We start from the raw sequence: 54,753 nt of genomic DNA, 5'->3' as shown, positions 1-54,753 counted from the left end.
TGGTTCGACGGTAGGCCGGTGCGTTTGATGCGTCCAATGCATGAAACCGCGATAATCGTTCCCATGGTGCATGACCGCAGCTCACAGCCCCGACTGTCACCGAGCAGTTACGAAGAAGACATTCGCGCGGTCCTCGCGCCCCGGCTCGCGTACTTCGAGGCGGTCGCCCGACACGAGCACGTCACCCGGGCCGCCCACGAGCTCGGGGTGCCCCAGTCCACGCTGTCGCGGGCCATGGTCCGCCTCGAACAGGACCTCGGCGTCGCCCTGTTCGCCCGCCGGGGCCGGACCGTCTCCCTCACCCCCGCCGGACGCACCTTCCTCGGCTCGGCGGAACGCGCCCTCGCCGAGGTGGAGAAGGCCGCCGACTCCGTACGGGCCGACGCCGACCCCGCCTCCGGCAAGGTCGCGTTCGGGTTCCTGCACACCATGGGCTCGGAGACCGTACCCGCCCTCATCCGCGCCTTCCGCGTCGACCACCCGGGCGTCCGCTTCCAGCTGGTGCAGAACTACGGCGAGGCGATGATCGAGCGGCTGCGTGCGGGGAAGCTGGACCTCTGCCTCACCTCGCCGGTCCCGGACGCGCCCGATCTGGTGGCCCGCCGGCTCGACGAGCAGCGGCTGCGGCTGGTCGTCCCCGACGACCACCGGCTGGCGGCCCGCCGCCGGGTCCGCCTCGCGGAGGCCTCCGACGAGACCTTCGTGACCCTGGAACCCGGTTACGGCCTGCGGCGGATCACCGACGACCTGTGCGCGGAGGCCGGGTTCGTGCCCAGGATCGCGTTCGAGGGCGAGGAGGCGGAGACCCTGCGCGGGCTGGTCGCCGCCGGGCTCGGCGTCGCCCTGCTCCCGCCGCCCGCCGTCGCCCGCCCGGGGGTCGTCGAGCTGACGGTCACTGCGCCGCGCGCGGTCCGCGAGATCGGCGTCGCCTGGCTGGACGGCCACCCGGACACCCCGCCGGTCGCCGCCTTCAAGCAGTTCCTGATCTCCCGGCGCGGACACCTGCTGCCGGACTGAACTCCGGCGCACCCCATGGCGCGAGGCTGCTCCCCGCCCCTTTGCCCGCTCAACCAGGTAGAAAGGCAGGGGCGTTGAGTATCAGCACTCAGGTGCGGGCTCTACGGGGCGCCGGAGGATGGCGGCACAGCCCAAGGGCTGTCCCGTGATTCGTCGCGCACCCACCAGGGACTGCGGGACAGCCGTCCGACCCGAGGAGCCCCTGATGTCCGCCATCCACCCGTCCGAGGAGCTGCCGACGGACGTCCCGTCGGCCACCGGTCGCACCCGCCGCCTGCTGCCCGCCGTTCTCGCGCCCGCCGTCGCGGTAGCTCTCGCGGTGTCCGCCGTGGGCGCCAAGGAGCCCGGCACCTGGGTGCTGGAAACCGTGTGGGTGATGCTGGGGCTGCCGGTCCTGTTCCTGCTGCGCCGGCGGTTCCCGCTGAGCGGCCTGCTCTGCGGACTGCTGGCCGTCCACGCCCTCGTCCTCATGGTGGGCGGCCACTACACGTACGCCGAGGTCCCGGCCGGTGACTGGGTGCGTGACTGGTTCGGCCTGGAACGCAATCCGTACGACCGCCTCGGCCACCTCATGCAGGGATTCGTGCCCGCGATCCTCGTCAGGGAACTCCTCGTCCGCACCTCGCCCCTGCGCGGCAGCCGCTGGCTCCCGCCGCTGACCGTGTGCGCCTGCCTCGCCTTCAGCGCCGTCTTCGAGATGCTCGAATGGCTGGCCGCCGTGACCGGAGGACAGGCCGCCGACTCGTTCCTCGCCACCCAGGGCGACGTGTGGGACACCCAGTGGGACATGTTCTGCGCGCTGATCGGCGCCGTCTGCTCCCTGCTCCTCCTCAGCCGCCCGCACGACCGCAGCCTCGCCCGCCTCGCGGTGCACGAGAAGCTCTGACCGGCGCGGCGTGCCGCGGCAAGCTCGGTCCCGCGGCACGCTCAGTGCCGCAGCGACCGCCCGAAACCGGCGGCCAGCGGCATCCGCAGCCCCAGCGGCGGCGGTGCGGCCAGCGCGTCCTGGACCGGCCGGGCGTAGGAGCGGTCGAAGAGCGAGCCCTGGACGAAGTCGGAGGCCAGCGCAACCACTTCGGCCCGGTGCTGGCGCAGCGCGTGCCCGTCCGAGTGGACCTCGAACCGGCAGATGTCCCGGTTGGCCTTCTTGGCCCGGGAGGCCAGGCGGAAGGAGAGTTCGGGGTCGGTCCGGGTGTCGTTGGTGCCGTGCACGATCAGCACCCGGCGCCCGGCGAGCTGTTTCACCGGCTCGGCCGCCGTCTCCGGCGCGGTGTGCGCGGGGGGCCCGGCCTGCCCCGGCAGCCAGGGGGCCATCGCCAGGACGGCGGAGACCGCCGGGTGCCCGGCCGCCCGCAGTGCCGCCCGGCCGCCCATGCCGTGGCCGACGAGGCAGACCGGCACGTCCCCGTAGCGTCGTACCACCTCGTCCGCCGCCCACCCGGCGTCCGCCGCCGGGTCGGCGTCCTGGGCGTTCCAGCCGCGGTGGCGGTAGTGCAGGACGTGCACCGTCAGCCCGTCCTCCCGGCCCGCCCGCGCCAGCGCCCGCGCGAACGGAAGCTGGCCGGCGTAGGAGAACGGGGACGGCTTGCGATGGGATTCGGCGGCTCCGTCCGGGAGCAGCAGGACGACACCACCGACCTCCGAGGACGGTCCCGCGGCCCGGACGGAGCGTCCGAGCCGTGCGGTGGGCAGGGGAAGCGCGCGCATGGCCATAACGGAACATTGTCAGAAGCGAGGGTGTACACCACCTGTCCTCACCATCACTGTTACGTATCTTCACTCGGTCATCTACGCGCGTAGGCGCTAGAGTGCGCAGATGATGAGCCAGCTCCGTGACGTCCCCGACGCCGACCAGATCCGCCGCGCCCCGAAGGTGCTCCTCCACGACCATCTCGACGGCGGGCTGCGCCCCGGCACCATCGTCGAACTCGCCCTGGCACAGGGGTACGAGGACCTGCCGGAGACCGACCCCGACAAGCTGGGCACCTGGTTCCGCGAGGCGGCCGACTCCGGTTCGCTGGAGCGCTACCTGGAGACCTTCGCCCACACCTGCGCCGTCATGCAGACCCGTGACGCGCTCTTCCGGGTCGCCTCCGAGTGCGCCCAGGACCTCGCCGAGGACGGCGTCGTCTACGCCGAGGTGCGGTACGCCCCCGAGCAGCACCTGACCGGCGGGCTCACCCTCGAAGAGGTCGTGGCTGCGGTCAACGAGGGCTTCCGCGAAGGGGAGCGGCTGGCCCGCGAGGACGGCCGGCGCATCCGGGTCGGCGCCCTGCTCACCGCGATGCGGCACGCCGCCCGCTCGCTGGAGATCGCCGAACTCGCCAACCGCCACCGGGACTCCGGGGTCGTGGGCTTCGACATCGCGGGCGCCGAGGCCGGCTTCCCGCCCACCCGGCACCTGGACGCCTTCGAGTACCTCAAGCGGGAGAACAACCACTTCACCATCCACGCGGGCGAGGCGTTCGGCCTCCCGTCGATCTGGCAGGCCCTCCAGTGGTGCGGCGCCGACCGGCTCGGCCACGGGGTCCGGATCATCGACGACATCGAGATCGCCGAGGACGGCACCGTCAAGCTCGGCCGCCTCGCCAGTTACGTCCGCGACAAGCGCATCCCGCTGGAGCTCTGCCCCACCTCGAACCTCCAGACCGGTGCCGCCCCCTCCTACGCGGAGCACCCGATCGGGCTGCTGCGTACCCTGCACTTCCGCGCCACGGTGAATACCGACAACCGTCTGATGAGCGGGACCAGCATGAGCCAGGAATTCGAGCGGCTGACCGAGACTTTCGGATACACGCTCGACGACATGCAGTGGTTCACCGTCAATGCGATGAAATCAGCATTCATTCCTTTCGATGAACGTCTCGCGATGATCAACGATGTGATCAAGCCGGGATACGCCGAACTGAAGTCCGCATGGCTGTTCAGCCAGACCGCCGCGACCAGCGTCTCCTCGCTCGAACAGAGCTGAGCGAACACATTCCGGAAGGGGCCGGGGAACACATGTCCCGGCCCTTTTCCGTGTGTCGCGTCATTTGCGGTGCGGGGAGCCGGGTGGCTAGTTTGCAGAGCCGCTCGCATCCCCTTTCCCCAAGGATGAATGTCATGAAGCTCTCCTCCGCCCGCATCATCGGTGCCGCCGCTCTCGGCGCGGCTTTCGCCGCTGCCGCCGCCGGCAGTGCGTCCGCCGCGACGGCGCTCCCGCTCGACGCGGGCAGCTCCCTGCCCATCTCCACCGACGCGCTGGCGAACCTCGGCCACACCGCCCAGACCCTCCCGGTCAAGGAGACCACCGGCAGCCTCCTCGGCGGAAAGGCCACCGACGCCGCCAAGCCCGTCACCCAGCTGCTCGGCGGTCTGCCGACCAAGGGCCTGACCGCGAACGGCCTGCCGATCGGCGGCTGACCCGCCCTGTCGTACGCCAGTGGGGCACCCGGCCTGTCAGGCCGGGTGCCCCACCGCGTGCTCCGTGCTGTCGGCCGTCGTCAAGGCCGTCCCCCGTCGTACCCGCGTCACCAGGCCGTCGCGGACGTGGTGCCCGACGAGGACTTCTCCCCGGGCAGCAGGATCCACAGCGCCAGATAGACCAGGAACTGCGGTCCGGGCAGCAGGCACGAGACCAGGAAGATGACGCGCATGGTCGTCGCGGAGGTACCGAAGCGCTGTGCCAGCGCCGCGCACACTCCGCCGATCATGCGTCCGTCAGTGGGGCGAACCAATCCGGCCATGGTGGGCTCCTCGGTGAACCGTCGGGGGAGCAGCCGCTGCGGCGCTCCCGATGTATCCATGGTCGCTCCACCGGCGGGGACGGTGCCTCCCTCTACGGTGCGACCCCGACCCTGCCAATCGTCGGGGTCGCACCCTGAGGGGTCCCGCCGGCCGCGTCCACGCCCTCCGGCGCGGGGGCCCGGTGCCGCCGGAGGCGCAGCCGGGCCCGTACGAACGGCACCACCAGCAGATGGGCCAGCAGCACCCCCACCGTGTTCAGCAGCAGCGAGTCGATGTCGACCACCTGCCCGGGGACCCCGGTCTGCCCGAGCTCGATGGCGAGGGATATCAGCGCCCCGGCGGCGGTCGTACGGACCAGCGAGGCCCACGGGGAGACCGTGAGGCGCGCGTCGGCCATCGGCAGCAGGAACCCGAGCGGCGCGAGCAGCAGCAGCCCCGCGCCGATGCGCTTCACCGCAGCCTCCGGGCCGAGTGCGAGGTCCGCCTTGATGCCGTCCAGCGGGGTGAAGTTCGCGGCGGTGATCCAGGGGACGTCCAGGGGGCGCAGCGTCAGCCACCCGACGAGCACGAGATGCGCGAGGAGAAGCGTGAACCCCACCACGCGGAACAGGGTGACGGCCTTACCGCCGGGACCTTGACGCACGCCCCCCTAGACGCCCGGTCCTGAGGGAACGGTTCCGGGCAAACAGCTGGAAGTGGCGCAGACCACGGGACGCGCGCCCCCGCCGCGCCCCAACCGCCACACGCCCACCGGCAGCACCAGCGTCTCCACCGGCGTGCCCGGCGGACCGGGAGTGCCGCTCAGCGGGGCGGCGAACCCAGCGGACCGGGAGTGCCGCTCAGCGGGGCGACGGCGACGGTGTGCTGACGGTCGGTACGTTCTGCGGCCGGGCCATCGTCTCCGCCGTGCAGAGGTAACCCCGGGGGGCGTAGTCGTCGCTCGGCCCGCCCAGCAGCACCGCGTCGCCGGTGACGAGCGTGCCCTCCTCGGCGAACGTGCAGACCACCTGGGCCAGCGCCTCGGAGGACAGGTCCTCCGGCTGGGCGCTCAGCCGCAGGGCACCCGCCGGATCGTCCGCGGTGCCCTCCCCGACGCTCAGGTCCGAGGGGACGGCGGTGGTGAAACCGGCCTGCCGTTCCGCCGTGAGCGGCGACTGCCGGATCTGCGCGAGCAGCGCCCGCGCCAGGCCCAGACGACCGCTGCCCCGGTCGGTGTCCGCGATCGTCCGGTCGGTCGGCACCAGTTCCGACGCACAGACCAGGTACACCCGCACCCGCTCGTCGGCCTCGCGCGCACCGGAGTCCGAACCGCTGGTGCGGCACGGTACCCGGGAGGGCGCCGCCCCCGCGTCGACCGGCACCGACGTGGACCGGATGCCGCACCCGGCGGCCAGCGCGGCGGCAGCCACGGCGAGGACCACGGCGGTGAACGGGCGCCGCCCGCCCAACCGGGTCCGCCGCCCGCCCACCCGGCTCCGCCGTACGCCCACCCGGGTCCACCGCCCGTCTGCCTGGTTCCGCCGCATGCCCGCCGGGTCCCGCCGCCTCACGACTCCCCGCCGTCCGCGCCGCCGCCGGCGCCGTTCGTGTCGTCCTTGGCACTCTCGTCCTCGGCGTGGGGGAGCCGCAGCACGAACACCGCCCCGTCGCCGTCCGGGGAGTTGGCCGCCGAGATGGTGCCGCCGTGGATCAGTGCGTTCTCCATGGCGATCGACAGCCCGAGGCCGCTGCCCTCGGAGCGCGGGCGGGACGCGCTGGCCTTGTAGAACCGGTCGAAGACGTGCGGCAGCACGTCCTCGGGAATCCCGGGCCCGTGATCGCGTACCTCGATGACCAGTTCCTCGCCCTCGGTGCGTACGCGTACCCGCACGGGTGAACCGCCGTGCTTCAGCGCGTTGCCGATCAGATTCGCCAGGATCACGTCGAGCCGCCGCGGGTCGAGCCGCACCATCATGCCGCGCTCCGCGTCGAGTTCCACCGCGTCCAGCCACGCACGGGCGTCGATGCAGGCGGTGACCTGGTCGGCGACGTCCACCGTGTCCAGGACCAGCCGGGCCGTGCCCGCGTCGAAGCGGGTGACCTCCATGAGGTTCTCCACCAGGTCGTTGAGCCGCCGGGTCTCGCTCACCACCAGGTGCACGGCGGGCGCGATCATCGGGTCGAGGCTGTCGGCCTCGTCCTCCAGCACCTCGGCCACCGCGGTGATCGCGGTGAGCGGGGTACGCAGCTCGTGCGACATGTCGGCGACGAACCGGCGGCTGGATTCCTCCCGCGCGCTCATGTCCGCGACCTTCTTCTCCAGCGAACCCGCCGCCCGGTTGAACGTCCTGGAGAGTTCGGCGAGTTCGTCCGTACCGGAGACCACCAGACGGGTGTCGAGCTTCCCCTCACCCAGCTTGCGCGCCGCCTCGCCGAGCCGCTGCACCGGCCGCAGCACGGTCGTCGCCGCCGCCTGCGCGAGCAACGCGGCGCCGATCAGCGCCAGCGTGGTGGCGATACCCAGCGACCAGGCGAGGGAGTTGAGGTCCTGGCGCTCCTGGTCGAGCGACTTCAGCATGTAGCCCGTCGGACCGCCGCCGATGATCCGCGTCCCGGCCACCAGGTACGGGGTGCCGTCGATGCTCGTACGCTGCCAGAACAGGTGGTACTCGTACGTGTTGCCCGAGGTCAGCCGCTGCTGGGCGGAGACCTGACGCTCCAGCGAATCCGGCACGTCCACCTTGGTGAAGGAGTCCAGGTCGGAGTAGCCGACGATCGGCTTCCCGCCGTCGCGCTCGTCCTCCAGCAGCACCGCGTACCCCGGCCCGCTGTCCGCCATCTGCACGGCGGCGGACTGGAGATCGTCCTTCGTCGGCTCCAACGGCAGCGACGCCGCCCGGTTCTGCATCTGCCGCCGGAAGTCGCCGAGCGCCGCGTCCTGCGTACGCGTCAGCACCGCCTCGCGGTTGAGCCAGTACGCGATCCCCGACGCGGACACCGCCGCCGTCAGGGCCACCAGTCCGAACACCACGACCAGCCGCAGCCGCAGGCTGCTCCAGCGGAGTCCCGCACGGACCCCGCGCCCGGCACGTCCACTCACTGAGGCGAGTCCAGCCGGTAGCCCACACCGCGCACCGTACGGATCAGCGTCGGCGAGGACGGCACGTCCTCCACCTTCGCCCGCAGCCGCTGCACGCACGCGTCCACGAGCCGCGAATCGCCCAGGTAGTCGTGCTCCCACACCAGCCGCAGCAACTGCTGCCGGGACAGGGCCTGTCCGGGCCTGCGGCTCAGCTCCAGGAGCAGCCGCAGCTCGGTCGGGGTCAGCTGGAGATCCGCCCCGTCCTTGGTGACCGTCATCGCGGAACGGTCGATGACCACGTTCCCGAAGGTCGCCGAGTCCGTCGACTCCCGCTCCCCGCGCCGGAGTACGGCCCGGATGCGCGCGTCCAGCACCCGGCCCTGCACGGGCTTCACCACGTAGTCGTCGGCACCCGACTCCAGACCCACCACGACGTCGATGTCGTCGCTGCGCGCCGTCAGCAGGATGATCGGCAACTGGTCGGTGCGGCGGATGCGGCGGCAGACCTCGAAACCGTCGATCCCGGGCAGCATCACGTCCAGCACGACCAGATCGGGCCGCTGCTCCCGGAGGAGGTTCAGGCCGTCCTCTCCCGTCGCCGCGGTGGCCACTCGGTGGCCCTGGCGTGACAGCGAGAGTTCGAGAGCCGTGCGGATGGCGTCGTCGTCCTCGATCAGCAACAGGAAAGGCACGCGGGCCATTCTGTCCCATGGTGGTGCCCCAGTTCGACCGCCGGGGGCCACTTCCTGTGCGTGAGCGGGCCCAGTTGTGACGGTTACGACCCCACGAGGCCTGTGACAGCTCTGTGACAGTCGGCGGACAGTGCCGAGAAACTGCCCGGCCAGACTCAATGGCACACGGTTCGAACGGACTCCACGACGGGGAGGCGCACGATGAACGCACTGCAACTGCAACGCACCGGCTCAAGCGCGGTTGTCACGCGTCTCCACGACATGGGCCGGGGTCCGGAGAAGTCCGGTGCGGTGAACGGACGGGGGTGCGTTCGCGGCACCGGGCGTCAGCGCCCTGCTGCGACGCCGGTCACCGACGCCACGGGGGACGGACCGGGCACGTACGGGGGAACGTACGGGGGACACGGGGGAAGCGCGTACGGGGAGGGCATCACGGGGGAGCGGACGCCCCAGGCGCCGGCCGAGGACGCCGAAGCGGCGTTCACGGCCTACGTCCAGGAGCGCCGCGCCTCCCTGTACGCGACCGCCTACCACCTGACCGGCGACCGGTTCGAGGCCGAGGACCTGCTGCAGAGCGCCCTCTTCTCGACCTACCGGGCGTGGGACAGGATCAGCGACAAGGCGGCCGTCGGCGGCTACCTGCGCCGCACGATGACCAACCTGCACATCAGCGCCTGGCGCCGCCGCAAGCTCAACGAGTACCCGACCGAGGAACTGCCGGAGACGGTCGGCGACTCGGACGCGATGCGCGGCACGGAGCTGCGCGCGGTGCTCTGGCAGGCGCTCGCCCGGCTGCCCGAACTCCAGCGCACCATGCTGGTCCTGCGCTACTACGAGGGGCGCACCGACCCGGAGATCGCGGCCATCCTCGACATCAGTGTCGGCACGGTGAAGTCCAGCATCTGGCGGTCGCTCCGCCGGCTGCGCGAGGACGAGGTCCTCAGCTTCGGACGTGACGAGAAGGAGTCCTTCGGCGAGCTGGTGGCCTGAGGCTACGGGGGAAAACAACGGGGGAACGGGGAAAACGGGGGAACCACGGGGGAACGTGGGAAAACGGGGGAACGACGGAGCTCGCCGCTCCGGGGGGAAACGGCGAGCGACGGGGGAACGGCGGGGTCGTACGGGCTGGGGGGCCCGGTACGGCCCCGTTCGTCGTTCCCGCGGTTCCGCCGTCCGGGTCCTACGCGGCGCCGCTCCCCGCCGGGGTGCGGCGGCAGCGGCCCGCGGCGGCGGCGGCCAGGCGGCCGAGCGCCTCCTCCTTGCCGCACGGGTGGGCGCCGAGCGCCGTCTGGCGGGCCACGATCCGGCGCTCCGCGCGCATCAGCCGCCAGCCGCGCCGCAGCAGGAACGGCACCGACTTGCGGCCCTCGCGCAGATCCCGCAGCAGCCGTCGGCGGAACGTGGTCGAGGGGCGCCCGCGCAGGCAGATCGCGTCGGCGAGCAGCCCCAGCTCCTGGCAGCGCGCGACGATGTCCGCCGCGAAGATCCCCTCGGCCACGAAGAGCGGTGAGCGCTCGATGTGCAGCACCTCGGTGCCGGTACGGGAGCTGGTGGCGAGGTCGTACACCGGTATGTGGGTGCGGCCGGAGCGGCAGAGGTCCGCGATGGCGGCGACGGCGGCCTCGGCGTCCCAGGACTCCGGGGAGTCCCAGTCGATGTCCGTACTGCCGGTGACCTGGGGCAGGGTCGGGTCGTTGCCCTCCTTGTAGAAGTCGTCCAGCCGCAGCATCGGAAGACCGGTGCGAGCGGCGAGGGACGACTTCCCGGAGCCGGAGGGTCCTGTCAGCAGGACGACGCGCGTCGGGATCGGTTGGGAACTCACAGAACAAAAGTGTGAGGCATGACCCGAGCAGGGGACCCCCCGGAAGTCCTGTTGGTATCGAGCATCACATCTCCACTACTCTGCGCGCACGTACGACTACCGATACGAAGTCGATCAGGTGGGAAAAATGGCACGTCATGCACGAACCAAGCCCTCGCGGCACGTCCTGCTGCGCGCCGGGCTGACCGTCACCGCGCTGGGAGCCGCCCTCGGCGCGGGCGCCGCGTCCGCGCAGGCGGCCACGCCCGAGGCCGTGACCGAGGCGAGCGACAGCGCGCAGGCCGCCGTGTCGGCGGTGACGGACGCCGCCCTGCCCGCGGTGACCGGCGCGCTGTCGAACAGCCTCGCCCCCGTCACCGCGCTCCAGCTCGACCCGCTGGCCAAGACTGGGAGCGACCCGCTGGACAACGCCGTCGGCACGCAGGTCGCCGACTTCAAGCCGGTCTCCACCGCCCTCGTCACCGACCACCTCACCCAGGGCGGTGCGCTCCGCGACCTGCCCCTGGTGGGCCCGGTCACCGGGCTGATCACCGGGGCGCGTTGACCCGCTGACACGCCGGCGGGGCCGGTCCCCACCCGGTGGTGAGGACCGGCCCCGCCGTGCGCCTACGGCCTGTGCCGCCGGCGTGAGCGGCCGTCAGTAGGACGAACCGGCAACGCCCAGCGCACCCGTGGGGTGCCAGACCGTCTTGGTCTCCAGGAACGCCGTCAGCCGGTACGTACCCGGGTCGGCGGTCCAGTCGGCGTCCGCCGGGTCCGCGCCGTCCTCCACAGCCTGTGGACGGAGCACGCGCTTCAGGTTGTCCGCCGCCGCGATCTCCAGCTCCTTCGCCAGCGCGGCGTCCGCGCCGGTGAGGTCGATGGCGTTGACGTCCTGGTGCGCCGCGAGCGGGGCCGCCAGCTCGGCGGTCGCGCCGGAGAGCAGGTTCACCACACCGCCCGGCAGGTCCGAGGTGGCCAAAACCTCGCCCAGCGAGAGCGCGGGCAGCGGCGCGTCGGCGGAGGCGACCACCACGGCGGTGTTCCCCGTGGCGATCACCGGGGCGATCACCGAGACCAGCCCGAGGAACGACGAGCGCTGCGGCGCCAGCACCGCGACCACGCCGGCCGGCTCCGGCGTCGACAGGTTGAAGAAGGGCCCGGCGACCGGGTTGGCCCCGCCCACGACCTGGCCGATCTTGTCCGTCCACCCCGCGTACCAGACCCAGCGGTCCACCGCCGCGTCCACCACGGCCGCGGCCTTGGACTTCGACAGCCCCTCGGCGTCCGCCACTTCGCGGACGAACTGCTCCCGGCGGCCCTCCAGCATCTCGGCGACGCGGTAGAGGATCTGGCCGCGGTTGTACGCGGTCGCACCGGACCAGCCGCCGAATGCCTTGCGGGCGGCGACGACCGCGTCCCGCGCGTCCTTGCGGGACGACTGCGGGGCGTTCGCCAGCCACGTGCCCTTGGAGTCGGTCACCTCGTACACCCGGCCGCTCTCGGAACGGGGGAACTTGCCCCCGACGTACAGCTTGTAGGTCTTGAAGACGCTCAGGCGCCGCGGTGCGGAGCCGTTGGTCGATCCGTGCTCAGACATCGAGGTACGCCTCCAGGCCGTGGCGGCCGCCCTCGCGGCCGTAGCCCGACTCCTTGTACCCGCCGAACGGCGAGGTGGGGTCGAACTTGTTGAACGTGTTGGCCCAGACGACGCCCGCCCGGAGCTTGTTCGCCACCGCGAGGATGCGGGAGCCCTTCTCCGTCCAGATGCCCGCCGACAGGCCGTACTGGGTGTTGTTGGCCTTCGCGACGGCCTCGTCCGGGGTGCGGAAGGTCAGCACGGAGAGCACCGGGCCGAAGATCTCGTCCCGGGCGACCGTGTGGGCCTGGGTGACCCCGGTGAAGAGCGTCGGGGCGAACCAGTAGCCGGAGGAGGGCAGTGCGCACGGCGCGGTCCAGCGCTCGGCGCCCTCCGCCTCCCCCGTCTCCGTCAGCGCGGTGATCCGGGCGAGCTGCTCGGCGGAGTTGATCGCCCCGATGTCGGTGTTCTTGTCCAGCGGGTCGCCGAGACGCAGCGTGGACAGCCGCCGCTTCAGCGCGTCCAGCACCTCGTCGTGCACCGACTCCTGCACCAGAAGGCGGGAGCCCGCGCAGCAGACCTGGCCCTGGTTGAAGAAGATGCCGGTGACGATCCCCTCGACCGCCTGGTCGACCGGGGCGTCGTCGAAGACGATGTTGGCGCCCTTGCCGCCCAGCTCCAGGGTGACCTTCTTGTCCGTGCCCGCGACCTGCCGGGCGATGGCCTTGCCCACGGCGGTCGAGCCGGTGAAGGCGACCTTGTTCACGTCCGGGTGGGCGACAAGGGCCGCGCCCGCGTCGCCGTACCCCGTCAGGATGTTGACGACGCCCTTCGGCAGACCCGCCTGGCGGCAGATGTCCGCGAAGAACAGGGCGGAGAGCGGGGTCGTCTCGGCGGGCTTGAGGACCACCGTGTTGCCGGCCGCGAGCGCCGGGGCGATCTTCCACGCCAGCATCAGCAGCGGGAAGTTCCACGGGATGACCTGGCCGGCCACGCCGAGCGGGCGCGGGTTCGCGCCGAAACCGGCGTGGCCGAGCTTGTCGGCCCAGCCCGCGTAGTAGAAGAAGTGCGCCGCGACCAGCGGGAGGTCGGTGTCGCGGGTCTCACGGATCGGCTTGCCGTTGTCCAGCGTCTCCAGGACGGCCAGCTCGCGGCTGCGCTCCTGGATGATCCGGGCGATCCGGAAGAGGTACTTGGCGCGCTCGGAGCCCGGCAGCGCCGACCACTTCTCGAACGCCTTCCTGGCCGCCCGGACCGCGCGGTCCACGTCCGCCTCGCCCGCGCGGGCGACCTCGGAGAGGACCTCCTCGCTGCTCGGCGAGACGGTCTTGAAGACCTTGCCGTCGGCGGCCTCGGTGAACTCGCCGTCGATGAACAGGCCGTACGAGGGCGCGATGTCGACGACCGACCGCGACTCGGGGGCGGGCGCGTACTCGAATGCAGATGCCATGGGGATCAGTCCACCGTCACGTAATCGGGGCCGGAGTAACGGCCGGTGCTGAGCTTCTGGCGCTGCATCAGCAGGTCGTTCAGCAGACCGGAGGCGCCGAACCTGAACCAGTGGTTGTCCAGCCAGTCCTCGCCCGCGGTCTCGTTGACCAGGACCAGGAACTTGACCGCGTCCTTGGTCGTACGGATGCCGCCCGCGGGCTTCACCCCGACCTGTACGCCGGTCTGGAGCCGGAAGTCGCGGACGGCCTCCAGCATCAGCAGGGTGTTCGCGGGGGTGGCGTTGGTCGCGACCTTGCCGGTCGACGTCTTGATGAAGTCGGCCCCGGCCAGCATCCCGAGCCAGGAGGCGCGGCGGATGTTGTCGTACGTGGAGAGCTCGCCGGTCTCGAAGATGACCTTGAGGCGGGCGGTGCCGCACTCGGCCTTCACGGCCACGATCTCCTCGTACACCTTGAGGTAGTGGCCCGCCAGGAACGCGCCCCGGTCGATCACCATGTCGATCTCGCCGGCCCCGGCCGCCACCGCGTCGCGGACGTCCGCGAGCTTGACGTCGAGCGCCGCGCGGCCGGCCGGGAAGGCCGTCGCCACGGACGCCACCTTCACGTCGGAGCCGGCCAGCGCGGCGACGGCGGTCGCCGCCATGTCGGGGTAGACGCAGACCGCGGCGGTGCGCGGGGTCGTCCGGTCGGTCGGGTCGGGATGCAGCGCCTTGGCGCACAGCGCCCGGACCTTGCCCGGGGTGTCCGCGCCTTCCAGCGTCGTCAGGTCGATCATCGAGATGGCGAGATCGATGGCGTAGGCCTTGGCCGTCGTCTTGATCGACCGGGTGCCGAGCGAGGCGGCGCGCGCTTCCAGGCCGACGGCGTCGACGCCGGGCAGCCCGTGCAGGAAGCGGCGCAGCGCACCGTCGGACGCGGTCGCGCCGGAGAATGCGGGTGCAGTGGTGGGCATGGTCACCAGGGGAGCATATCTACGCGCGTAGCAGCCTGTACAGGGGGGTACGGGCCGTCCCACTGCCCCGCGCGGGCGCCCCGTACGCCCACCGGCCCGCGTCCCGGTGCGCCGCGACCCGCGACCCGCGTCACTCCGCACCCGCGTCGCTCAGCACGCGGTCCCTTTCGCGCACGGTCCCTTTCGCGCACGGTCCACTTCGCACCCGCGCCGTGCCTGACGCCGCCCCGCACCCGGCCCCGGGCCGGCGTCAGGCACAATCGGGCCATGACGAGCTCCACGCCCCCTGGCGAGCCCACCTACGCCGACCGGACCTACCGGTCCACCCCCGCGACGGTGACAGGCGTCCTGCTGCTCCTGCTGCTCGCCTGGCTGCTCGGCGACGCGCTCGTCAACGGGGAGGGCCGCGCGCCCTGGCTGGCGCTCGCCGGAGCGGTGCTGGTCGCGCCGCTGGTCGTCGCCTTCACGCTGCGCCCCGCCGTACTCGCCGGAGCCCGCCGCATCCTGATCCGCAACCCGTTCCGCACCATCGTGCTGCCGTGGTCGAAGATGGCGGACGTCCGCGCCGCGTACTCCACCGAGCTGTTCACCACGGACGGGAAGAAGTACCAGGTGTGGGCGCTCCCCGTCTCGCTGCGCGACCGCAAGCGGGCGGTGCGCCAGTCGTCCGCCGCCCAGCGCGAAGGGGCCGGGGCGAAGCAGGTCCGCCCCGCGGTGGCCGACCAGGCGGTCGGGGAGCTGCGCACGCTCGCCGAGGAGGACGCCGCGACCGGGGGCGCCGCCGGTGCCCAGGAGGTGACCGCCTCGGTGCGCTGGGCGTGGGAGATCATCGGCCCCGCCGTCGCGGGCGGGATCGCCCTGGTGGTGCTGTTCGCCACGACGTGACGCGCGCGTCGCTCACAGCCGCGTACGAGAGCGGGCCGGTACCTCCCCGTGGAGGTACCGGCCCGCTCTTCGTACGTGCGCCAGGGGCAGCGGGTCAGATGCCGGCCGCGGCGGAGAGGTCCCGCCTGATCCCGGCCAGCAGCTCGGCCGCCCGGGCCCGCGCGGCCGCCGGCCCGTCCGCCGGGGTGACCGGCACGACGACCTCCAGGTAGCACTTCAGCTTCGGCTCGGTCCCGCTCGGGCGGACGATCACCCGTGCGCCGTCCAGCCGGTAGCGCAGCCCGTCCGTGGGCGGGAGCTGGGCGGATCCCTTCGCGAGGTCCTCGGCCGAGGTGACCGCCAGCCCCGCCAGCGTGGTCGGCGGCCGCTCGCGGAGCCGGTGCATGGCGTCGGCGATGACCGAGAGGTCCTCCACCCGGACCGACAGCTGGTCGGTCGCGTGCAGCCCGTGCGCGAGGGCCAGGTCGTCCAGCAGGTCGAGCAGGGTACGGCCGCGCTCCTTGAGCACCGAGGCCAGCTCGGTGACGAGCAGCGCGGCGGTGATGCCGTCCTTGTCCCGTACGCCGTCCGGGTCGACGCAGTAGCCGAGCGCCTCCTCGTAGCCGTACCGCAGTCCGTCCACGCGGGCGATCCACTTGAAACCGGTCAGCGTCTCCTCGTACCCGAGGCCGGCCCGCTCGGCGATCCGGCCGAGCAGGGAGGAGGAGACGATCGAGGCGGCGAGGACGCCCTCGGCGCCCCGGTCCACCAGGTGCGCGGCGAGCAGCGCGCCGACCTCGTCGCCGCGCAGCATCCGCCAGCCGCCCCCGGCCGCCGGGTCCGGGACGGCGACGGCACAGCGGTCCGCGTCCGGGTCGTTGGCGATGATCAGGTCGGGGTCCGTCCGGCGCGCGGTCGCGAAGGCGAGGTCCATCGCGCCCGGCTCCTCCGGGTTCGGGAACGCGACGGTCGGGAACGCCGGGTCGGGCTCGGCCTGCTCGGCGACGAGCACCGGCGCGGGGAACCCGGCCCGCTCGAACGCGGCGGTCAGCACCGAGGTGCCGACGCCGTGCATCGCCGTGTAGACGGTCCGGGCGGTACGCGGGGAGCCGGCCGAGAGCACGGCGTCGGTACGCGCGAGGTAGGCGTCCAGGACCTCTTCGCCGAGGACCTCCCAGCCGTCCTCGGGCCGGTCCACCCCGGCGAGCGGGCCGACCGCGGCGATGGCTGCGGCGATCTCCGCGTCGGCCGGGGGCACGATCTGCGAGCCGTCGCCGAGGTAGACCTTGTAGCCGTTGTCGCGCGGCGGGTTGTGGCTCGCGGTGACCTCGACGCCCGCGACGGCACCCAGGTGCCGTATGGCGTACGCCAGCACCGGGGTGGGCAGCGGGCGCGGCAGGACCGCGGCGCGGAGCCCGGCGCCGGTCATCACGGCGGCGGTGTCCCGGGCGAAGTCGGCCGAGCGGTAGCGGGCGTCGTACCCGACCACGACGAGCCCACCGGTGTGCCCCTCGGCCTTGAGGTACGCGGCGAGTCCGGCGGCGGCGCGGATCACGACGGCACGGTTCATCCGCATCGGCCCCGCGCCCAGCTCCCCGCGCAGACCGGCGGTGCCGAACTGGAGGGTGCCGGCGAAGCGCGCGGCGAGTTCGGCGCGGCCGTCGGGGCCGTCCGTGGCGATCAGCCGCCCCAGCTCCTCCCGCGTCTCGGGGTCCGGGTCCTCGGCCTGCCAGGCCCTGGCCCGTTCGAGGAGGTCGTCGTCGTGCACGGGGGTCCGCCTTTCGGGGATGACGGGGTGCTGGTGCTGGTGCTGGTGCTGGTGGTGGTGCGGGAGTGCCGGGGGAGCGGTGGTGGCCCGGCGGCGGCCCGGCCGGTCGTGCGGGGCCGCCACCGGACCGGCCGGTCAGATGCGTTCGAGCACGCGGGCCAGCAGGTCGCCCATGCGCGCGGCCGAGTCGCGGCCGGCCTGGAGGACCTCTTCGTGGTTGAGCGGCTCGCCGGACAGGCCCGCGGCGAGGTTGGTCACCAGCGAGATGCCGAGCACCTCCGCACCCGCCTCGCGCGCGGCGATGGCCTCCAGCACGGTGGACATGCCGACCAGGTCGCCGCCCATCGCGCGGACCATGCCGATCTCGGCCGGGGTCTCGTAGTGCGGGCCGGGGAACTGCACGTACACGCCCTCTTCCAGCGAGGGGTCGATCTCCTGGCAGAGCGCCCGCAGCCGGGGGGAGTACAGGTCGGTCAGGTCGACGAAGTTGGCGCCGATGATCGGGGAGGTGGCCGTGAGGTTGATGTGGTCGCCGATCAGTACCGGCTGGCCGGGGCGCATGCCCTCGCGCAGACCGCCGCAGCCGTTCGTCAGCACGACGGTCCGGCAGCCCGCCGCCACCGCCGTACGGACGCCGTGGGCGACGGCGGCGACGCCGCGTCCCTCGTAGAAGTGGGTGCGGCCGAGGAAGACCAGCACGCGCTTCCCACCGATGCGGTACGAGCGGACCGTGCCGCCGTGCCCCTCGACCGCCGGGGGCGGGAATCCGGGCAGGTGCGTCACCGGGAACTCGGCGTCCGGGGTACCGAGCGCATCGCCCGCGGGCCCCCAGCCGGACCCCATCACGAGGACCACGTCGTGGGTCTCGGCGCCGGTCAGCTCCCGCAGCCTGGCGGCGGCCTCGGCGGCCACCGCGTGCGGGTCGTCCTGGATGTTGTCCGGAATAACAGATGCGTTCACCGGACGAGGGTAACCGCTGAATCCCTACGCGCGTAGATGGACCGGCACACCATCTGTCCGAGCCTTTCGTGTTTTCGTACGACGAGGGGGCCGTTGGGCCGGGGAGCGGAAGGTGCCCGTGGGATGCGCGAGGCTCCGGGGGCCCGGGTGACCGCAGGGTCAGCAGGGGCGCTTGCGCAGCTCCATCACGTAGTCGTGCGGGGCCCCCGCGGACTCCGCAGCGTCGGCCACCTCGCCGAGGTAACGGGCGGAGGGCAGACCGCCCTCGTACCCGTTGAGCACGTACATCCAGGCCGGCTCCTCGCCGTCGAGGGTGTGCACGCGGACCCGCATCCGCCGGTAGATGTCGAGCCCGACACCCTCCCAGCGGTCCAGGGAGTCCTCGTCCATCGGCGCGACGTCGTACAGCGCGACGAACACCTGGGAACGCGGCGCTTCGACGACCGTCGCCAGCGCCCCTTCCCAGCCCATCTGCTCCCCGCCGAAGGTCAGCCGCCAGCCGTTGAGCCAGCCCGTACCGCGCAGTGGGGAATGCGGTGCGCGGCGCGTCATCAGCCGCGCGTCGAGGTTGCCGGCGTACGCGGCGTAGAGCGACATGAGTCCGAGGGTACGGGAGATGCGGAGCGACGCGCCGAACTCCTGGCAGGAACAGCCCGGGAGAGCGAACCTCCCGCGGCCGCCCGGTGGCCTCCGGGCGCGCGGGCCCGGCATGATCCGAACGAAGGGCCCCACCTGCGAGGACGGCCCCGGCGCCCGGATGGAGGGCCCCGGGGCGAAGCACTTTGGCGCGTGCGGGACAATGGAGTACGTACTGCATTCCCCCGGGGCGATCCCCCGGACCCCGGCCGGGACGGCAGACGGCCGCGGGATGACACCACGCGAGGCGGACATTTCGTGACCAGGATCGTGATCATCGGCGGCGGCCCCGGCGGCTACGAGGCGGCACTGGTCGGCACCCAGCTCGGGGCGGACGTCACCGTCGTCGACTGCGACGGCCTCGGTGGGGCATCGGTGCTCACCGACTGTGTCCCCTCCAAGACCCTGATCGCCACCGCCGAGGTCATGACGACCTTCGACTCCTCCTACGAGGAGCTGGGCATCATCGTCGCCGACGACACCCCGGCCCTGGAGCAGGCCGCCCGGGTGGTCGGGGTCGACCTCGGCAAGGTCAACCGCCGTGTCAAGCGCCTCGCGCTCGCCCAGTCCCACGACATCACCGCCTCCGTCACCCGGGCCGGCGCCCGGGTGATGCGCGGCCGCGGCCGCCTCGACGGCCTCCAGGCCGCCGACGGCTCCCGCCAGGTCGTGGTGACCGCCGCCGACGGCAGCGAGGAGCGCCTCACCGCCGACGCGGTGCTGATCGCCACCGGCGGCCACCCCCGCGAGATCCCGGACGCGCAGCCCGACGGCGAGCGCATCCTGAACTGGACCCAGGTCTACGACCTCGACGAGCTCCCCGAGGAACTCATCGTGGTCGGCTCCGGCGTCACCGGCGCCGAGTTCGCCGGCGCCTACCAGGCACTGGGCTCCCGGGTCACCCTCGTCTCCTCCCGCGACCGGGTGCTGCCGGGCGAGGACCCTGACGCGGCCGCCGTGCTGGAGGACGTGTTCCGCCGCCGCGGCATGAACGTCATGGCCCGCTCCCGCGCCCAGGCCGCCAAGCGCGTCGGCGACCGGGTCGAGGTCACCCTCGCGGACGGCCGGGTCATCTCCGGCACGCACTGCCTGATGGCGGTCGGCGCGATCCCGAACACCGAGGGCATGGGCCTGGAGGAAGCGGGCGTCCACCTCAAGGAGTCCGGCCACATCAAGACCGACAAGGTCTCCCGCACCAGCGCCCCCGGCGTCTACGCCGCCGGTGACGTCACGGGCGTCTTCGCGCTGGCCTCGGTCGCCGCGATGCAGGGCCGGATCGCGATGTACCACTTCCTCGGCGACGCGGTGGCCCCGCTGAACCTCAAGACCGTCTCCTCCAACGTCTTCACCGACCCGGAGATCGCCACCGTCGGCTACACCCAGGCCGACGTGGACGCCGGCAAGATCGAGGCCCGGGTCGTCAAGCTCCCGCTGCTGCGCAACCCGCGCGCCAAGATGCTCGGCATCCGCGACGGCTTCGTCAAGATCTTCTGCCGTCCCGGCACCGGCATCGTGGTCGGCGGCTGCGTCGTCGCGCCGCGCGCCAGCGAGCTGATTCATCCGATTTCGGTCGCGGTCGACAACAACTTGACGGTGGAACAGATCGCGAACGCGTTCACCGTCTACCCGTCCCTGTCGGGTTCGATCGCCGAGGTCGCGCGCCAGCTGCACACCCGGAAGCTCGACGGCGAGGTCTAGTCACCCCGGGCAATCGGCCCCGCGCGACGGCAACCGCCGTTGTGGCGGGGCCTGTTGGGAAATGAGCGGATCGCATCTGACCGCTCCCCGACCAGTTGTGTGCACGTTCCAGCCAATCCGGTGGCGATGGACGGCGACTCCGCGGGCAAGTCTGACAACATCGGGTTCGCGTATATCACTTGGTGACCCACTTCGTTGCCAACTTCTGCAATTCGGCCCAATGCGCTGAAAACGCACGCGGGTCAGGTTACTGTCAGTTCTGTGTTCGCTGCAGAACGTCGTCAAATGATCCTCGAAATGGTGCGTGCCAACGGGGCGGTATCGCTCCGTGAGCTCGCCCGCGTCGTCCAGACCTCCGAAGTGACCGTACGGCGGGACGTGCGGGCACTGGAGGCAGAAGGACTCCTCGACCGCCGGCACGGCGGTGCGGTCTTGCCGGGCGGTTTTACGCGGGAGTCCGGCTTTCCGCAGAAATCCCATCTCTCGTCCGCGGAGAAGACGGCCATCGCCGATGCGGCGGCCGCACTGGTCGGTGAGGGCGAGGCCATCGTCGTCGGCGCCGGTACGACCACGCAGGAGCTGGCCCGCCGGCTCGCGCGGGTGCCCGGCCTCACCGTCGTCACCAACTCCCTGCTGGTCGCCCAGGCCTTGGCCCACGCCAACCGCGTGGAGGTCGTGATGACCGGCGGCACCCTGCGCGGGAGCAACTACGCCCTGGTGGGCAGCGGGGCCGAGCAGTCCCTCCAGGGGCTGCGGGTCTCCCGGGCCTTCCTCTCCGGGAGCGGGCTGACGGCCGAGCGCGGACTCTCCACGTCCAACATGCTCTCGGCCAGCGTCGACCGGGCCCTCGTACAGGCCGCCGCCGAGGTGGTCGTACTCGCCGACCACACCAAGCTGGGCGCCGACACCATGTTCCAGACGGTGCCCACGGAGCTGGTCACCCGGCTGGTCACCGACGAACCGCCGCTGCACGACGAGCGGGCCGCCGCCGAGATCCAGGCCCTGGCGGACCAGGGCGTGGAGATCACCCTCGCGGGCGGGGACACCGACTCCGGCCCCACCGGCGTGGAGAGCGCCCTGCCGAACGGCAGACCCCGGCGCGACATGCCGCTGCCGGGCCAGCGCCGCACCCAGAACGGCGGCCTGGGCCAGCAACTGCGCGGCGCCGCGGTGCTCGCCGACCCCGGCGGCCCCCCGGAGCGCGCCCGCGTCGCGGACCTGCGGCGGCGCTGAGGAGGCGGGGTGCCGGGCGTTCCGCCGACGCCCCGGCGCGCGGCGCGGGGGCGGGCCGGACACGGGCCTCACCGGCCGGGGCCGGGCCACGTCGCCACCAGCGCCTCCCGGTCCGGGGAGCGGGGGCCGAAGACCATCTCCTGGGTGGCCTCACCGTTGAGCCGGCACACCTGCTCCGGACCGCCGGCGCCGGTGTCGAACGGGCAGCACACTCCGCCGGAGGCGGCGGCGAGGCCGGTGAACACCTTCCTGACGTTGGCGGACCGCGCGAACAGGCGGCTCATCCCCGACGGGGCCGCCCAGCACTCCACCGACGCGTAGCCGGGGTGCAGCAAGGACTCGAACCGGACCGTCACGTGGACGTACCCGATCCGGACGCGCCCGTCCGCCGCCGGTTCGAGGCCGTACGTCCCGGCGTACTCGCGCAACGCGTCGTCGAGTTCGACCATGAGGGACGTGTCGAACTCGACCGTGTCCCGCGTGGAGGCGTCCACCGGATCACTGGTGAAAGCGGACGTGAACGGGAGGACGGGCCGGCCGCCACCGGGCAGGGTGACGTCGAGCGGTGGCACGGTACCGGCCCTCAGGCCCCCGGCGCCGTGTCCGCTCTGCTCTTGAGCCCCTGGAGCGTCAGCAGGAGCAGCCGGTCGGCCAGCCCCGGGTCCTCCGGGTTCTGCTCGGCGGCCAGCGCTATGGCGTTGGTCAGCTGCATCAGGTCGTCGATCGACACGTCCGCCCGCACGGCCCCGCTCTCCTGCGCCCGTGCCAGCAGCCGGGCCCCCGCCTCGCGCAGCGGTACGTGACAGGGGGCCAGGGCCGAGGTGTCGTCCCGCGAGGCGGAGAGCAGCGCGCGGGCCAGACCCCGGTACTCGCCCGCGTGCCGGACGATCGCGCCGAGCCACTCCACCAGGGCGTGGCACGGCCGTTCGGCCCGTGCCAGGGCGTACGAGTGGTCGAGCAGGTCCGCCAGGGCGTCCTGGAAGACCGCGTTCATCAGCGCGGGCCGGGTGGGGAAGTGCCGGTAGAGCGTGCCGATCCCGACGCCCGCGCGCCGGGCGAGGTCCTCCAGCGAGGCGTCGGTGCCCTGTTCGGCGAAGAGGGTACGGGCCTCGCCGACCAGCCGGTCGTGGTTGCGGCGGGCGTCGGCGCGCATCGGCCGCCCGGGCGCGGGCGCGGGGGCGGGCACGGGCGAACCGGGCCCGTCCGGGTCCGGAGTCGGTGCCGTGCTCGGCGGCGTCACGCTGGCCATGGTGGGGTCATCCTCCCGGGTCTCCTCGGGTCCAGGATGCCACCGCCCCCCGGCGGACCCGCCCCCGGACCGTATCCGGGGCCTCCGGGCGCGGGCCGGGGTACGGAAAAGACCCCGCCCGGTCCGTACGCGGTGGGCGTACGGGCCGGGCGGGGCCCCTGTGGGAGCCGGCTCGTGCGGAGGGCGGTCCCGCAGGTCAGTCCTTGATCTCGCAGATCGCGGCGCCGGACGAGAGCGAGCTGCCGACCTGGGCCGAGAGGCCCTTGATCGTGCCGGAGCGGTGCGCGTTGAGCGGCTGCTCCATCTTCATGGCCTCCAGGACGACGACAAGATCGCCCTCCTTGACCTCCTGGCCCTCTTCGACGGCCACCTTGACGATGGTGCCCTGCATGGGGGAGGCGAGGGTGTCGCCCGAGGCCGCGGAGCCGGCCTTCTTCGCCGCGCGTCGCTTCGGCTTCGCACCGGCCGCCAGGCCCGTACGCGCCAGGCTCATGCCCAGCGACGAGGGGAGCGAGACCTCCAGACGCCGGCCGCCGACCTCGACGACGACGATCTCCCGGTTGCCCTCGTCCTCGTCCGCCGCGTCGGCGGGCGTGGTGAAGGGCTTGATCTCGTTGACGAACTCGGTCTCGATCCAGCGGGTGTGGATGCGGAACGGGTCCGAGGTGAACGCCGGGTCCACCACGACCGCGCGGTGGAACGGGATGGCGGTGGCCATGCCCTCGACGGTGAACTCGCCGAGCGCGCGGGCGGCGCGCTGGAGCGCCTGCTCACGGGTGGCGCCGGTGACGATCAGCTTCGCCAGGAGCGAGTCCCAGGCGGGGCCGATGACGCTGCCGGACTCGACACCCGCGTCGAGCCGGACACCGGGGCCGGTCGGGGCGTTGAAGGTGGTGACGGTGCCCGGGGCGGGCAGGAAGCCCCGGCCCGGGTCCTCGCCGTTGATACGGAACTCGAAGGAGTGACCGCGTACGGCCGGGTCGCCGTACCCCAGCTCCTCGCCGTCGGCGATCCGGAACATCTCGCGGACCAGGTCGAGGCCGGTGACCTCCTCGGTGACCGGGTGCTCCACCTGGAGGCGGGTATTGACCTCCAGGAAGGAGATCGTGCCGTCCGTGCCGACGAGGAACTCGACCGTGCCGGCGCCGACGTAGCCGGCCTCCTTCAGGATCGCCTTCGACGCGGCGTACAGCTGGGCGTTCTGCTCCTCGGTGAGGAAGGGGGCCGGGGCCTCCTCGACCAGCTTCTGGTGGCGGCGCTGGAGCGAGCAGTCGCGGGTGGAGACGACGACGACGTTGCCGTGCTGGTCCGCCAGGCACTGGGTCTCGACGTGGCGCGGCCTGTCGAGGTAGCGCTCGACGAAGCACTCGCCCCGGCCGAACGCGGCGACGGCCTCGCGGACGGCGGAGTCGTACAGCTCCGGGACCTCTTCGAGGGTGCGGGCGACCTTCAGGCCGCGTCCGCCACCGCCGAAGGCGGCCTTGATGGCGATGGGCAGACCGTGCTCCCGCGCGAACGCCACGACCTCGTCGGAGCCGGAGACCGGGTCCGGGGTACCGGCGACGAGCGGGGCACCGGCGCGCTGCGCGATGTGCCGGGCGGCGACCTTGTCGCCGAGGTCGCGGATCGCGTGCGGCGGCGGGCCGATCCAGGTCAGCCCGGCGTCCAGCACCGCCTGCGCGAACTCCGCGTTCTCGGACAGGAATCCGTACCCCGGGTGGATCGCGTCCGCGCCCGAGTCGGCGGCGGCGCGCAGCACCTTGGCGATGTCCAGGTAGCTGGTCGCCGGGGTGTCACCGCCCAGCGCGAACGCCTCGTCGGCCGCGCGGACGTGCAGAGCGTCCCGGTCCGGATCGGCGTAGACGGCGACGCTGGCGATCCCGGCGTCCCGGCAGGCCCGAGCGACGCGGACAGCGATTTCGCCACGGTTGGCGATGAGCACCTTGCGCACGATGACTCCCTCCTAGGAACAAGCTGAGTTTAGGGACTACCAACACGGCCGTACGACCCGTCCCCAGTGGTGAGCTTGCCCACACGGAGCGTGATTTCGAGGCCTCCGGAGTCGCAAAATCCCTTGTCGGACCACGGTACGCCGCGATCCTTAACCGCACAGTAGCCACGAGGTGTGGTCCAGGTCTCTGTCCGTAGGCGCAACGACCGGTGGCTTTTCTTTGTCGGGTCCCCACGAATGAATGAAGAATTCCTTGCCGTACGGCGGAACCGCGGCCGACCGTGCGCACGCCCTTGTCCAGATGATTACCGATTAGTAAGGTCCGCGGTGTCGGACGTAACTATGGGTAACAGGGGGTGGCGCCGTGATGCGCAGACCGGTGGCCGTCGTGACCGCGCTCGTGCTCCTCGCCGAGGCCGCGGGGGTGGCGATCGTCAACACCGTCCTCGCCACCGTGGCGGAGAACCAGAACATGTCGCTGGCCGGGCTGGAGCCCGGGGCCATGAGTACCGGCGCCTGGGTGACGGGCGGCGTCTCGGCGGCCCTGCTGGTGGTCGTCGCGCTCGTCGCGCTGACCGCCGCGATACGCGACCGCTCCCCGGGCCGGGTGGGCCGGTTCGCCCTGATCCTCACCGCCGTCGCGCACGGGGTGCTCGGAGCCCTGGCGGTGGGCCTGGTCGGCTGGTACGCCTTCGGCTGCCTGATGGTCGCGCTGGCGCTGCTCGTCGGCACGCTGATCGGGTACGGCCCCGGGCGCCGGACGCGCGGCACCGAGGGCGGCGCCGAAGGCTCCGGAGGTGCTGACGGCTCCGGCGGTCCCGAGGGCCGGGCCCCTGTGGCGGGCCCCCCGGCGCCCCCTGTGATCAGTCCCACAATTCCGTGACGGAGACGCCCAGTTCGCCGAGGAGCCGGCGCAGCAGCGGCAGCGAGAGTCCGATCACGTTGGAGTGGTCGCCCTCGATGGAGTCGATGAACGGGCCCGAGAGGCCGTCCAGGGTGAACGCCCCCGCGACGTGGAGCGGTTCGCCCGTGGCCACGTAGGCGGCGATCTCGGCGTCGGTGGGCTCGCCGAAGCGGACGACGGTGGACGCGGTCGCGGACGCCGTACGGCCGCTCGCCCTGTCGATCACGCTGTGGCCGGTCCGCAGCACCCCCGCGCGCCCCCGCATCGCCCGCCAGCGGGCCGTGGCCTCCTCGGCGTCGGCGGGCTTGCCCAGCGCCTCCCCGTCCAGGTCCAGCACCGAGTCGCACCCCACGACCAGGGCCCCGGCCGTCTCCGGGAGTGCCGCCACCGCGTCGGCCTTCGCCCGCGCCAGCACGAGCGCCAGTTCGCCGGGGGTCGGGGCGGAGAGCGCGTCCTCGTCCACCCCGCTGACGATCTTCTCGGGGGCGAAGCCCGCCTGCCGCAGCAGGCCGAGACGGGCGGGGGAGGCGGAGGCGAGCACGAGCCGGCGCTGAGCAGTCATGCGGGCCATCGTAGGTCCCGGGGCAGGTGCCGCCCGTGGCGCCGGGGACCCCTCCGTGCGGCGGGCGACGGGACGCCGGGCCGTACTTCCGTGCGTACGTGGGCACTTCCGTCGTTCGGCCGTCGAAGAGGCGCCTTGACGTGCCCGGACCATTCAATGCATCATTGAACTAGTTCATTGGTCATACGGGAGGTGACGCCATGGGGTTCGCCTTCCGGATCGACCGGCGCAGCGGCGTGCCGAACTACGTCCAGATCATTCAGCAGGTCCAGCAGGCGCTCCGGCTGGGTCTGCTGAAGCCGGGAGACCGGCTGCCCACCGCGCGGGCGGTGGTGGAGGCGACCGCCCTCAACCCCAACACCGTGCTCAAGGCCTACCGCGAGCTGGAGTCCCAGGGGCTGGTCGAGACCCGGCGCCGGCACGGAACTTTCGTCACCGGCACCCTCGGCGCGTCCTCGGCCGACTCCCCGTGGCGGGCGGCGCTCGCGGACGTGGCGGCCCGGGCCGCCGCCGAAGGCGCCGAACGCGACGACCTCGCCGCTCTGTTCACCGACGTGCTGGACGATCTCTACCCTCCGAAGGAATCCGATGCCCCTCCCCACCAGCAGCCCTGACGCAGCGCTCGCCGCCCACGGGGTCACCCAGAGATTCGGACGCAAGGGGCGCGACGTCCTCGACGGCTGCACCTTCGAGGTCCCCGCGGGGGTCGTGTCCGCCCTGGTGGGTCCCAACGGTGCGGGGAAATCAACCCTGTTGGAGCTGGCGGCCGGTATGCGACGGCCCGCGTCGGGAACGCTCGAAGTCCTGGGCGGACATCCGGGAGCCGGACACCCCCGGGTCGCCTACCTGGCGCAACACCGTCCCCTGTTCCCCCGGTTCACGGTCGGTCAGATGCTGCATCTGGGCGCGGTGACCAACGAGTCGAGCTGGGACGCGGAGTTGGCCGGACGGGTCGCGGAGCCGTTGGGTGACGACCGGGTCGGGACCCTCTCCGGCGGCCAGCGCACCCGTCTGGCCCTGGCCCTGGCCCTCGGCAAGCGCGCCGATCTGCTGCTGCTGGACGAGCCGATGGCCGACCTCGACGTGCTGGCGCGGCAGGAGGTGATGGGGCTTCTCATGGCGCACGTCGCCGACACCGGCACCACCGTGGTGATGTCCTCGCACATCATCTCCGAGCTGGCCGATGTCTGCGACCACCTGCTCCTGCTCGACCGGGGCGCGGTCCGGCTCTGCGGCGACATCGACGAACTGACCGCGTCCCACGCGGTGGTGGCCGTGCCCGGCGGCCCCGACCGCCTCGGCGGCCACACCGTCGTCGAGGCCCGCCCGGCCGGACGCGGCACCAGCGCGCTCATCCGCCCCGCCGGGCCGTTGCCCGCCGAGTGGGACGCGCGGACCCCCTCGCTGGAGGAGCTGGTCCTCGCCCACCTCACCCCCGCCGCCCCCGGCCACGCTGCCGCCCCGACCGCCCTCAGCAAGGAAAATGCCGCATGAGCGCCACCACCGCCCCGACCGCCCGGCCCACCCGCCCCGCGCCCGGACGCCGCCTGCCGCTCGTGCTCATCGCCGTACGGCAGTACCGGTGGGTCGCGCTCGTCCTCGTACTGCTGGGCGCCCGCATCTGCGCCACGATCCTGTACCACTACGGCAGTTGGGCCGACGCGATAGCCCTGCGCGCCCATGTCGGCGGCCAGCAGTACCACTTCGGGCGCTACGCGCACGACGCCCACCAGGTGACCGCGCAGCTCGTGAACGACGGCGCGTCCCTCGCCTTCCAGCCCGCCCTGCTCGCCGCGATCGTCACCGCCGTGCTGACCGCGCGGGAGTGGGAGTCCCGCCGGGTCGTCCTCGCGCTGACCCAGTCGGTCACGCCCCGGCGGTGGTTCACCGTCCGCTGGGCGGTCCTCGCGGCGGTCCTCGCGGCGGTGACCATCCCCCCGGTGGCGCTGTACCGGATCAGCGCCGTGCACGGCTTCCGCCTCGGCCTGCTCACCTACGGCGCCGAGCGGCAGAACGCGTACTACACGATCGGCCCGGTGACCGTCGCCCACGTCCTCCTCGGAGTCGCGGCCGGCGCGCTGGCCGGCACGCTCCTGCGCCGCACCCTGCCCGCGCTCGTCGCGGCACCCGTCCTCACCTGGCTGGTCGCCGCGGTACTCGTCCGCTCCCGGGCGGTGCTGCTGGTCGACTTCCCGCTGTTCTCCCAGGTCGACGGCTTCCACCAGGGCGGCGTGTTCGGCCTCCAGTTCTACGACGCCCTCCCGCAGGACAGCTTCCTCATGAACGCCCTGAAGCCCGGCGACTACTGGGGGTACCAGATCGCGTCCACCGTGCTGGTGCTCGCCGCCGCGGCCCTGCTCACCGCCGCCGCACTCCGCGTACTGCGCCGCCGCACCGCCCAGTACTGACCACCGGCGGCCGTGCGCCGCCCCCCGGCACCTCCCACATCCGAGCTCCCGTCCCGAAAGCAGTCGCCATGAAGGCCCATGCCGCCGACCATCAGCACGTCCAGGCCGAACCGGGCGCCCCGGATGCCGTGGCGGGGTACCGGACGGACGGGGAGGCCCCCTGGTGGAGCAGCCCGGTGCTGATCGTGTGGGGTCTGGCGGCGGGCAGCCTGGTGAGCGTCCTCAGCCGGCTCCCGTCGGGCGACGGGACCGCCGCCGTCGCGACGCTCCCCGTCTTCCTGCTGACCTTCGGCGCCGGCTTGGCCCTCTGCCTCTCGCCGTGGTGGAGCCGGACCCGGAGGTGGACCGCCGTCGCCTGGCTCCTGCTGCCGAACCTGCTCCTCGCCCTCGGGATCGGGGCCACCGACAACCGCGCCATCCACATCACCCTGAGCGTCGTGTCGCTCGCCGTGCGCGCCGGGACGCTCTGGTGGATGTGGCACAACCGGACCGCTCCCGACCCCGGCCGGCACCGCTTCCCGCGCTGGGCCCGGGTGCTGACCTGGATCGCCGTGGGCGCCGTGGCCGCGGGCGAGACCGTCCTGTGGGCCGTCACGCTCTGAGCACGGTCCGGCGGCTCAGCGCAGACCGATCACGAACATCCCGACCACCATGGCCAGCGCGAGCAGGAACCCCGCGCGCCGCAGCATCTCCTGGGCGTCGCGCAGTTCCTTCGGCGGGCGGTCGTCGGGGTCGGACCAGAGCATGCGTCCGATCCTGCTCCGCCCGCCGCCGTCCTGCCTGAGTACGGGTACTCAACCACCCGTTTGCCGGGGTCCGGTCACCCTCGGCGACCGGACCCCGCCCGGCCGCTCAGGCGGGCCAGTACGTGCGCGCCCAGGCCCCCGGCCCCGGCGCCGGCCGGGCGGTGCGGGCGATCCGCGCCGGGTCGGACCACGGTGCGTGCGACACCGGGGCCCCGGCGTCCGGCACCGCCGCCGCCGAAGCGGCGCGCGCCCGGACCACCGCGAGTGCGGCGGCGAGTTCCTCGGGGGTCGGGTTGCCCCGTACGACCTTGATCATGGTCGGGCTCCTTCCTTGCGGCGGATGGCGTGCGCGCCTGCTACAGCGGGATGTTGCCGTGCTTCTTCGGCGGCAGCGACTCGCGCTTGGTGCGCAGCTGCCGGAGCGCCTTCACGACGTGCTTGCGGGTGTCCGAGGGCATGATCACCGCGTCCACGTAACCGCGTTCGGCCGCGACGTACGGATTGAGCAGCGCGTCCTCGTACTCCGCCATCAGCTGCGCGCGGGTCGCCTCCGGGTCCTCGGCGGCGGCGATGGTGCGGCGGTGCAGGATGTTCACCGCGCCCTGCGCGCCCATGACGGCGATCTGGGCGGTCGGCCAGGCGAGGTTGACGTCGGCGCCCAGGTGCTTGGAGCCCATGACGTCGTACGCCCCGCCGAAGGCCTTGCGGGTGATGACCGTGATCAGCGGGACGGTCGCCTCCGCGTAGGCGTAGATCAGCTTGGCGCCGCGGCGGATGATGCCGCCGTACTCCTGGTCCACGCCCGGCAGGAAGCCGGGCACGTCGACGAAGGTCAGCACCGGCACGTTGAACGCGTCGCAGGTACGGACGAAGCGCGCGGCCTTCTCGCTGGCGTCGATGTCCAGGCAACCGGCGAACTGCATCGGCTGGTTGGCGACCACGCCCACCGGCCGGCCCTCCACACGGCCGAAGCCGGTGATGATGTTCGGCGCGAACAGCGCCTGGGTCTCCAGGAATTCGGCGTCGTCCAGCACGTGCTCGATGGCGGTGTGCATGTCGTACGGCTGGTTCGCCGAGTCCGGGATCAGCGTGTCGAGCTCGCGGTCCTCGTCGGTCGTCCCCAGGTCCGCCTCCTCCGGGAAGGCCGGCGGCTCGGAGAGGTTGTTCGAAGGGAGGTACGACAGCAGGGACTTGACGTACTCGATGGCGTCCTTCTCGTCGCCCGCGAGGTGGTGCGCCACACCGGAGGTGGTGTTGTGGGTACGGGCTCCGCCCAGCTCCTCGAAGCCCACGTCCTCGCCGGTGACGGTCTTGATGACGTCGGGTCCGGTGATGAACATGTGCGAGGTCCGGTCGACCATCACCGTGAAGTCGGTGATCGCGGGGGAGTACACCGCGCCGCCCGCGCACGGGCCGACGATCAGCGAGATCTGCGGCACCACACCGGAGGCGTGCACGTTGCGCCGGAAGATCTCGGCGAACAGCCCGAGCGCCGCCACCCCTTCCTGGATGCGGGCGCCGCCGCCGTCGTTGATGCCGATGACCGGGCAGCCGGTCTTCAGCGCGAAGTCCATGACCTTCACGATCTTCTCGCCGTACACCTCGCCCAGCGAGCCGCCGAAGATCGTGAAGTCCTGCGAGTACACGCACACCGGACGGCCGTCGACCGTGCCGTACCCGGTCACGACCCCGTCCCCGTAGGGGCGGTTCTTCTCGATCCCGAAGTTGGTGGACCGGTGGCGGGCGAACTCGTCCAGCTCCACGAAGGAACCCTCGTCCAGCAGCAGGTCCACCCGCTCCCGCGCGGTGAGCTTGCCCTTCGCGTGCTGCTTCTCGACCGCGCGCTCGGAACCCGCGTGCGTGGCTTCGCCGATACGGCGCTGCAGGTCCGCGATCTTGCCCGCGGTGGTGTGGATGTCGGTCTGCGGCTCGGACATCGGGTGGCGGCTCCCTGCCTGGTGACGGGACATGACGGGGGCTCGGTCCCGGGGACGGGCCCGGCACGCACCCGCGGGGAAGCCCTCGTTCCTGTACAGCTACTGCCCCGTAGCGTATCGGCGGCCCCACGGATCGGCAGTGCGTCCTTTGCCACACCTAGGGTTACTTGCATGACACCTCCGGATGCGCCTTCGAACCGCTGGTCGGACCTGGACCGGCCGCCCCTGAACACCGCCGCGCTCCGCCGCGGACTCCTGCGGCCGGGCGGGCTGTGGAGCTCGCTCGACGTGGTCGAGGAGACCGGCTCCACCAACACCGACCTCGCCGCCCGGGTCGCCTCGGGGAATCCGCCCGCCGAGGGCGCGGTGCTCGTCGCCGAGGTGCAGAACGCCGGACGCGGCCGGCTCGACCGGGTCTGGACCGCCCCGCCGCGCTCCGGGCTCTTCCTCTCCGTCCACCTCGCGCCCACCGACGTACCCGCGGCGCGCTGGGGCTGGCTGCCGCTGCTCACCGGGGTGGCCGCCGTGACCGGTCTGGCCCGCGCCGCGGGGGTGGACATGGCGCTGAAGTGGCCGAACGACCTGCTGGTGACCATCGACGGCGTGGAACGCAAGACCGGCGGCATCCTCGCCGAACGCGCCGGGGACGGCGTCGTCGTCGGCCTCGGCATCAACGTCTCGCTCCGCGCCGACGAACTCCCCGCCCCCACCGCCGGCTCCCTCGCCCTCGCCAAGGCCGTCTCGCTCGACCGCGAGACCCTGCTGCGGGCCGTCCTGCGCTCGCTGGAGCAGTGGTACGGCGAGTGGCGCGCGGCGGGCGGCGACGCGGCCCGCAGCGGCCTCCAGGCGGCGTACGCGGCCGGCTGCGCCACGCTCGACCGCACCGTGCGGGCCGAGCTGCCGGGCGACCGCTCGGTGGTCGGGCAGGCCGTCGCGGTCGACGGCGACGGCCGCCTCATCCTCTCCACCGGCGACGGGCTCCAGCAGCCGGTGTCGGCCGGCGACATCGTGCACCTGCGCGGCGCGGCGGGCGGGCTCGTCTGACGGCGGACGTCTGACGGTGCGAGCGGAGTCGCGTGCATGTGTGTGGGTCGCGTGGATGTACGGATGGGGGCGTACGGAGAGTGAATACGCGCCCCCCGGAGGGGTGAACGCGGCGCGCGCCGGAGTGCGAAAGCGTGAGTTGTCACGTCCGACGCACCCGTACCGGGCCATCGGGGACGTGAGCCAGGGCACACCTGCCGTATCGTTGAGGCGATCCAGCGACAGATCACAGATCGGCAGGGCAGTGCGCAGGGAACGGGCAGGAGGCGGGCAGTGACCGTCGGCGACACGGGTTCGGACGCGGGCGCGAGGCCGCCGTCGGACCCCTCGGTCCATGCCACGCCCCATCACGAGGTCGATCACACGGCCGAACCGACCGACGACCCGCTGGCGATCCGGCTGGAACAGCTGATCCTCGGCGCCGAGCGCCAGTACACCCCCTTCCAGGCGGCCCGCACCGCCGGCGTCTCCATGGACCTGGCCTCGCGGTTCTGGCGCGCCATGGGCTTCGCCGACATCGGCCAGGCCAAGGCGCTCACCGAGGCCGACGTACTGGCACTGCGCCGCCTCGCCGGTCTCGTGGAGGCCGGACTGCTCAGCGAGCCGATGGCCATCCAGGTGGCCCGCTCCACCGGCCAGACCACCGCCCGCCTCGCCGAATGGCAGATCGACTCCTTCCTGGAGGGCCTCACCGAGCCGCCGGAGCCCGGGATGACTCGCACCGAGGTCACGTACCCCCTGGTCGAACTGCTGCTGCCGGAGCTCCAGGAGTTCCTCGTCTACGTGTGGCGGCGCCAGCTGGCCGCCTCCACCGGGCGGGTCGTGCAGGCGCAGGACGACGAGGAGATGGTCGACCGGCGGCTCGCGGTGGGCTTCGCCGACCTGGTCGGGTTCACCCGGCTCACCCGGCGGCTGGAGGAGGAGGAGCTCGGCGAACTCGTCGAGGCCTTCGAGACGACCGCCGCCGACCTGGTGGCCGCGCACGGCGGCCGGCTGGTGAAGACCCTCGGCGACGAGGTGCTCTTCGCCGCGGACGACGCGGGTACGGCCGCCGAGATCGCGCTCCGGCTCATCGAGGCGATGTCCGCCGACACGACCATGCCGGAGCTGCGCGTGGGCATCGCCTTCGGCACCGTCACCACCCGGATGGGCGATGTCTTCGGCACCACCGTCAACCTGGCCAGCCGGCTCACCTCGATAGCGGCGAAGGACGCCGTCCTGGTGGACGGGGCGTTCGCCGAGGAGCTGATCCGTACCGGCGACTCCCCGGAGTCCGAGGCCAGGGCCGCCGAGGAGGTCCTCGCCGCGGCCGAGCGGGCCCGGATCGCCGAGAAGGAGGGCCGGAAGCTCACCGACGAGCCGCCGCTGCCCGCCTACCGTTTCCAGCTCCAGCCCATGTGGCAGCGGCCGGTACGCGGGCTCGGCGTGGTCGAGCCGTGGATGCTGACCAGGCGTACCCCGCGCGAGGGCGGTCGCTGAGACCACTCCGGTCCGCCCCGGCCCTAAGCTCCCCCCGGAACGCCACCACCACCGGAGGGATGGAACCCATGAGCGTCACGTCCGAGCAGCGGTTCGGGGAGTTCGTCGTCGTACGGCGCCCCACGGAGTCCGGGTACGTCGCGGAGCTGGTGCTCGACCGCCCGAAGGCCATGAACGCGGTCTCCTCGGAGATGGCCCGGTCCGTCGCCGCCGCCTGCGAGGCGCTCGGTGCGGACCCGGACGTACGCGTCACCGTCGTCTCCTCCAGCAGCCCGCGCGCCTTCTGTGTGGGCGCGGACCTCAAGGAGCGCAACTCCCTCAGCGACGCCGAGCTGGGGCGGCAGCGGCCGGTCTCGCGCGCCGCGTACACCGGGGTGCTGGAGCTGCCGATGCCGGCCGTGGCCGCCGTGCACGGCTACGCGCTCGGCGGCGGCTTCGAGCTGGCGCTCTCCTGCGACGTGATCGTGGCCGACCGCACCGCGGTGGTGGGGCTGCCCGAGGTGTCGGTCGGGGTGATCCCGGGCGGCGGCGGCACCCAGCTGCTGCCCCGCCGGGTCGGCGCGGCCCGGGCGGCCGAGCTGATCTTCACCGCGCGCCGGCTGGAGGCGGCGGAGGCCCACGCCCTGGGGCTGGTGGACGAGCTGGTGGCGGAGGGTACGGACCGGGACGCGGCGCTGGCGCTGGCCGGCCGGATGGCCGCCAACTCCCCGGTCGGGCTGCGGGCGGCGAAGCGCGCGCTGCGGCTCGGCCACGGGCTCGACCTGCGGACGGGGCTCGAGGTGGAGGACGCGGCCTGGCGGTCGGTGGCCTTCTCCGGCGACCGGGCGGAGGGCGTGGCCGCCTTCAACGAGAAGCGCACGCCCCGGTGGCCGGGGCTGGGGTGACCCGACCCGGTCCCTCCGTTCCGGGGGATGACGCAGTGTGACAGCGGTGCCGGTGCGGCATCGGGGAGTCACCGGCCCGGCCCGGATCCGTCGGGTGATCACACCGGCTCATACGTACATAAGCTGGTGTGATGGATGGTGACGATGTGCGACTCCGGGCGGTGGTGTCGCTGGCGCAGACCATGGCGGCGGCCTACACCGCGAAGGAGTCGTGGCGGGCCGCGGCCCTGGGCGCCTGCGAGGCGCTGGGCGGCTCCTTCGCCGCGCTCTCCGTGTGGGAGCGCGACCGGGGCAGGCTCCGCGTCCTGGTGAACGCGGGTGAGCGGGCCGAGGGGGAGGAGGAGTTCCCCGAGGAGGAGGCGTACCCCGTCCACCGTTTCCCGGAGATCACCGAGTTCCTGCACGAGCGCTGGGCGGGCGGTGGCGAACCCGACGCCTGGGTGGAGACCGCGGAGGGGCACCCCGGCGGCACCACACCGGCCCGGGGCGCCCGCCCGTTCTGCCACCAGCGGGTCGCCGCGCTCCAGCGGCGCGGCCGGGGCTGCTGCGTCGTCGCGCCGATCGTGCTGCACGGCCGTGCCTGGGGCGAGCTGTACGTGGCCCGCCCGGCCGGGGCGCCCGTCTTCGACCGGGACGACGCCGACTTCGCGACGGTGCTCGCGGCCGTGGTCGCGGCGGGCATCGCGCAGACCGAGCGGCTGGAGGAGGTGCGCAAGCTCGCCTTCACCGACCCGCTGACCGGCCTCGCCAACCGCAGGGCCGTGGACATCCGGCTGGACGAGGCGGTGGAGCGGCACCGGGCCGAGGACGTCGTGGTCAGCCTGGTGGTCTGCGACCTGAACGGCCTCAAATCGGTCAACGACACCCATGGGCACGCCGTCGGCGACCGTCTGCTGGAACGTTTCGGCTCGGTGCTCTCGCGGTGCGGGGCCATGCTGTCGGACGCCCTCGCCGCCCGGCTCGGCGGCGACGAGTTCTGCCTGATCTCCGTGGGCCCGGGGGCGGACGAGGTGATCCGGGTCGCCGGAGAACTGTGCGAGCGCGCCGCAGCCCTGGAGCTGGGCGACGGGGTGGCCTGCGGGGTCGCCTCGACCGGCGACCCGATCGGGCCGGTCCACTCCGCCCGCCGGCTCTTCCGGCTCGCCGACGCCGCGCAGTACCGCGCGAAGGCCGACCGCGCGGTGGGCCCGGTGGTGGCCGGGCGGGACGGCGAGGTGATGCGGCTCGCCGACTCGCCTCCCACTCCGGCCCACGACCGGCGGAGGCTGCGGGGGAACCTGCCGTGAGGGCCGTGAGGGCCGTGAGGGCCGTGAGGGCCGCAGGGGCTGTGAGGGCCGCGGGGGCTGTGAGGGCCGCGGGGCTGCGGGGGGCGAGGGTCGCGGAGGTCCTGGGGCGGTGAGCGCCGCGGGGGCCGACGGCCGGTAAGGGGTCAACCCGCCGAGCACTGGTGACATGGCCAGTTTCAGTGCGTAGGGTCCTGAATATGGATATGCACACTGTCGTGGTGGGAACCTCCGGAACCACCGCCGAGGACGTCCTGGCCGTGGCCCGCGAGGGCGCGCGCGTGGTCCTGTCCCCGGAGGCCCTGGACGCCCTCGCCGCCGCCCGCAGGACCGTCGACGCGCTCGCCGCGCGCCCCGAACCCGTCTACGGCGTCTCCACCGGTTTCGGCGCCCTCGCGACCCGCCACATCAGCCCCGAGCTGCGCGGGCGCCTCCAGCGCAACATCGTCCGCTCGCACGCCGCCGGCATGGGCCCGCACGTGGAGCGCGAGGTGGTGCGCGCGCTGATGTTCCTCCGGCTCAAGACGGTCGCCTCCGGCCACACCGGCGTACGCCCCGAGGTCGCGCAGACCATGGCCGACCTCCTCAACGCCGGGATCACGCCCGTCGTCCACGAGTTCGGCTCGCTCGGCTGCTCCGGCGACCTCGCCCCGCTCTCGCACTGTGCCCTCGCGCTGATGGGCGAGGGGGAGGCCGAGGGGCCGGACGGCACCGTGCGCCCCGCCGCCGAACTCCTCGCCGAGCACGGCATCACCCCGGTGGAACTCCGCGAGAAGGAGGGCCTCGCCCTCCTCAACGGCACCGACGGCATGCTCGGCATGCTGGTGATGGCCCTCGCCGACCTGCGCGCCCTCTACACCAGCGCCGACATCACCGCCGCGCTCTCGCTGGAGGCGCTGCTCGGCACCGAGAAGGTCCTCGCCCCCGAGCTGCACGCCATCCGCCCGCACCCCGGGCAGGGCGTGAGCGCCGCCAACATGCTGCGGGTGCTGGAGGGTTCCGGCCTCACCGGCCACCACCAGGACGACGCGCCCCGGGTCCAGGACGCCTACTCCGTACGCTGCGCGCCCCAGGTCAACGGCGCGGGCCGGGACACCCTCGCGTACGCCGCCACGGTCGCGGACCGGGAGCTGGCCTCCGCCGTCGACAACCCGGTGGTGCTGCCGGACGGGCGTGTGGAGTCCAACGGCAACTTCCACGGCGCCCCGGTGGCGTACGTACTCGACTTCCTGGCGATCGTCGCCGCCGACCTCGGCTCCATCTGCGAGCGGCGCACCGACCGGCTGCTGGACAAGAACCGCTCGCACGGGCTGCCGCCGTTCCTCGCCGACGACGCCGGGGTGGACTCCGGTCTGATGATCGCTCAGTACACCCAGGCGGCCCTGGTCAGCGAGATGAAGCGGCTGGCCGTGCCCGCGTCCGCCGACTCGATCCCGTCCTCCGCGATGCAGGAGGACCACGTCTCGATGGGCTGGTCGGCCGCGCGCAAGCTCCGTACCGCCGTGGACGACCTCTCCCGGATCGTCGCGGTCGAGCTGTACGCGGCGGCGCGCGCCGTCGAACTCCGTGCCGCCGGAGGGCTGTTCCCCGCCCTCGCCTCCCGCGCCGCCGTGGAGGCGCTGCGCGAGGCGGGCGCCGAGGGGCCGGGACCGGACCGTTTCCTCGCCCCCGACCTGGCCGCCGCCGACGCGTTCGTCCGCGGCGGCGGGCTGGTCCGGGCCGTGGAGCGGGTCACCGGACCGCTGGACTGACGCACCCGGCCCGCCCGCCCTCCGGAACCGGAGGACGGGCGGGCCGGGCGGCCGCCGTCACGTCACGCGGGTGAGGAGGACCGGCGGTCCGAGCGCGCCACGTACCCGGCGCCGAGGCCCAGCAGGACCGTGCCGCCGATCAGATACGGCGTGGTGCCCGTACCGGAGCCGGTGCCCGCCTGGGCGAACTCCCGGCTCGACGAGCCGTACGACTCGTCCGTCCGCTCCACCGGGACGGTGGCCGCGGTTCTCGCCGACGCGGTGTCCGCATGCGTGTCGACCGAGGTCTTCGCCGACGGTACGAAGCAGAGCGCGCCCAGCACGATGCCCGCGGCGGAGACGGTCAGCAGTGTGCGACGAGTGATGGTCACAGATTCGATCCCCTGACGACGACCTTGAGTTGACCCCCGTGGGCCGATGGTACGACCTTCATCAAGGCGCGCCGAGCGGCCCCGGCGCGTCCGGCCCCGGGGACGTACCGCTCCCGCGAACGGAGCTCCCCGCGAACGGGACCCGCCCGCAGCGGGTCGCTGGAGCGGCGCGGGAAGCGGAGCCCTACGCTCCGGCCTATGAGCACTTCCGAGAGCACTTCACAGAACATGGCGCGGGGCCTGGCCCGGGACGCGCGGGAGCCGGGCGCCGAGGACGTTCCGCAGCCCGCCTTCGTCCGCCTCCAGGTGGAGCTGGTGGTGGAGGTCACCGACCTGGAAGCCCTCACCGGCACCGCCCTGGAAGCGGTCGCCGCCGAGTACGAGGATGCCCTCCCCGACCCCGACGACGACGGGGCGGACCAGGAGCGCAGGCATGCCGAGTCCCTGGTCCGGGCAGACGCCGCAGAGGCGCTCGCCTCGCTGATCGACCCGTTCGACCTGGTCGGCGCCGTACCCGGGATCGAGCTCGCACAGGCCTCCTGGAGCAGCGAGGCCGTCGAGCACGACGCGGACGACGGCGACGACGACGCGGACGCCTACGAGTACTACGACGAGGACGACGAGGAGAGCGGCAGGGAATAGCCGGTACCGGCCCGGCCCCGGCTCCGCACCGGGGCCGGGAATCCCGGCAGCCGAGGAGAATGGAAGGGGCGACCACGCGGGCAGCCGTCCGCGACGACCGGTCCGACCAGTGAGGACGCCGATTCCGGGCCGTGCGACGGCCCGGACCGGAACCGCACCGGGCCGGACACGCGGAGGCGGGAACCAAGGCCGCCGGGGACGCGTCGATGAGTGGTGTTCCCCACATCCCGCACGGATGTGGAACGGATCGCCACCGACCGGGGTTCTGGAACATTGACGGGGATCCGCATCTGGCGGCGCCGTTACGGGGATTTTGGGGATTTGGCAACGATGGAGAAGCGTGTGATCACGGACAGCAAGCGGCGCAAGGGCCTCATGGCCGCGTCCGCCCTGCTCGGCGGCGTGCTGGTGCTCTCGGCGTGCAGCGGCGGCGACGACTCGAGTCCCACGGGTGCCGGCAGTTCTCAGAAGTCCCAGACCGCGGTCGACGAGGCAGCGGCCCAGGACGTGTCCGAAGCCCAGATATCGATCGAACCGAAGAACGGCTCCACCAACGCCAGCATCAACAACGCGGCCAAGGTCACCGTCGCCAAGGGGACGCTGACCACCGTCACCATGACGACCGCCGCCGGCGACACCGTGGAGGGCACGCTCGCCGCGGACGGGAAGAGCTGGAAGCCCGCCGCCCAGCTGGAGCGCTCGACCACGTACAAGGTCATCGCCACGGCGAAGGACTCCAAGGGCCGCGAGGCGCACGAGAACGGTTCCTTCACGACCGTCTCGCCCGACAACAGCTTCATCGGGAACTTCACCCCCGAGGACGGTTCCACCGTCGGCGTCGGCATGCCGGTCTCGATCAACTTCAACAAGGCGATCACCGACAAGTCGGCCGTCCAGGCCGGCATCACGGTCACGTCGAGCACCGGCCAGGAAGTCGAAGGCCACTGGTTCAACTCGCAGCGCCTCGACCTCCGCCCCGAGGACTACTGGACGAGCGGCTCCACCGTCACGCTGAAGCTCGCGCTGGACGGCGTGGAGGGCGCGGACGGCGTCTACGGCGTGCAGCAGAAGACGGTGACCTTCAAGGTGGGCCGCAACCAGGTCTCCACCGTCGACGCCAAGGCGCACACCATGACCGTCACCCAGGACGGGAAGACGATCAAGACGATCCCGATCTCCGCCGGTTCGCCCGACAACCCCACGTACAACGGTCAGATGGTGATCTCCGAGAAGTACAAGGAGACCCGGATGGACGGCGCCACCGTCGGCTTCACCGACGACGACGGCAAGGGCGAGTACGACATCAAGGACGTCCCGCACGCCATGCGCCTCTCCAGCTCCGGCACCTTCGTGCACGGCAACTACTGGGGCAGCTCCAGCATCTTCGGCTCGGCCAACACCAGCCACGGCTGCGTCGGCCTTCAGGACGTCAAGGGCGCCGGCGACGCCGACCAGCCCGCCGCGTGGTTCTACAACCACTCGATCGTCGGCGACGTCGTCATCGTGAAGAACTCCCCGGACAAGACCATCGCCCCCGACAACGGTCTCAACGGCTGGAACATGAGCTGGGCGGAGTGGACCGCCGACTCGGCGGCCTGATCCCCGGCACCCCGCTTTCCCCCACCCGAGGGCGGTGGCACCCCGGTCCGCACGGACCGCCGGTGCCACCGCCCTCGGGCGTCGGCGGGGGTTCCTGATGGGGTTCCTGACGCTTCGCGAAGCTTGCGTCCCGCACGCGGAGTTCCCGTCCCGGCAGGTTCTCATCCTCCTCTCATGATGGCCTTAACCCACCATCACGCCCGGTCCATAGGTTCGCGGCATGTTCTTCACCTACCTCCGGCGCGAGCTGCGCCGTCGCAGAAAGGCGGCGCTCGTCGTCGCCTCGGGGCTCGCCCTCGGCATTGCGCTGGTCATCGTCGTCAGCTCGGTCACCGCCGGGATGGGCAAGGCCCAGGACAAGGTCCTGGAATCGCTGTACGGCCTCGGCACGGACATGACCGTGACCAAGGCCGCCGCTGCCCAGGGCACCGCGGGTGCCCAGGAGCGCCCGAAGTTCAACTTCGACGCCAAGGACAGCGACGACGACGCGACGCAGAGCACCGACCGCGTCATGGTCCAGGGCTTCCAGACCCTGGCCGACTCCACCGTCACCAAGGTCGGACAGCAGTCCGGCGTGGCGACCGCGGTCGGCGGGCTGAGCCTGAACGTCATGAAGGTCGACGGCCAGTTCAAGCGCGGCGAGTTCAAGCAGGACAGCTCGTCCGGTGGCAACAGCGGCGGCCAGGGCGGTTACGGCGGCGGCCAGGGCGGCGGTGGTGGCGCGCCGCAGGGCCGCGTCCAGGGCGGCGGCGCCTCCTTCGACGTCAACTCCTTCACCGTGTACGGCACCGACGTCGCGCACCAGGACCTCGGACCGCTGACCTCATCCGAGATCACCAAGGGCCGTACCTTCAAGACCACCGAGACGAACGGCAAGGTCGCGATCGTCGACGCCTCCTACGCCAAGGAGAAGTCGCTCGCGGTCGACAAGACCGTCACCATCTCCGGCACCAAGTTCACGATCATCGGTGTCTCCACCGCCAGCAGCGGTGACGCCGCCGCGAACGTCTACATCCCGCTCCAGCAGGCCCAGACGCTCTCGGACTCGAAGGCCAAGGTCACCACGGTCTACGTGAAGGCCAAGGACTCCACCGCCATCGACAGCGTCAAGTCGGCCATCCAGAAGAACATCTCGGGTACCACCGTCACCACCTCCGCCGACCTGGCCGACACGGTCTCCGGCTCCCTCTCCACCGCCTCCGACCTGGCCTCCAGCGTCGGCAAGTGGCTCTCCATCGTGGTCCTGATCGCCGCCTTCGTGGTGGCGGGCCTGCTCACGTCGTCGGCGGTCAGCCGCCGCGTCCGCGAGTTCGGCACCCTCAAGGCGCTGGGCTGGAAGAGCGGCCGGGTCACCCGCCAGGTCGTCGGCGAGGCGCTCGTCAACGGCCTCATGGGCGGAGTCCTCGGCATCGCCGTCGGCCTGGCCGGCGCGTACATCGTCACCGCGATCAGCCCCACGCTCACCGCGGAGCTCGGCTCGTCCGGCGGCGGTGGCGGCTTCGGTGGCATGGGCGGCGGCGGGATGGGCGGCCCCGGCCGTCAGGCCGCCGCGAAGACCCTGGACATCGCGCTGACCGCGCCGGTCTCCCTCTCCACCATCGTGATCGCTGTCGTACTGGCCGTGGCGGGCGGGCTCATCGCCGGCGCGTTCGGCGGCTGGCGCGCCTCCCGGCTGCGCCCGGCCGACGCCCTGCGCCGCGTCGAGTAGTCACCGGCCCCACGACCTCAACTTCCGTACGTACAGCAGGAGTCCACACGTGTATCAGCTCAGAGGCGTCACCAAGCGCTACCTGCGGGGAAAGACCAAGGTCGACGCGCTCGCCGGGGTCGACCTGACCATCGAGGACGGTGGCCGCCTCGTCATCCAGGGCCCCACCGGCGGTGGCAAGTCCACCCTTCTCCAGATGCTCGGCGGTCTCGACCGGCCGACCGAGGGCACCATCGAGCTCGACGGCGTCGACCTCGCCAAGCTCTCCGAGGCCAAGCTCACCAAGGTCCGGGCCGAGTCCATCGGCTTCGTCTTCCAGAGCTTCAACCTGATCCCGACGCTCACCGCCGCCGAGAACGTCGAGACCGCCCTGGTCCCGCTCGGTATCGGCGCCAGGCTTCGCCGCGAGCGGGCCATCGAGGCGCTGGAGTCGGTCGGCCTCGGCGACCGCCCCACCCACCTGCCGAGCGAGATGTCCGGCGGGCAGCAGCAGCGCGTCGCCATCGCCCGCGCGCTCGTCAAGAAGCCCAAGGTGCTCCTCGCCGACGAGCCGACCGGCAACCTCGACGAGTCCATGCGCGACGAGATCATGACGCTGCTCGAAGGGCTCTGGAAGGAGCTGGGGCTGACCTTCGTCATGGTCACCCACGACAGCTCCCTCGCCCGCAAGGCCCCGCGCCTCGCCACCATCCGCAAGGGCAAGGTCACCATCACGGAGAACGCCACCGCCTGACCCGCACCACGAAAGCACCGGCCACCTCCGGGTGGCCGGTGCGTTGGCGTACCAGGGCGCCGTCGCGTACCGGGGCGTGTCCCCGTACGGGGGGCGGCCGGAAGCCACTCCGCTGTGATTCCGGTCACGTCGTCGACGGGTCGTGCGGTGGCGGGAGGGTGGTGATCCTTCGGAACCGTACGGCCGTTCGTCGGCCCGGTCCCGCAGGGGCACGGCCCCGTGGTGGTCACTATGTGGATGATCCGGAGGGCGCGCGCCTTCCGAGAGGACAATTGAGCCATACACCGGTTCTGATCGTCCCCCGTACGTGTCCGCACGCGTGCGGGTGGCGAGGGCCGGGTGCGTTCTCGGGACGGGCGCGCACGTATCTGCCACTGCTCCATGGAAGGTCTTGATCAGATGTCGGTATCTTCTGAATCCGCGCTCTCGCCGTCTGCCGAGAGCCGCGTCATCGAGCCGCTCTACGCGGAGGTCCTCCGCCGCAACCAGGGCGAGAAGGAGTTCCACCAGGCCGTCCGGGAGGTCCTGGAGACCCTCGGCCCGGTGCTCGCCGCGCGCCCCGAGTTCGTGGACGCCCGCATCATCGAGCGGCTGTGCGAGCCCGAGCGTCAGCTCATCTTCCGCGTGCCGTGGTCGGACGACAACGGCGACATCCACGTCAACCGCGGCTTCCGCGTCGAGTTCTCCAGCTCGCTCGGCCCGTACAAGGGCGGACTGCGCTTCCACCCCTCGGTCAACCTCGGCATCGTCAAGTTCCTCGGCTTCGAGCAGATCTTCAAGAACGCCCTCACCGGCATGCCCATCGGCGGCGGCAAGGGCGGCTCCGACTTCGACCCCAAGGGCCGTTCGGACGCCGAGATCATGCGCTTCTGCCAGTCCTTCATGACCGAACTCCACCGCCACCTGGGCGAGTACACCGACGTCCCCGCCGGTGACATCGGCGTCGGCGGCCGCGAGATCGGCTACCTCTTCGGCCAGTACAAGCGGATCACCAACCGCTACGAGTCCGGCGTCCTCACCGGCAAGGGCCTCGGCTGGGGCGGCGCCCAGGCGCGTACCGAGGCCACCGGCTACGGCTGCGTCATGTTCACCTCCGAGATGCTGCGCGTCCGGGGCGAGTCGCTGGAAGGCCAGCGCATCGCCGTCTCCGGCTCCGGCAACGTCGCCATCTACGCCATCGAGAAGGCCCAGCAGCTCGGCGCCACCGTCGTCACCTGCTCCGACTCCAGCGGCTACGTCGTGGACGAGAAGGGCATCGACCTCGACCTGCTCAAGGAGATCAAGGAGCAGGACCGGGGCCGGGTCTCCGACTACGCCGAGCGCCGCGGCGCCTCCGCCACCTTCGTGGCGGGCACCGGCCTGTGGACCGTGCCGGTCGACGTCGCGCTGCCCTGCGCCACGCAGAACGAGCTGCACGAGGAGGACGCCCGCGCGCTCGTGCGCAACGGCGTGAAGGCGGTCGCCGAGGGCGCCAACATGCCGACCACCCCGGAGGCCGTCCGCGTCTTCCAGGAGGCCGGCGTCGCCTTCGGCCCCGGCAAGGCGGCGAACGCCGGTGGCGTCGCCACCAGCGCGCTGGAGATGCAGCAGAACGCCTCGCGCGACTCGTGGAGCTTCGCCCACACCGAGGCGCGCCTGGAGGAGATCATGCGGCACATCCACGACTCCTGCTACACCACCGCCGAGCGCTACGGCAGCCCGGGCAACTACGTCGTCGGCGCCAACATCGCCGGCTTCGAACTGGTCGCCGAGGCGATGCTGGCCCAGGGCCTCATCTGACCTGACGGGTGACGGGTGACCGTTCTCGGCCGGGGGCCGGTTCCGCGCGTGCGTGTGCGTGCGTGGAACCGGCCCCCAGTGCTCGGGCGGCCGGGCGGCGGGGGCGTTCGCCGACGGTGCGACGGGGCCCGGGGGTTGCACTGTTTCTCCGCCAGCAGATCCGCCGAGGGCACAGCGCTGCAGGCCCCACGGGCGCGGCGCCGCTCCTACGCTTGAGCGATGACGAACCGAGCGAGGGACACCAGCCCGTACGAACCCGGCCCGTACAAATCCAGCGCGTACGAACCCGGCCTGCGCCGCCTCCCGCGTGGCGCCCGGGTGATACCCCTGCGACAGGTCCCGGCGGCCGGGACCCCGGCTCCCGCGACCCGGGCTCCCGCGACCCCGGCTCCCGCGACCCGGGCTCCCGCGTCGGACGCGCCCCGGGAGCCGCTGTTGCGCGACCTCGTCGGCGAGGTGCTGCGCCAGGAGCGCCTCTCCCAGGAGCGGACGCTGAAGGACGTCGCGGACGCGGCGCGGATCTCCTTCGCGTACCTCTCCGAGCTGGAGCGGGGCCGCAAGGAGGCGTCCTCCGAGGTGCTCGCCTCCGCCGCGCACGCCCTCGGACTCGGCCTCGCCGACGTGCTCGGCCGGGCGGCGTCGGAGCTGGCCCGCCGGAGCGCGTTCCGTGCCGCGGCCCGGGCGACCGGGCTCGTACCCTCCCGCTCGATACCCAGGACGCAGGTGCGGCTAGCAGCCTGACGGGCCGTCCGCTCGTCTCTGCCGCCGGTCGTCCTGGGCGGCACCGTAAAATCCCGTGGCGAGCGAGCACGGAGACCACGGGGGACGGCACGCATGGAGAACGGCACCAGCACGGACGGCATACCGGCCACGGGCGGCATACCGGCCACGGACGGCATACCGGCCACGGCAGGGGGACCGGCCACGGCAGGGGGACCGGCGTCGGCGTCGGCATCGGATCAGGGGCAGGCGCAGGCGTCGGAGAGTTCCTCCCCGCCCGCGCCCAGGAACCGTGCGGCGACGGTCAGCGGGTTCTTCGCGCTGGGCGCCGTCGGTGCCATCGGGAACTTCGCCACCGGCATCGCGCTGATGAACCCGGCCGTCTTCCTCACCCTCGCGGTCCTGTGCGCGCTGATCGCCATTCCCGCCGGACACGTGGCCCGCTTCCGGGGCAAGCGCCTGGGCGGCGCCGGGCGCGGGGTCGCCCTGGTGGCCATCCTGACGGGCTGGCTGGTGCTGTTCCTCTGCCTGCTCGGGGTGCTGGTCCTCGTCGGCCTCGTCGCCGGCTTCGCCGCGCTCAACGGCACCACCTGATCCGTTCCGGCCGACCCGCCGGGGACGACGCTCTCCCGGGACGACGCTCCCCCGGGACGACGCTCTCCCGGAACGACGGCGAGGGGCGCCCGTGGTGGACGCCCCTCGCGGGGGTGTTCTGCCGTGCCGGACCGGGTTCGCCCCCGGGCCCGGCACGGTTCCGATCAGCTGCCCGCGCGGGCCACGCCGATCGGGCAGGAGACTCCGGTGCCGCCGATGCCGCAGTAGCCGCCCGGGTTCTTCTCCAGGTACTGCTGGTGGTAGCCCTCGGCCGGCCAGAAGGTGCGGCCCTCGGCGGGCAGGATCTCGGTGGTGATCTGCCCGTAGCCGGAGCCCGTCAGGACCTTCTGGTACGCCTCGCGGGACGCGGCGGCGGCCTCGGCCTGCCCGGCGGAGTGGGTGTAGAGCGCCGAGCGGTACTGCGTACCGACGTCATTGCCCTGGCGGAAGCCCTGGGTCGGGTTGTGCGACTCCCAGAACAGCTTCAGCAGCTCCGTGTACGGGACGACCTCGGGGTCGAAGACCACGCGGACCGCCTCCGTGTGACCGGTCTGGCCGGAGCAGGTCTCCTCGTACGTGGGGTTCTCGGTGTAGCCGCCCTGGTAGCCGACGAGCGTCGTCCAGACGCCCTCCGTCTGCCAGAACTTGCGCTCGGCGCCCCAGAAACAGCCCAGCGCGAAGTCGGCGACCTCCAGGCCCTCCGGGTACGGGCCCTGCAGCGGGTTGCCGAGCACGATGTGATGGTCGGGCACCGTGAACGTCGGGGTCGGGCTGCCCTTCAGGGCCTGCTCGGGGGTGGGGAGCACGGGTGTACGGCCGAACAGCATGATCGGTCCTCCTTCTGCGGGGCGGTATGGGGACAACGCCTGCGCAACGCCCCGCATTCCTCGCGGGAGGCCGGGTCGGGAGGCGCGGTCAGGACGCCTTCGTCGCCGCCTTCACGGACAGGTCGCGCAGGTGGCAGTAGCTCGCCGCCGGGTCCCCCCGGTACGACCACGACAGCGAGCCGACGTACCCGTCCACCAGCTTGAACTGCTCCACCGCCGCCTCGTCGCGGTCCTGGAACGAGAGGAAGTACGCCAGTACGTGCCGGACCTCCGCGAGGCGCGGGTGGTCGGGGTCGGCGGGGTTCAGCTCGGCGGCGCGGGCCATCTCCTCGCGGGAGCGGGCCAGGACGGTGTGGAACCCCTGGAACTGCTCGCCCGTCGTGTACTGCGCCCGCTTCGCGCCCCGGATGTTCCAGGCCAGCGAGACGGTGCTGCGCGCCCGCACCACCGCCGCGTCCGGGTCGTCGGGGCGCGCGGTCTCCCAGGCGAGCAGCCAGGCGTCGTCCTCCGCCGCCTTGTCGCCCAGCGTGTACGCGAACCCGGAGCGGTGCTCCCAGTCCTTGGCCTCGGCCGTCTCCCGCATCAGCTCGGCGGCCGGCTTCCAGTCACCGGCCACCGCTGCGGTGAGCGCTGCGGTCACCACCTCGGGCTCAGGGCCGGGCGCGGTCCTGTCCAGCTGGTCGCGGGGGAGCAGGCCGAGTGCGGCGCACTCCTCGGGCAGCTCGTACGCGGCGGCGTCCGCCTTGGCCTTCGCGTTCACCTCGCGCCAGCCCTCGGCGGCTCCCGTCGCGATCGCCTTGCCGAAGAAGAGCACGATGGCCAGGGCGAGGAGGACGATGAGGGTGACGGACCACTGGATGTGACAGACCACGAACAACGACAAAGTGCGAGGTCAAAAGGTTGTGGGGAGCAACCGGATCGTGTCCCACGGTGATCTGACGGGCGCGGGGGACCCGGCGGGCGCGCAAAGCGGCCCGGCGGGCGCGCGAGGCACCCGACGGGCGCGGAGACCGGCGGGTGAGGCGGCGGGACCTACCCGAGCAGCCGCGCCGGGCTGCCGCCGTTCGCCTCGTAGCCGGCCACCGCGAGCGCGCGGTAGACCGCGTACGCGCCGGCCGGGTCGGCGTCCTCGGTCCAGGGCAGTGCCCCGACGTACCCGTCGATGCGGACGAACTGGTGCATCGCCTCGGACCAGCGCTCCATCCTGACCAGGAACAGCACCAGCAGATGCCGGACATGGGCGAGCATCGGGTCGTCCTGGCGCGCCGAGTGCACCGCGAACATCGCCCCCTCGACGGCCTTCGTCACCGCCGCGCTCCGGTAGAAGCTCGGCGTCAGGTTCACCTCCGGCAGGTTGTCGTAGAGCGAGAACAACGGCAGCGCGGCCAGCAGCGAGCCCTGCGGGGCACGCGCGGCGGCGGAGGTGGCGAACCGGTCGGCCAGCTCGCGGGAGCCGTGCCACTTCGTGGACCAGTAGTGCAGCGCCGCCAGATGCGCGCCGAAGTGCGCCGGGGCGCGGTCGACGACCTCCGCCCAGAGCCGGTCGAACTCCTCGGGGGCGTAACCCAGTCCACGCGCCACCGCCAGGTGCGTGAGGTACGGAACGGGGTCGCCCGGAGCGAGCGCCGACGCCTCACCGGCGACCGTGCGCGCCTCGTCCAGCAGCACCCGGAAGTCCTCGCTGCCCACCGCGGAGGACCGCCACGCCCGCTGCACCAGGAAATCCGCGTGCACCGCCGCCGCCCCCGGGTCCTCCGGCGCCTCGGCGCGCCACGAGCGCAGCCAGGCACCACCCACACCGGGCCGCTCACCGAGTTCGAGCGCGGCTGCTCCTGCGAACGCCTGTACGCGCTGCCACCGGACCTCGCCCTCCTTCGGCGTACCGGCGAGCAGTTGGGCCGCCGCACGCCACCCCTGGGTGGCCTGCACCACGTGGAGGACGTCGACCAGGTCCTGGTCGGGGCCGGGCAGCCGTCCGTCCAGCAGCTCCTGCCGCACGAAGCCGTACGTCTCCGGGTCGGCCGCGTCCGGCGAACCGGGCGCCGCCAGCTGGATATTGCCGCCCCGGCGGCGCCACAGGAACGGGCCGAGCACCGCTGTGATCATGCAGAGGGCGAGCAGCAACCACAGAATCTCCATGGACCCATTGTCCCCGTACGGCCGAGTGTCCGGTGCGGGCCCCCGCGACGAACTACGCTCGGGCCTCATGACCGACCAGCACAGCTTCGAGACCCTCGCGATCCACGCGGGAAACACCGCCGATCCGCTCACCGGCGCCGTCGTTCCGCCCATCTACCAGGTGTCCACGTACAAGCAGGACGGTGTCGGCGGACTGCGCGGGGGATACGAGTACAGCCGCAGCGCCAACCCGACGCGCACCGCCCTGGAGGAGAACCTGGCGGCGCTGGAAGGCGGCCGCCGCGGACTGGCCTTCGCCTCCGGGCTCGCCGCCGAGGACTGCCTGCTCCGCACGCTGCTCACCCCCGGCGACCACGTGGTGATCCCCAACGACGCCTACGGCGGCACCTTCCGGCTGTTCGCCAAGGTCGCGTCGCGCTGGGGCGTGGAGTTCTCGGTGGCCGACACCTCGGACGTGGCCGCGGTACGCGCCGCGATCACCCCCCGCACCAAGGCGGTCTGGGTCGAGACGCCGTCCAATCCGCTGCTCGGCATCACCGACATCGCGGCCGTCGCGGACGTGGCCCGCCAGGCCGGCGCCCGGCTGGTCGTCGACAACACCTTCGCCAGCCCCTACCTCCAGCAGCCGCTGGCGCTGGGCGCGGACGTCGTGGTGCACTCCACCACCAAGTACATGGGCGGCCACTCCGACGTGGTCGGCGGCGCGCTGATCGTCGACGACGCCGGTCTCGCCGAGGAGTTGGCCTTCCACCAGAACGCGATGGGCGCGGTCGCCGGACCGTTCGACGCCTGGCTGGTGCTGCGCGGCATCAAGACCCTCGCCGTACGCATGGACCGGCACACCGAGAACGCCGGCCGGGTCGCCGAACTGCTCACCCGCCACCCCGAGGTGACGCAGGTCCTCTACCCCGGACTGCCGGACCACCCGGGCCACGAGGTCGCCGCCAAGCAGATGCGGGCGTTCGGCGGCATGGTCTCCTTCCGCGTGCGCGGCGGCGAGGAGGCGGCCGTGAACGTCTGCGACCGCGCCAGGCTGTTCACCCTCGGTGAGTCGCTCGGCGGCGTGGAGTCGCTCCTGGAGCACCCGGGCCGGATGACCCACGCCTCCGCCGCCGGTTCCCCGCTGGAGGTCCCCGCCGACCTGGTACGGCTCTCCGTCGGCATCGAGAACGGCGACGACCTGCTGGCCGACCTCACCCAGGCGCTCGGCTGACGTCAACTCCGCCGGGGCGGAGGGACATGACCCGTCCCTCCGCCCTCCTGCACGGCATCGTCCGTACGACCGGCGCCGCAGAAGCACCCGGCACCGTGCTCCGGACACCCGCGGACACGGACCCTGCGGGTACGGACCCCGCGGATACGGGCCTCGCGGGTACGGGCCTCGCGGACACGGACCCTGCGGGTACGGGCCTCACGGACGGGCCTCGCGGACATCCGGGGAACGTCCGGCAGGCTCCCGGTTCTCAGCGCGTCCGGGTGGCTTCTGGCGGTCCGAGCGGCTTTCGGCCGCTCAGACGGCGGACTTCGCGTTCTCGTCGTCCAGCGAGGCCCTGATCTGCTCGCGCAGTTCCGGGCCGTCCGTGTGCTCGTGCACCGAGACGGCGTGCTCGGCGGCTGCCCGGACGACCTCGTTCTCCTCACCGGAGATGGTCAAGGAGCAGCCCGACACGCTCGGATACTTACGGCAGTCGGCGACTTTCCTGGTCATGGCGGCCTCCTCGTTCATCACGTGGGCCTGTTCTTCCAGGGTAGTTCCGGGTCAGTCGCCCTGCTGCTGGTGAGCTGCCTGCCGGAGCGCCAAGGCACCGTTGAAGCGGGTCAGCAGGGTGCAGAAGGTCTCCCGCTCCTCCTCGCTCCAGTCGCTCGTGACCTGCGACATCAGAGCGCGGCGGGAGGCGCGCACCTCGTCCAGGCGGGCCTGCCCGCGCGGCGACAACTGGAGCACGACCGCCCGGCCGTCCTCCGGGTGCGAGGTCCGCTTGACCAGCCCGGTATCCACGAGCGGGGCGACCTGACGGGTCACCGTCGAGGAGTCGATCCCCATGCCCGCGGCCAGCGCCTTCACGCCCATCGGGCCTTCCCGGTCCAGCCTGTTCAGCAGCAGGTAGGCGGCTCGGTCCATCGAGTTGCGGACCTTGCCGACGCCGCCGAGACGGGTCTGCTCGGCACGCCGGGCGAAGACCGCCACCTGGTGCTGGAGCGTGTCGAGGACGACGGGGTCGGAACCCTGTGGCGGGGAGACGTCGTCCCCGGAAGGAGACGCAGCATTCGTCATGTCCTGAGGGGGCATGGCCAATAGCTCTCTTCGTGCGGTGTCGGATGGGTGGGGGACACAGTACGCGGCGATGCGGGCGGGTGTGTCCACGGTAGGCAAACCCGACCATCCGAGAACATGCGGGGTGCCCGGGCGGGCAGGCCGCCGGACCACTCGGCGGGCGGCCCGGCGGCGAGCTGCGAGACTGGCGGTCATGAGCTTCCGTACGTCCGCACCCCACCCGCCGCTGATCCTCGACGACGTCCGGGGCGCCCAGAAGATACTGTCCGGCGTGGCCAGAACGACCGTGATGGAGGGCAGCCGTCACCTGTCGGAGCTCGTCGGCGCCCCCGTCCAGTTCAAGTGCGAGAACCTCCAGCGCACCGGCTCCTTCAAGCTGCGCGGAGCCTACGTACGCATCGCCGGCCTCACCCCGGAGGAGCGGGCGGGCGGAGTCGTCGCCGCGAGTGCCGGAAACCATGCGCAGGGTGTCGCACTCGCCTCTTCCCTGCTCGGCGTACGCTCCACGGTCTTCATGCCGGTCGGCGCTCCCCTCCCCAAGGTCGCCGCGACCCGCGAGTACGGCGCCGAGGTCCGGCTGCACGGCCAGGTCGTCGACGAGACCCTCGCCGCCGCCCAGGAGTACGCGGAGCGGGCCGGAGCGGTCTTCATCCACCCCTTCGACCACCCCGACATCATCGCGGGCCAGGGCACCGTCGGCCTGGAGATCCTCGAACAGTGTCCCGAGGTCCGCACCATCGTCGTCGGTATCGGCGGCGGCGGACTGGCCGCCGGCATCGCCGTCGCCGTCAAGGCGCTCCGCCCCGACGTGAAGATCATCGGCGTGCAGGCCGCGGGCGCCGCCGCGTACCCGCCCTCCCTCGCCGCCGGGCACCCGGTCGCCCTGGAGACGACACCGCAGACGATGGCCGACGGCATCAAGGTCGGCCGCCCCGGCGACGTGCCGTTCGGCCTGATCCAGGAGCTGGTGGACGAGGTCCGCACGGTCACCGAGGACGAACTCTCCAGCGCCCTGCTGCTCTGCCTGGAACGGGCCAAGCTCGTCGTCGAACCCGCGGGCGCCAGCCCGGTCGCCGCACTCCTCAGCGACCCGAAGTCCTTCCGGGGGCCGGTCGTCGCCGTGCTCTCCGGCGGGAACGTGGACCCGCTGCTCATGCAGCGCACCCTCCGCCACGGCATGGCCGCGGCCGGCCGCTACCTGAGCCTGCGGGTGCGGATGGTGGACCGGCCCGGCGCGCTGGCCGCGCTCCTGGCGACCCTCTCCGGCGCCGACGCGAACGTGCTCGACATCAGCCACGTACGGACCGAGCCGCGCCTCGGCCTCACCGAGGCGGAGGTCGAACTGCACCTGGAGACCAAGGGCCCCGAGCACTGCGAGGAGGTCGCCGCGGTCCTCCGCGCCGCCGGGCACCTCATCGTCGAGTGAGGCGGGGCGGCCTCTCGCACGCGGCGGGGCCGCCGCGGCGTACGCGGCAGCTCGCGGTTCGCCCACGGAGGGTCCGCCGTTCCGCACACATCAGGGCCGCGCCCGGCCGTTCCCCTCGGGTGTGAATTGTCCGTAACGTCCTAGGATGCGCACCGTAGGTATGTGAACGGACAACCGGTCCGTCCGTTCCGACAGCAGACGGTCGGACGGTCCCACAGCAGACGGGGGGTACCTCCTGTGCCAGGTGCGATCCACGCCGAAGGTCTGGTCAAGACCTTCGGTGACGTACGAGCGCTGGACGGCGTCGATCTCGACGTCCCCGAGGGAACGGTCCTCGGCCTCCTCGGCCCCAACGGCGCGGGCAAGACCACCGCCGTACGCGTCCTCACCACCCTGCTCCAGCCCGACAGCGGCCGGGCCGAGGTCGCGGGCATCGACGTACTGGCCAAGCCCAACGAGGTACGCCGCTCCATCGGGCTGTCCGGGCAGTTCGCCGCGGTCGACGAGTACCTGACCGGCCGCGAGAACCTCCAGATGGTCGCCCGGCTCTACCAGATGCGCGCCCGCGACGCGAAGAAGCGGGCGGACGAGCTGCTGGAGCGCTTCCACCTCACCGACGCGGCCGACCGGACCACCAAGACGTACTCGGGCGGCATGCGGCGCCGGCTCGACCTCGCGGCGGCCCTCGTGGTCAGGCCGCCGGTCATGTTCATGGACGAGCCGACCACCGGCCTCGACCCACGCAACCGCCAGCAGCTCTGGGAGGTCATCGAGGAACTCGTCGGTGGCGGAACGACTCTGCTGCTGACCACGCAGTACCTCGAAGAGGCCGACCACCTCGCCCACGACATCTGCGTCATCGACCACGGCAGGGTCATCGAACGCGGTACGTCCGACCAGCTCAAGGCCCGTACCGGCGGCGAACGCGTCGAGGTCGTCGTCCACACCCCGGAAGAGATCGAACCCGCCCGCGAGGCCCTCGCCCGGTACGGCAGGGGCGAGGTCACCGTCGTACGGCACATGCGCAAACTCACCATCCCGGTCACCGGCGGCGCCAAACTCCTCGCCGAGGTCATCCGCGACCTGGACGGCCGGAACGTGGAGATCGACGACATCGGGCTGCGCCGTCCCACCCTGGACGACGTCTTCATCTCGCTCACCGGCCACGCCGCCGAGGGCGAGAACGGCAACGGGAACGGGAACGGCGAAGGGGAGAACGGACAGAGGCGCGACGGAGGAGGCGGCTCGACCGCGGCTTCCCCCGGGCCCGGGAACTCGAAGGAGGACGCACGGTGACCACCCGCACGGAAGAGGTCCGGACGAGCCTGGCCCCCCGCCCGTCCGGCGGCATCGTCCAGTCGGTCGGCGACTCCCTCGTGATCGCCAAACGGAACCTCATCCGGATGACCCGCATCCCCGAGGTGGTTCTCTTCGGACTGATCCAGCCCATCATGTTCGTGGTGCTGTTCAGTTACGTCTTCGGCGGCTCGATGAACGTGGGCGGCTCGACCTCCCCGGAGGTCTACCGCAACTTCCTGATGGCCGGAATCTTCGCCCAGACCGTCACCTTCGCCACGGCGGGAGCCGGCGCGGGCATCGCGGACGACATGCACAAGGGCCTCATCGACCGGTTCCGCTCCCTGCCGATGGCCCGGGGCGCGGTCCTCACCGGGCGGACCATCGCCGACCTCGTACAGACCACCCTCACCGTGATGGTGCTCGTGGTCGTCGCCCTGCTCGTCGGCTGGCGCATCCACGAGGGCATCTGGAAGGCCCTGGGTGCGTTCGGCCTGCTCCTGCTGCTCGGGTACGCCTTCTCCTGGATCGGCGCCCTCATCGGGCTGACCGTACGCACCCCCGAGGCGGCGACCTCCGGCGGCCTGATCTGGCTCTTCCCGGTGACGTTCATCTCCAACGCCTTCGTGGACTCCAGCCAGATGGCGTCCTGGCTCCAGCCGATCGCCGACTGGAACCCGTTCAGCGCGACCGTGCAGGCGTGCCGCGTCCTCTTCGGCAACCCGGGCGTCTCCCCGTCCGACGCCTGGCCGATGCAGCACCCCGTCTGGGCCTCGCTCATCTGGTCCGTCGTGATCACCGTGGTCTTCCGGACGCTGGCGGTCCGCAAGTACCGGCGGGCGGCGACCTGACGACCCGGTCGGTCTCTCGTACTTCTTCCGCACGTCCCGGCACGCGAAAGCCCCGGCCGGCGGACTCCTCGGGGGGAGAACCGGCGTACGGCAGCGGCGGGCAGCTCGGGGACGCGGTACAGGGCGGTCAGCAGGGCCGCCAGACCGCCCAGCC

Annotated in this window: 57 protein-coding genes (1 of these 57 only partly in view); 30 read left to right on the top strand and 27 right to left on the bottom strand. The window is 72.4% G+C overall.

Annotation, left to right across the window (positions count from 1 at the left end; all coding sequences use genetic code 11):
* Window position 1 carries a 1-nt sliver of an MFS transporter gene (locus tag ACWCSV_RS12475; protein WP_451141280.1) on the bottom strand. It extends 1,352 nt beyond the left edge of the window, so a 1-nt sliver of its 1,353-nt coding sequence is all that appears in the window; its start codon straddles the left edge of the window (only 1 of its three bases is visible, at window position 1); its stop codon lies off the left edge, out of view.
* 62 nt (window positions 2-63) lie between these two features.
* Between ACWCSV_RS12475 and ACWCSV_RS12470 the strand changes: the two genes are divergently transcribed.
* Together ACWCSV_RS12470 and ACWCSV_RS12465 are read left to right on the top strand one after the other, a co-directional pair.
* The gene (locus ACWCSV_RS12470; protein WP_451141278.1) at window positions 64-1,017 is read left to right on the top strand and encodes a LysR family transcriptional regulator; all 954 of its coding nucleotides are present in this window, start codon (window positions 64-66) and stop codon (window positions 1,015-1,017) included.
* A gap of 205 nt (window positions 1,018-1,222) precedes the next feature.
* Complete coding sequence (locus ACWCSV_RS12465; RefSeq protein ID WP_451141276.1) at window positions 1,223-1,903, top strand: DUF2238 domain-containing protein; 681 nt, start codon at window positions 1,223-1,225, stop codon at window positions 1,901-1,903.
* Between the two features lie 41 nt (window positions 1,904-1,944).
* On the opposite strand, the gene ACWCSV_RS12460 is transcribed toward ACWCSV_RS12465, so the two are convergent.
* Window positions 1,945-2,730 (bottom strand): alpha/beta hydrolase, encoded by a 786-nt coding sequence (locus tag ACWCSV_RS12460; RefSeq protein WP_451141274.1) that lies wholly within the window; start codon window positions 2,728-2,730, stop codon window positions 1,945-1,947.
* A 103-nt stretch (window positions 2,731-2,833) separates the two neighbouring features.
* Between ACWCSV_RS12460 and ACWCSV_RS12455 the strand changes: the two genes are divergently transcribed.
* Both ACWCSV_RS12455 and ACWCSV_RS12450 read left to right on the top strand, forming a co-directional pair.
* Complete coding sequence (locus tag ACWCSV_RS12455; RefSeq protein WP_451141272.1) at window positions 2,834-3,988, top strand: adenosine deaminase; 1,155 nt, start codon at window positions 2,834-2,836, stop codon at window positions 3,986-3,988.
* A gap of 134 nt (window positions 3,989-4,122) precedes the next feature.
* Window positions 4,123-4,422, top strand: coding sequence for a hypothetical protein (locus tag ACWCSV_RS12450; RefSeq protein WP_390960444.1), 300 nt, complete (start codon window positions 4,123-4,125; stop codon window positions 4,420-4,422).
* Between the two features lie 107 nt (window positions 4,423-4,529).
* Here ACWCSV_RS12450 and ACWCSV_RS12445 read toward each other — a convergent pair whose 3' ends face one another.
* From ACWCSV_RS12445 to afsQ1, 5 genes are all read right to left on the bottom strand, one after another.
* Complete coding sequence (locus tag ACWCSV_RS12445) at window positions 4,530-4,745, bottom strand: PspC domain-containing protein (RefSeq protein WP_451141508.1); 216 nt, start codon at window positions 4,743-4,745, stop codon at window positions 4,530-4,532.
* A gap of 92 nt (window positions 4,746-4,837) precedes the next feature.
* Window positions 4,838-5,389, bottom strand: coding sequence for a VanZ family protein (locus tag ACWCSV_RS12440; RefSeq protein ID WP_451141270.1), 552 nt, complete (start codon window positions 5,387-5,389; stop codon window positions 4,838-4,840).
* Window positions 5,390-5,585: 196 nt separating this feature from the next.
* Window positions 5,586-6,272, bottom strand: coding sequence for a hypothetical protein (locus tag ACWCSV_RS12435; protein ID WP_451141268.1), 687 nt, complete (start codon window positions 6,270-6,272; stop codon window positions 5,586-5,588).
* Window positions 6,273-6,292: 20 nt separating this feature from the next.
* A complete protein-coding gene (locus ACWCSV_RS12430; RefSeq protein ID WP_451141266.1) occupies window positions 6,293-7,825 on the bottom strand; it encodes an ATP-binding protein in 1,533 nt (510 codons plus the stop codon).
* Entirely contained in the window at window positions 7,822-8,499 is a 678-nt protein-coding gene (gene afsQ1, locus ACWCSV_RS12425) for a two-component system response regulator AfsQ1 (protein ID WP_266708396.1), read from the bottom strand. The genes ACWCSV_RS12430 and afsQ1 overlap by 4 nt, the downstream gene beginning before the upstream one ends.
* Before the next feature lie 201 nt (window positions 8,500-8,700).
* Here afsQ1 and ACWCSV_RS12420 point away from each other — a divergent pair, with 201 nt between their 5' ends.
* Window positions 8,701-9,489, top strand: coding sequence for a SigE family RNA polymerase sigma factor (locus ACWCSV_RS12420; RefSeq protein WP_451141264.1), 789 nt, complete (start codon window positions 8,701-8,703; stop codon window positions 9,487-9,489).
* A gap of 190 nt (window positions 9,490-9,679) precedes the next feature.
* Here the strand turns inward: ACWCSV_RS12420 and ACWCSV_RS12415 are convergent, their stop codons facing one another.
* Complete coding sequence (locus tag ACWCSV_RS12415; RefSeq protein WP_451141262.1) at window positions 9,680-10,321, bottom strand: uridine kinase family protein; 642 nt, start codon at window positions 10,319-10,321, stop codon at window positions 9,680-9,682.
* A gap of 127 nt (window positions 10,322-10,448) precedes the next feature.
* Here ACWCSV_RS12415 and ACWCSV_RS12410 point away from each other — a divergent pair, with 127 nt between their 5' ends.
* Window positions 10,449-10,865, top strand: a complete 417-nt coding sequence (locus ACWCSV_RS12410; RefSeq protein WP_451141260.1) for a hypothetical protein — start codon at window positions 10,449-10,451, stop codon at window positions 10,863-10,865.
* Window positions 10,866-10,958: 93 nt separating this feature from the next.
* On the opposite strand, the gene ACWCSV_RS12405 is transcribed toward ACWCSV_RS12410, so the two are convergent.
* Genes ACWCSV_RS12405 through deoC form a run of 3 tightly spaced genes read right to left on the bottom strand, consistent with a single transcriptional unit; the run spans window position 10,959 to window position 14,282 of the window.
* The gene (locus ACWCSV_RS12405) at window positions 10,959-11,900 is read right to left on the bottom strand and encodes an aldehyde dehydrogenase family protein (protein WP_451141258.1); all 942 of its coding nucleotides are present in this window, start codon (window positions 11,898-11,900) and stop codon (window positions 10,959-10,961) included.
* Window positions 11,893-13,329: an aldehyde dehydrogenase family protein gene (locus ACWCSV_RS12400; protein WP_451141256.1), complete on the bottom strand. Its 1,437-nt coding sequence runs from the start codon at window positions 13,327-13,329 to the stop codon at window positions 11,893-11,895. Before ACWCSV_RS12400 ends, ACWCSV_RS12405 begins: the two co-directional genes overlap by 8 nt.
* A 5-nt stretch (window positions 13,330-13,334) precedes the next feature.
* Window positions 13,335-14,282, bottom strand: a complete 948-nt coding sequence (gene deoC, locus ACWCSV_RS12395; RefSeq protein WP_451141254.1) for a deoxyribose-phosphate aldolase — start codon at window positions 14,280-14,282, stop codon at window positions 13,335-13,337.
* A 267-nt stretch (window positions 14,283-14,549) separates the two neighbouring features.
* On the opposite strand from deoC, the gene ACWCSV_RS12390 reads away from it, so the two are divergent.
* A complete protein-coding gene (locus ACWCSV_RS12390; RefSeq protein WP_451141252.1) occupies window positions 14,550-15,167 on the top strand; it encodes a PH domain-containing protein in 618 nt (205 codons plus the stop codon).
* Window positions 15,168-15,261: 94 nt separating this feature from the next.
* Here the strand turns inward: ACWCSV_RS12390 and ACWCSV_RS12385 are convergent, their stop codons facing one another.
* The 3 genes from ACWCSV_RS12385 to ACWCSV_RS12375 form a co-directional block, all read right to left on the bottom strand.
* Window positions 15,262-16,914, bottom strand: a complete 1,653-nt coding sequence (locus tag ACWCSV_RS12385; RefSeq protein ID WP_451141506.1) for a phospho-sugar mutase — start codon at window positions 16,912-16,914, stop codon at window positions 15,262-15,264.
* Between the two features lie 135 nt (window positions 16,915-17,049).
* Window positions 17,050-17,874, bottom strand: a complete 825-nt coding sequence (locus ACWCSV_RS12380; RefSeq protein WP_451141250.1) for a purine-nucleoside phosphorylase — start codon at window positions 17,872-17,874, stop codon at window positions 17,050-17,052.
* Between the two features lie 159 nt (window positions 17,875-18,033).
* Window positions 18,034-18,471 (bottom strand): gamma-glutamylcyclotransferase, encoded by a 438-nt coding sequence (locus tag ACWCSV_RS12375; RefSeq protein ID WP_275492381.1) that lies wholly within the window; start codon window positions 18,469-18,471, stop codon window positions 18,034-18,036.
* A gap of 297 nt (window positions 18,472-18,768) precedes the next feature.
* Here ACWCSV_RS12375 and ACWCSV_RS12370 point away from each other — a divergent pair, with 297 nt between their 5' ends.
* Both ACWCSV_RS12370 and ACWCSV_RS12365 read left to right on the top strand, forming a co-directional pair.
* Window positions 18,769-20,208 (top strand): NAD(P)H-quinone dehydrogenase, encoded by a 1,440-nt coding sequence (locus ACWCSV_RS12370; protein ID WP_451141248.1) that lies wholly within the window; start codon window positions 18,769-18,771, stop codon window positions 20,206-20,208.
* A gap of 285 nt (window positions 20,209-20,493) precedes the next feature.
* On the top strand, window positions 20,494-21,441 hold the full coding sequence (locus ACWCSV_RS12365; RefSeq protein ID WP_451141246.1) for a DeoR/GlpR family DNA-binding transcription regulator: 948 nt from the start codon (window positions 20,494-20,496) through the stop codon (window positions 21,439-21,441).
* 68 nt (window positions 21,442-21,509) lie between these two features.
* Here ACWCSV_RS12365 and ACWCSV_RS12360 read toward each other — a convergent pair whose 3' ends face one another.
* The 3 genes from ACWCSV_RS12360 to ACWCSV_RS12350 form a co-directional block, all read right to left on the bottom strand.
* Entirely contained in the window at window positions 21,510-22,013 is a 504-nt protein-coding gene (locus tag ACWCSV_RS12360) for a hypothetical protein (protein ID WP_451141244.1), read from the bottom strand.
* An 11-nt stretch (window positions 22,014-22,024) separates the two neighbouring features.
* Window positions 22,025-22,594: a TetR/AcrR family transcriptional regulator gene (locus tag ACWCSV_RS12355; protein ID WP_451141504.1), complete on the bottom strand. Its 570-nt coding sequence runs from the start codon at window positions 22,592-22,594 to the stop codon at window positions 22,025-22,027.
* A 292-nt stretch (window positions 22,595-22,886) separates the two neighbouring features.
* On the bottom strand, window positions 22,887-24,641 hold the full coding sequence (locus tag ACWCSV_RS12350; RefSeq protein ID WP_451141242.1) for an acetyl/propionyl/methylcrotonyl-CoA carboxylase subunit alpha: 1,755 nt from the start codon (window positions 24,639-24,641) through the stop codon (window positions 22,887-22,889).
* A 367-nt stretch (window positions 24,642-25,008) separates the two neighbouring features.
* On the opposite strand from ACWCSV_RS12350, the gene ACWCSV_RS12345 reads away from it, so the two are divergent.
* Complete coding sequence (locus ACWCSV_RS12345) at window positions 25,009-25,524, top strand: hypothetical protein (protein ID WP_451141240.1); 516 nt, start codon at window positions 25,009-25,011, stop codon at window positions 25,522-25,524.
* Here ACWCSV_RS12345 and ACWCSV_RS12340 read toward each other — a convergent pair.
* Window positions 25,505-26,116, bottom strand: coding sequence for a nucleoside triphosphate pyrophosphatase (locus tag ACWCSV_RS12340; RefSeq protein ID WP_451141238.1), 612 nt, complete (start codon window positions 26,114-26,116; stop codon window positions 25,505-25,507). The two genes, ACWCSV_RS12345 and ACWCSV_RS12340, sit on opposite strands and share 20 nt — an antisense overlap.
* A 191-nt stretch (window positions 26,117-26,307) precedes the next feature.
* Here ACWCSV_RS12340 and ACWCSV_RS12335 point away from each other — a divergent pair, with 191 nt between their 5' ends.
* From ACWCSV_RS12335 to ACWCSV_RS12320, 4 genes are all read left to right on the top strand, one after another.
* Window positions 26,308-26,721 (top strand): GntR family transcriptional regulator, encoded by a 414-nt coding sequence (locus ACWCSV_RS12335; RefSeq protein WP_451141236.1) that lies wholly within the window; start codon window positions 26,308-26,310, stop codon window positions 26,719-26,721.
* Window positions 26,696-27,601: an ABC transporter ATP-binding protein gene (locus tag ACWCSV_RS12330; RefSeq protein ID WP_451141234.1), complete on the top strand. Its 906-nt coding sequence runs from the start codon at window positions 26,696-26,698 to the stop codon at window positions 27,599-27,601. Before ACWCSV_RS12335 ends, ACWCSV_RS12330 begins: the two co-directional genes overlap by 26 nt.
* Window positions 27,598-28,515 (top strand): hypothetical protein, encoded by a 918-nt coding sequence (locus ACWCSV_RS12325; protein ID WP_451141232.1) that lies wholly within the window; start codon window positions 27,598-27,600, stop codon window positions 28,513-28,515. Before ACWCSV_RS12330 ends, ACWCSV_RS12325 begins: the two co-directional genes overlap by 4 nt.
* Before the next feature lie 68 nt (window positions 28,516-28,583).
* Window positions 28,584-29,117, top strand: a complete 534-nt coding sequence (locus ACWCSV_RS12320; RefSeq protein ID WP_451141230.1) for a hypothetical protein — start codon at window positions 28,584-28,586, stop codon at window positions 29,115-29,117.
* A 15-nt stretch (window positions 29,118-29,132) separates the two neighbouring features.
* On the opposite strand, the gene mmpB is transcribed toward ACWCSV_RS12320, so the two are convergent.
* The 3 genes from mmpB to ACWCSV_RS12305 all read right to left on the bottom strand — a co-directional run bounded on the left by mmpB (window position 29,133) and on the right by ACWCSV_RS12305 (window position 31,198).
* Window positions 29,133-29,261 carry a morphogenic membrane protein MmpB gene (mmpB, locus tag ACWCSV_RS12315; protein ID WP_327177657.1) on the bottom strand — a complete coding sequence of 43 codons (129 nt, stop codon included), beginning with the start codon at window positions 29,259-29,261 and terminating at the stop codon, window positions 29,133-29,135.
* A 106-nt stretch (window positions 29,262-29,367) separates the two neighbouring features.
* Entirely contained in the window at window positions 29,368-29,577 is a 210-nt protein-coding gene (locus tag ACWCSV_RS12310; RefSeq protein WP_451141228.1) for an acyl-CoA carboxylase epsilon subunit, read from the bottom strand.
* Window positions 29,578-29,617: 40 nt separating this feature from the next.
* Window positions 29,618-31,198 (bottom strand): acyl-CoA carboxylase subunit beta, encoded by a 1,581-nt coding sequence (locus ACWCSV_RS12305; RefSeq protein ID WP_451141226.1) that lies wholly within the window; start codon window positions 31,196-31,198, stop codon window positions 29,618-29,620.
* A gap of 171 nt (window positions 31,199-31,369) precedes the next feature.
* Between ACWCSV_RS12305 and ACWCSV_RS12300 the strand changes: the two genes are divergently transcribed.
* From ACWCSV_RS12300 to hutH, 5 genes are all read left to right on the top strand, one after another.
* Window positions 31,370-32,242, top strand: coding sequence for a biotin--[acetyl-CoA-carboxylase] ligase (locus ACWCSV_RS12300; RefSeq protein WP_451141224.1), 873 nt, complete (start codon window positions 31,370-31,372; stop codon window positions 32,240-32,242).
* A 273-nt stretch (window positions 32,243-32,515) separates the two neighbouring features.
* Entirely contained in the window at window positions 32,516-33,721 is a 1,206-nt protein-coding gene (locus tag ACWCSV_RS12295; protein ID WP_451141222.1) for an adenylate/guanylate cyclase domain-containing protein, read from the top strand.
* Between the two features lie 68 nt (window positions 33,722-33,789).
* A complete protein-coding gene (locus ACWCSV_RS12290) occupies window positions 33,790-34,605 on the top strand; it encodes an enoyl-CoA hydratase/isomerase family protein (protein ID WP_451141220.1) in 816 nt (271 codons plus the stop codon).
* Between the two features lie 131 nt (window positions 34,606-34,736).
* The gene (locus ACWCSV_RS12285) at window positions 34,737-35,891 is read left to right on the top strand and encodes a diguanylate cyclase domain-containing protein (RefSeq protein ID WP_451141218.1); all 1,155 of its coding nucleotides are present in this window, start codon (window positions 34,737-34,739) and stop codon (window positions 35,889-35,891) included.
* A gap of 203 nt (window positions 35,892-36,094) precedes the next feature.
* Window positions 36,095-37,639, top strand: coding sequence for a histidine ammonia-lyase (gene hutH / locus ACWCSV_RS12280; protein WP_451141502.1), 1,545 nt, complete (start codon window positions 36,095-36,097; stop codon window positions 37,637-37,639).
* 62 nt (window positions 37,640-37,701) lie between these two features.
* Here the strand turns inward: hutH and ACWCSV_RS12275 are convergent, their stop codons facing one another.
* Window positions 37,702-38,010: a hypothetical protein gene (locus ACWCSV_RS12275; protein WP_451141216.1), complete on the bottom strand. Its 309-nt coding sequence runs from the start codon at window positions 38,008-38,010 to the stop codon at window positions 37,702-37,704.
* A 198-nt stretch (window positions 38,011-38,208) separates the two neighbouring features.
* On the opposite strand from ACWCSV_RS12275, the gene ACWCSV_RS12270 reads away from it, so the two are divergent.
* The 7 genes from ACWCSV_RS12270 (at window position 38,209) to ACWCSV_RS12240 (ending at window position 45,785) form a co-directional block, all read left to right on the top strand.
* Window positions 38,209-38,652, top strand: coding sequence for a hypothetical protein (locus ACWCSV_RS12270; protein WP_451141214.1), 444 nt, complete (start codon window positions 38,209-38,211; stop codon window positions 38,650-38,652).
* Between the two features lie 330 nt (window positions 38,653-38,982).
* Window positions 38,983-40,251 (top strand): L,D-transpeptidase, encoded by a 1,269-nt coding sequence (locus ACWCSV_RS12265; protein ID WP_451141212.1) that lies wholly within the window; start codon window positions 38,983-38,985, stop codon window positions 40,249-40,251.
* A gap of 220 nt (window positions 40,252-40,471) precedes the next feature.
* A complete protein-coding gene (locus ACWCSV_RS12260; protein WP_451141210.1) occupies window positions 40,472-41,959 on the top strand; it encodes an ABC transporter permease in 1,488 nt (495 codons plus the stop codon).
* Window positions 41,960-42,008: 49 nt separating this feature from the next.
* Window positions 42,009-42,692, top strand: coding sequence for an ABC transporter ATP-binding protein (locus ACWCSV_RS12255; protein WP_451141208.1), 684 nt, complete (start codon window positions 42,009-42,011; stop codon window positions 42,690-42,692).
* A 399-nt stretch (window positions 42,693-43,091) separates the two neighbouring features.
* Window positions 43,092-44,471 (top strand): NADP-specific glutamate dehydrogenase, encoded by a 1,380-nt coding sequence (gene gdhA / locus ACWCSV_RS12250; RefSeq protein WP_451141206.1) that lies wholly within the window; start codon window positions 43,092-43,094, stop codon window positions 44,469-44,471.
* Window positions 44,472-44,690: 219 nt separating this feature from the next.
* Entirely contained in the window at window positions 44,691-45,212 is a 522-nt protein-coding gene (locus ACWCSV_RS12245) for a helix-turn-helix domain-containing protein (protein WP_451141204.1), read from the top strand.
* Between the two features lie 93 nt (window positions 45,213-45,305).
* Window positions 45,306-45,785, top strand: coding sequence for a hypothetical protein (locus ACWCSV_RS12240; RefSeq protein ID WP_451141202.1), 480 nt, complete (start codon window positions 45,306-45,308; stop codon window positions 45,783-45,785).
* Window positions 45,786-45,949: 164 nt separating this feature from the next.
* On the opposite strand, the gene msrA is transcribed toward ACWCSV_RS12240, so the two are convergent.
* The 3 genes from msrA to ACWCSV_RS12225 form a co-directional block, all read right to left on the bottom strand.
* Window positions 45,950-46,615 carry a peptide-methionine (S)-S-oxide reductase MsrA gene (msrA, locus tag ACWCSV_RS12235; RefSeq protein ID WP_451141500.1) on the bottom strand — a complete coding sequence of 222 codons (666 nt, stop codon included), beginning with the start codon at window positions 46,613-46,615 and terminating at the stop codon, window positions 45,950-45,952.
* Between the two features lie 85 nt (window positions 46,616-46,700).
* Window positions 46,701-47,495 (bottom strand): hypothetical protein, encoded by a 795-nt coding sequence (locus ACWCSV_RS12230; protein WP_451141200.1) that lies wholly within the window; start codon window positions 47,493-47,495, stop codon window positions 46,701-46,703.
* A 149-nt stretch (window positions 47,496-47,644) separates the two neighbouring features.
* On the bottom strand, window positions 47,645-48,751 hold the full coding sequence (locus ACWCSV_RS12225) for a hypothetical protein (RefSeq protein WP_451141198.1): 1,107 nt from the start codon (window positions 48,749-48,751) through the stop codon (window positions 47,645-47,647).
* A gap of 67 nt (window positions 48,752-48,818) precedes the next feature.
* On the opposite strand from ACWCSV_RS12225, the gene ACWCSV_RS12220 reads away from it, so the two are divergent.
* Window positions 48,819-49,964, top strand: coding sequence for a cystathionine gamma-synthase (locus ACWCSV_RS12220; protein WP_451141196.1), 1,146 nt, complete (start codon window positions 48,819-48,821; stop codon window positions 49,962-49,964).
* 297 nt (window positions 49,965-50,261) lie between these two features.
* Here ACWCSV_RS12220 and ACWCSV_RS12215 read toward each other — a convergent pair whose 3' ends face one another.
* Together ACWCSV_RS12215 and ACWCSV_RS12210 are read right to left on the bottom strand one after the other, a co-directional pair.
* On the bottom strand, window positions 50,262-50,459 hold the full coding sequence (locus ACWCSV_RS12215) for a DUF1059 domain-containing protein (protein WP_451141194.1): 198 nt from the start codon (window positions 50,457-50,459) through the stop codon (window positions 50,262-50,264).
* Between the two features lie 51 nt (window positions 50,460-50,510).
* The gene (locus ACWCSV_RS12210) at window positions 50,511-51,041 is read right to left on the bottom strand and encodes a MarR family winged helix-turn-helix transcriptional regulator (protein WP_451141192.1); all 531 of its coding nucleotides are present in this window, start codon (window positions 51,039-51,041) and stop codon (window positions 50,511-50,513) included.
* 178 nt (window positions 51,042-51,219) lie between these two features.
* On the opposite strand from ACWCSV_RS12210, the gene ilvA reads away from it, so the two are divergent.
* The 3 genes from ilvA (at window position 51,220) to ACWCSV_RS12195 (ending at window position 54,599) form a co-directional block, all read left to right on the top strand.
* On the top strand, window positions 51,220-52,452 hold the full coding sequence (ilvA, locus tag ACWCSV_RS12205) for a threonine ammonia-lyase (protein WP_451141190.1): 1,233 nt from the start codon (window positions 51,220-51,222) through the stop codon (window positions 52,450-52,452).
* A 237-nt stretch (window positions 52,453-52,689) separates the two neighbouring features.
* On the top strand, window positions 52,690-53,748 hold the full coding sequence (locus ACWCSV_RS12200; RefSeq protein ID WP_451141188.1) for an ATP-binding cassette domain-containing protein: 1,059 nt from the start codon (window positions 52,690-52,692) through the stop codon (window positions 53,746-53,748).
* On the top strand, window positions 53,745-54,599 hold the full coding sequence (locus tag ACWCSV_RS12195) for an ABC transporter permease (RefSeq protein ID WP_451141186.1): 855 nt from the start codon (window positions 53,745-53,747) through the stop codon (window positions 54,597-54,599). Before ACWCSV_RS12200 ends, ACWCSV_RS12195 begins: the two co-directional genes overlap by 4 nt.
* Window positions 54,600-54,753: the final 154 nt, after the last annotated feature.

It is taken from the genome of Streptomyces sp. NPDC001770 (assembly GCF_053596135.1).
Note: the sequence above shows the minus strand (reverse complement) of the source record. Positions and strands in the feature narration are given on the sequence as shown.

Coding starts and splice junctions, on each gene's coding strand:
- ACWCSV_RS12375 (WP_275492381.1), bottom strand. CDS start 18,471: ATGTCGCTCTACGCCGCGTACGCCGGCAACCTCGACGCGCGGCTGATG.
- ACWCSV_RS12290 (WP_451141220.1), top strand. CDS start 33,790: ATGAGCGTCACGTCCGAGCAGCGGTTCGGGGAGTTCGTCGTCGTACGG.
- ACWCSV_RS12225 (WP_451141198.1), bottom strand. CDS start 48,751: ATGGAGATTCTGTGGTTGCTGCTCGCCCTCTGCATGATCACAGCGGTG.
- ACWCSV_RS12325 (WP_451141232.1), top strand. CDS start 27,598: ATGAGCGCCACCACCGCCCCGACCGCCCGGCCCACCCGCCCCGCGCCC.
- ACWCSV_RS12240 (WP_451141202.1), top strand. CDS start 45,306: ATGGAGAACGGCACCAGCACGGACGGCATACCGGCCACGGGCGGCATA.
- gdhA (WP_451141206.1), top strand. CDS start 43,092: ATGTCGGTATCTTCTGAATCCGCGCTCTCGCCGTCTGCCGAGAGCCGC.
- ACWCSV_RS12305 (WP_451141226.1), bottom strand. CDS start 31,198: ATGTCCGAGCCGCAGACCGACATCCACACCACCGCGGGCAAGATCGCG.
- ilvA (WP_451141190.1), top strand. CDS start 51,220: ATGAGCTTCCGTACGTCCGCACCCCACCCGCCGCTGATCCTCGACGAC.
- ACWCSV_RS12420 (WP_451141264.1), top strand. CDS start 8,701: ATGAACGCACTGCAACTGCAACGCACCGGCTCAAGCGCGGTTGTCACG.
- deoC (WP_451141254.1), bottom strand. CDS start 14,282: ATGCCCACCACTGCACCCGCATTCTCCGGCGCGACCGCGTCCGACGGT.
- ACWCSV_RS12270 (WP_451141214.1), top strand. CDS start 38,209: ATGAGCACTTCCGAGAGCACTTCACAGAACATGGCGCGGGGCCTGGCC.
- hutH (WP_451141502.1), top strand. CDS start 36,095: ATGCACACTGTCGTGGTGGGAACCTCCGGAACCACCGCCGAGGACGTC.
- ACWCSV_RS12445 (WP_451141508.1), bottom strand. CDS start 4,745: ATGGCCGGATTGGTTCGCCCCACTGACGGACGCATGATCGGCGGAGTG.
- ACWCSV_RS12365 (WP_451141246.1), top strand. CDS start 20,494: ATGATCCTCGAAATGGTGCGTGCCAACGGGGCGGTATCGCTCCGTGAG.
- ACWCSV_RS12330 (WP_451141234.1), top strand. CDS start 26,696: ATGCCCCTCCCCACCAGCAGCCCTGACGCAGCGCTCGCCGCCCACGGG.
- ACWCSV_RS12405 (WP_451141258.1), bottom strand. CDS start 11,900: ATGTCTGAGCACGGATCGACCAACGGCTCCGCACCGCGGCGCCTGAGC.
- ACWCSV_RS12210 (WP_451141192.1), bottom strand. CDS start 51,041: ATGCCCCCTCAGGACATGACGAATGCTGCGTCTCCTTCCGGGGACGAC.
- mmpB (WP_327177657.1), bottom strand. CDS start 29,261: ATGCTCTGGTCCGACCCCGACGACCGCCCGCCGAAGGAACTGCGCGAC.
- ACWCSV_RS12470 (WP_451141278.1), top strand. CDS start 64: ATGGTGCATGACCGCAGCTCACAGCCCCGACTGTCACCGAGCAGTTAC.
- ACWCSV_RS12285 (WP_451141218.1), top strand. CDS start 34,737: ATGGATGGTGACGATGTGCGACTCCGGGCGGTGGTGTCGCTGGCGCAG.
- ACWCSV_RS12265 (WP_451141212.1), top strand. CDS start 38,983: ATGGAGAAGCGTGTGATCACGGACAGCAAGCGGCGCAAGGGCCTCATG.
- ACWCSV_RS12340 (WP_451141238.1), bottom strand. CDS start 26,116: ATGGCCCGCATGACTGCTCAGCGCCGGCTCGTGCTCGCCTCCGCCTCC.
- ACWCSV_RS12460 (WP_451141274.1), bottom strand. CDS start 2,730: ATGGCCATGCGCGCGCTTCCCCTGCCCACCGCACGGCTCGGACGCTCC.
- ACWCSV_RS12410 (WP_451141260.1), top strand. CDS start 10,449: ATGGCACGTCATGCACGAACCAAGCCCTCGCGGCACGTCCTGCTGCGC.
- ACWCSV_RS12215 (WP_451141194.1), bottom strand. CDS start 50,459: ATGACCAGGAAAGTCGCCGACTGCCGTAAGTATCCGAGCGTGTCGGGC.
- ACWCSV_RS12220 (WP_451141196.1), top strand. CDS start 48,819: ATGACCGACCAGCACAGCTTCGAGACCCTCGCGATCCACGCGGGAAAC.
- ACWCSV_RS12245 (WP_451141204.1), top strand. CDS start 44,691: ATGACGAACCGAGCGAGGGACACCAGCCCGTACGAACCCGGCCCGTAC.
- ACWCSV_RS12300 (WP_451141224.1), top strand. CDS start 31,370: ATGACACCTCCGGATGCGCCTTCGAACCGCTGGTCGGACCTGGACCGG.
- ACWCSV_RS12455 (WP_451141272.1), top strand. CDS start 2,834: ATGATGAGCCAGCTCCGTGACGTCCCCGACGCCGACCAGATCCGCCGC.
- ACWCSV_RS12260 (WP_451141210.1), top strand. CDS start 40,472: ATGTTCTTCACCTACCTCCGGCGCGAGCTGCGCCGTCGCAGAAAGGCG.
- ACWCSV_RS12345 (WP_451141240.1), top strand. CDS start 25,009: ATGCGCAGACCGGTGGCCGTCGTGACCGCGCTCGTGCTCCTCGCCGAG.
- ACWCSV_RS12390 (WP_451141252.1), top strand. CDS start 14,550: ATGACGAGCTCCACGCCCCCTGGCGAGCCCACCTACGCCGACCGGACC.
- ACWCSV_RS12355 (WP_451141504.1), bottom strand. CDS start 22,594: ATGCGCGCCGACGCCCGCCGCAACCACGACCGGCTGGTCGGCGAGGCC.
- ACWCSV_RS12320 (WP_451141230.1), top strand. CDS start 28,584: ATGAAGGCCCATGCCGCCGACCATCAGCACGTCCAGGCCGAACCGGGC.
- ACWCSV_RS12450 (WP_390960444.1), top strand. CDS start 4,123: ATGAAGCTCTCCTCCGCCCGCATCATCGGTGCCGCCGCTCTCGGCGCG.
- ACWCSV_RS12400 (WP_451141256.1), bottom strand. CDS start 13,329: ATGGCATCTGCATTCGAGTACGCGCCCGCCCCCGAGTCGCGGTCGGTC.
- ACWCSV_RS12335 (WP_451141236.1), top strand. CDS start 26,308: ATGGGGTTCGCCTTCCGGATCGACCGGCGCAGCGGCGTGCCGAACTAC.
- ACWCSV_RS12310 (WP_451141228.1), bottom strand. CDS start 29,577: ATGATCAAGGTCGTACGGGGCAACCCGACCCCCGAGGAACTCGCCGCC.
- ACWCSV_RS12435 (WP_451141268.1), bottom strand. CDS start 6,272: ATGCGGCGGAACCAGGCAGACGGGCGGTGGACCCGGGTGGGCGTACGG.
- ACWCSV_RS12465 (WP_451141276.1), top strand. CDS start 1,223: ATGTCCGCCATCCACCCGTCCGAGGAGCTGCCGACGGACGTCCCGTCG.